Source organism: Nocardia sp. NBC_00508, from assembly GCF_036346875.1.
Lineage (GTDB): Bacteria > Actinomycetota > Actinomycetes > Mycobacteriales > Mycobacteriaceae > Nocardia.
The window spans coordinates 2,120,870-2,178,540 of record NZ_CP107852.1 but is presented as its reverse complement, the minus strand read 5'-3'; the positions used below and the strand labels follow the sequence as shown (position 1 = coordinate 2,178,540).

The window sequence follows — 57,671 nt, the reverse complement described above, 5'->3', positions numbered from 1 at the left end:
TCGTCGTACGGAGCGGTGTCGAACTCCCGGTCGACCGCGCCCCAGATCCGAGTCATCGCCTCGAGCGGGCCGTGGAAGGCGCCGCCCGCGCCGCATGGCATGCCCGGCGCGGTCCGCGCCTCGAACTCCGGATGCAGCAGGGCCAGGATTGCCGGTCCGTCGCCCGCCTGCGTCGCCGCGTAGAAACCCTTGATGACCTCGAACTTCGCTGACATCATGTCTCCTTCTAATATGATCGTTCTAGAACGATCATATTAGAAGCGCGATCGCGGGAAGGTCAGGGGCTGTGGTGACCGTCATGCCGTCCGATTCGAGTCCGGGTTGCCTGGTGCTTGCCACGAGCGCGAGCTAGCATTCGAACATGGGTTCGACAAGCGATGACGTGCCGCGAACCGAGGGCACGGAACCGGAGCTGGTCTACCCGAACAGGACCGGCCACTACTACCGGACGCTGACCTACCCGCCGCGGCCGGTCTGGGTCCGGCTGGACGCGATCCTGGTCCGCGACCCGGGGACCCCACGGCATGTCAACGGCGCGGGCGTGATCATGCGCGGCGAGCGTCCCGGAACCCTGACACATTGGCTGCCCACCGTCGACGGCGATTGGATGGGTCGCGTGACCTACAGCATCCAGTTCGCCGACGGCCGCCCGGACCTGCATGTGCGGGATCAACTGGTCCCCGCCTACGCCCTACGCCCGCGGCTGTCCGCCTCTCCGGGTATTTAGGCTCCTCCGCCTCTCCGGGTATTTAGGCCGTACTAGGTTCTGTCTCGAAGTGAAGTGATGGGTGGCACCGCTGTGCGGTGCCACCCATCAGCATGTTCGGTGAAAGTTGTTGGCCGCTTTGGCATATGGGTGAGGTCTCCGGTATTTCGGGTTAGCGACCAAGCAAACCTGAATAGTCCCGGAGACCTCGTGCCCAGCGTAGCGGTGGCGGGGCGGGCGGATCTGACCGATGCCCAGTGGGCGCGGTTGGAGCCGTTGCTGCCTCGACCGAAGAAGGCGGGCCGCCCGCCGAAGTGGACGAAACGGCAGCTCATCGACGGGATCCGGTGGCGGACCCGGGCCGGGGTGCCATGGCGCGACGTTCCCGCCGAGTACGGGTCCTGGCAAGCGGTCTACGGATTGTTCCGACGCTGGCAGCGAGCCGGCGCGTGGGCGGCGATCGTGACATCGCTGCAGGTGCTGGCCGACGCGGCCGGGGTGATCGACTGGCAGGTCAGTGTGGACTCCACGATCGCTCGGGCCCACCAGCACGCTGCTGGTGGGCGCCGCGACAGCGACCGGCAGGCCGAACCGCCAGCCGGGCCTGGTGAACGCGAGCCGGCCGATCACGGGTTGGGGCGCTCTCGGGGTGGGTGGACCAGCAAGCTGCATCTGGCGTGTGAGCAGGGCTGCCGGGTGTTGTCGGTGCTGGTCACCGCGGGTCAGGCCGGTGACAGTCCTCAGTTCACGGCGGTGTTGGACGGTATCGCGGTGCCGAAACTCGGAGGCGGACGTCCGCGGGTGCGGCCGGTGCGGGTGTTGGCCGACAAGGCGTATTCCAGTCGCGGTAACCGGGAGTGGTTACGTCGTCACGGGATCAGAGCAACGATCCCGGTCCCGTCCGATCAGGCCGCGAACCGGCTGCGCCGCGGCCGGGCCGGTGGGCGGCCGCCGACGTTCGATCCGGTGATCTACCGTGACCGCAACGCTGTCGAACGCGGCATCAACCAGCTCAAACAGCATCGGGCCGTGGCCACCCGGTTCGACAAACTCGCCGTCCGCTACCAAGCCACGATCCACATCGCTGTCATCAACCAATGGCTTCGACACTCGTGAGACGACCGGCCACAGGCCAGCCCTCACCACTTCGAGACAGAACCTAGTTGGGTGGCGCGGGGTTTGCGTTCAGGTCCTGCGTTGGGTGCGCTCGGGTTTTGGGGTTCCCGGGGAGTTACCCATGTGCTCGCGAAATCAGTGGTTGCGTGGTGTGACAGGGGGGTAGTCGCCGGGGTTGTGTGGGATGTTCCCTGCCTTCTTGGCAGTCCCGGGGCATCTGCGCAACTGCCGCTCGCTCGTTCGCGACTGCTGATTTCGCGAGTACATGGGTAACTCGCCGGGTACGCCCAGAACTAGAGCGGTACTCAGGGCGGGACCTGGGCGCAACTCTTGCGGCATCCGACTTGTACGGTCAGAATACTCGCCAGAGGCAGGGGAGCCGATCCGGTTGTCGTGGTGGGGGGCCGGTGATACGTTGCCGGGCATGGGATTTCAGTTGCCGCATCCCGAGGTGCTGTGGGCGCGTGTGGCCGTCTTGGACGTGATCACTTCCGCGACCCACGCCGACCAGCGGGTTGCGGGCGGAGAGGAGATCGGGCAGACGGCCAGAGTGGCAGGTGGCCGGCTGATCAACGACGACGGCGAGGGCAATTGGTACTCGCTGGTCAGATATCCCGGCGAGCGTGCGCTCCTATTCGGCAGGGACGAGGACAACGAGGTCGCGGGGACCGCCTACGATCCGCTGGCCGCGGCGCCGGGCTGGGTGCGCTCGGCGGATCCGGCGGCGAACCTGCTCGTCGGAGCCGACGGACCGGTCACCTTCGTGCGCTGGTGGGAGTTCGGTCGCTGGCAGCACACGCCGACCGATCTCGACGACGGTCTCGAGATGAGCCTCAGCGCCGCCGCCGACCGGGAAGGCTTCACCGGCAGCGTCATGAGCGCTGCGATCCAAGCGAAATGGGTGGAGATGGACTACGAGGCGGGCAAGCTGACCGCGCTCACCGTCGACCCGACCGCCCTGCACGCGCTGTGTGATGCCACCGAGAACGGCGCCGTCACCAAAGCCCACCTCTACTTTCTCCAGCCGGGCCTGACCGCGCCCGCGTTCGCCTACCTCTCCGCCGCCGGCGTCCTGAGCGCCACCGACAAGCCGACCGAACCCCTGCCGTAACTCACGGTCCGCCCCACGGCCGAAGAAAGCTATAGGAACGATAGTGCCCCAGCTCAGCACGGAGAGCCGGGGCACTGTCGATTCGCTGGTCGCGAAGAGGACAGGCTCGAAGTGATTCAGATGGCGTACATGCCGATGACCGGCTTCCTCGACGGCTCGAGAATGGTGAGGAGAGTGCGCATGACGTCGCTGGTGACCGCTACGCAGCCCGCGGTCGGTCTGCCTACTTCGACGTGGATGAAGAAGGCCGAGCCCTTCTTCGGTACGACGGGGAAGCGGTTGTAGTCGATGACCAGTGCATAGTTGTATTGCGGCTCGGTCTTTCCGAGGTTCTCGCTGAGCGTGGTGTCGAACGGGCAGTCGGCCGCCGCGCACTGGTATTTCTGGTTGTACAGCGGACTTTCCGTGTCGGATACCCACCACCACGTGTTGGACGAGTCGACCGACAGGTAGGGAAGCTTCGTACCCACATCGGATAACCGGCCGAAGGCTTCGGTCAAGGCGAATGTGCCCTCCGGGGTATGTGTGGCGCCTTCTCTGGCTTCCTCGGAGATGCCTTCCCTACCAACCCATGCCGGTACCGCAAGCGTGCGTTCCCAGCGCCGGAGCCTGTTTCGCTGCCACAGCTCCAACGTCCCGCGTTCGGCGGCCGCCGGAGCTGTCACCCAGACGACCTGAGTTCCTGGAACGGTGCCGGGGTCGAACGGCGGCCGGTCGCCGATGATCTCGGGCAGCAACACGATGCCCAGTACCGCGGTGACAACTGCCACCGCCGCGACAATCGTCCAACGCCGTACCGGCCACCATCGAGTTCCACTGTCAGCCAATGCTGTTCACACTCCCGCAAGATGAGCTACGAATGGGCACATGATGCCCCTTCCGGCGCGTCTTTACACACTGCGGCTATCCCGTCGCGGAGGCGTCGGATATCCCTCCCGGCCATGAGCCATCGGAATCATTCCAGGCGCCAGTCGAGCTCGGGCCAGCTCGGCGCAGGCGCCGATGCGCGGCGCAGCCGCTGGTCGAGGAACCCGCCGACTACGCTGCGGGTGATCGCCGAGGCACGATCAGCGGCCAGTGTCCCGCACAGCACCGATGATGGTGCGAGCGCGGGTAGATCCGTGGCCGCGTAGTGCCCGGCACCGCGGATCGTGCCGAGCGTGAATGCTCGGCTGGCCGAAGCGAACCGGATCCACGACGCGTGCAGCATGTCGCCGGAGCCGAGCATGAGCACGGGCCGGTCGACGCCGTCACGCTCGACGGCGGTGTTGCCGGTCCATCCTGCCGGGCCGTCGAGCACTACGCCCGCCCGGACGCGGTGGTCGGCGCGCATTGTGGCCACCGCGGTCAGTCCTCCGTACGAGTGCCCGGCCACCGCAATCCGGTCGAGGTCGACGTGCGGGCCGACGACCGGCAGCATGGCGAGCTCGTCGAGGACCAAGCGCACATCGGCGACCCGGATGTCCAGCGCGCGGCGCATGTACTCGGCATCGTCGTACGCCGGCGGGGCACCGACCACGACCTTGCCGTGCAACTCGACCGCAGGTGTCTCGCCGGGGTGATCGACGCCTATCACGATGTAGCCGCGCGAGGCGAGATCGCTTGCGAGACCTGATGCCAGCCAGCGCGGCGTGCCCAGACCGGGTGAGTACACCACCACCGGCATGGCACCGACCTCGGTTTCCACCGGTGCGTCCTGACCAGCCGCAACCGTGCCGCCGAGCATCGCGGGCGCGGCGGCCGGCTCGTGCAGCCACAGCGCCGCCGCTGTCGCCAGTTGCGCCGCGGCGACCCGGCTGGAGGCGGGAACGTAGTGCGCTGGGATCGCCGGGGCGGCAGCCGGATACCAGACCGACACCGGCAACTCCCGGTCGCCTGCGGCCACGGTGGTGTCGGTGCGACCGACGAGATGCTCGCCGGTCGGCGCGGGTACCTCGGCGTATACGAGCCCGGCGAAGGACACGGCGCAGATCAAGACCATGAGCATCGCAGCGAACCCGGAGACGCTGCGAGTGATCATCGCCGGTTCACCACGCGGATCCGCCTGCCGTCACACTCCCCGGCCCGCACTCGATCGGCTGGACTCGATCGCGGGCAGCCTCGTTTGCCGGGCGCACGCTTCCGGGATGTCGGCGCCGCGATGTCCCACGGCGACAGGGCGAGCAAACCGCCCGCAGCACGGTGCCAACCCATCTCGGGATGTGCGCGGGTGAGGTGCGCGAGCAGCGCGTCGCCTGCCCGGCCGCGCGGGCGGATCTCGTCTACCAGCCGCTGGAGGTTCTCGATGAGGGATTTATACCCGACGGTCTGCGCTGTGAGCTGCATCTGATGCGCGCGTTCCTGATCAGACGAGGCGATGTCCGCAACTATCCGGTCATCGGACACGGGCTTGTCCACCGTGCCCGGGACGAAAAAAAGGCCCTGAGCCAGTTGGGGGCTGGTCAGGGCCTATTTCTGAGGTGCCCTCGGCAGGATTCGAACCTGCGGCCTTCTGCTCCGGAGGCAGACGCTCTATCCCCTGAGCTACGAGGGCGGGATAGGGCTCGGTCGGGGCCGGATGGCGGTCCGATCGGGCTGGGTCAGCCTATCGTATCGGTCGCCGTCCGCCAAAAAGCGCGTCGGGCGGCGTGGTTTCGGGTCAGCCGAAGGGGAGGGGAGTAGCGCCGCGTGTGGTGAGCATCGTGGTCATCAGCGCGGATTCGCCCCGTTGGGTTTTGGCCATGGTGTCGGCGAGGGTGCGCACCGCGGTGGTGTCGGCGTGCTGGGCGGCGTAGTCGATCATCGGCAGCCCGCCCTCGTGGTGGCGCAGCATCAGCTGCAGGAACATGGTGTCGAGTGCGGGTCCGGTGGCTTGGCGTAGCGCGGCTAGTTCGGTGGGCGTGGCCATGCCCGGCATAGCAGCCACCGGCCCGGAATGGTGCGGCGAACTCGTCTCGGAATGATCGTGGCTGCCCATCGGTTCGGTCATCCAGCCCATGAACCCATCCACACCCTGTGCGGGTTCGCCCCACAGCTGCAGCCAGCCCTGCATGCGGCCGATCTGGCTCTGCTGGGTGGTGAGGATGTCGTAGGCGAGGCGGCGTACCTCGGTATCGGTGGAACGAACCAGCACAACGCCCGCCATTTCCACGGCTTGGGCGTGATGCGCCGACATGTCCTGGCTGAAGCCCACATCGACGGGTCCAGGGTCCGGCTCGGTGGAGCTGTCCAAGGGAATCCGCGCCAGCACGCCGATCGCGAAGCCGATCAAGATGGCGCCGAGAGCGCCGAGGATCACCAGCGCGGTGCGCTGGCGGTGGAACTGCCCGCCGAGACCGGATTCGGCCTCGGCGTTGTCCGGGGCCTGGTCGATGGACGCTTTGTCGGTGGGCGCTGCCGCGTGCCCGGATTCGGCCTTGGCGTTGTCCGGGACTTGGTCGGACGCTTTGTCGGTGGGCGCTGCCGCGTGCCCGGATCCGCGCTCGGCGCTGTCCGAGACGTCGTCGGCGGCCACTACTGCCCCGCGCCTGGTGCAGGCTGCGTCGGCGCGGGGATACCGGGCGCGCCGGGGAGAGCGGGCACGCCGGGCACTCCCGGCAGACCGCCGCCGGGCAGACCGCCGCCGGGCAGGCCACCGCCGGGCAGGCCACCGCCGGGCAGGCCACCGCCGGGCAGGCCACCGACCTCGGACGGGTCCGGCGTCAGGCCCTTGCCATCCATCGGCACCGCGTCGGGTCCGGGCGGCGTCGGGTCGAACGGCGGCGGGTTGTCGGTGTCGAAGACGATGGTCGAGCAGTCGGCGCCGACCTCGGGGTAGGTGTAGGAGTTCAGCCGCAATGCGGTGATGAACTGGCCGACCCGCTTGTCATCGGGGCTGTCCAGCTTCAGCTGATGCCCCCAGGACTGCAGCGCCACCGCCGAATCCTGGCCGGGGAAGGGCGACATCATCGTGTACGGCTTCCCCTCCACCTTCGCCTTCAGCGTCTGGATCCCGTCGGCGCCCACCTTGTCGGGGTTGTAGGTGATCCACACCGCGCCGTGTTCGAGCGAGTGCACCGCGTTCTCGACCCGGATCGGCTTGGTGTAGACCACGCCGGTGCAGGTCGCCCAGGACTGGTCGTGCGGGCCGCCGAACGGCGGCGACTGGTCGTAGGCCACCCGCTGATTCCCGCCGATGTGCAGGCCCGCGGGGTATTCCTTCTTCACCACACCCGCGATCCCATCGGAGGGGTCCTTCTGCTGCGCGCTCGGCGTGTACTTGTCCAGCTCTGCCCTCTCCCGGTACTTGGGGACCAGGTTGTAGGCCAGGGCGCCGATCAATGCGATGATGACTACGGCCGCGCCGATGGCCAGCCAGGGAATCTGGCGATTCTTCTTCGGAAGTTGCCCTTGTCTGCCCCGCTTGCGGGGAGCCGACAACTTCGCCGCGGCCTTGGCGGCCTTGGCCGATTTGGCGCTGGGACTGTTCGGCATCGCTCGTTGTGCTCTTTCGACGTGGTGGATCCGCTGGCTGCGCAGTGCCCACCCCGTGGTGTACACCCGCCAAGACCATAGGATAGAGACTCGTGACTCCAGCTGACCTTGCAGATCTCCTTCGCGCCACCGCGGCGAAGGTGCTTGTCGAACGTGGACTGGATCCTGCGGTCCTGCCCGACGAGGTCACCGTGGAGCGTCCCCGTAACCCGGAACACGGCGACTATGCCACGAATGTCGCCATGCAGGTGGCCAAGCGCGCCGGAACCAATCCGCGCGAGCTGGCCACCTGGCTCGCCGACGCACTGGCCGACGCGGACGGCGTCGCCGCCGCCGAGGTCGCCGGACCAGGCTTCCTGAACATCCGCCTCGCCGCCTCCGCGCAGGGCGCGATCATCGAGCGGGTGCTCGCCGCAGGCGCCGCGTACGGCACCGCAGGCACGCTGAATGGCACCCGGATCAACCTCGAGTTCGTTTCGGCCAACCCGACCGGCCCGGTGCATCTCGGCGGCACCCGCTGGGCCTCGGTCGGCGACGCGCTCGGCCGCATCCTGGCCGCCCAGGGCGCGGACGTGGTGCGCGAGTACTACTTCAACGACCACGGCGCGCAGATCGATCGGTTCGCCGCCTCGCTGGTTGCGGCCGCGACGGGCGCCGCGACCCCGGAAAACGGCTACGCGGGCGCCTACATCGGCGAAATCGCCGACAAGATCGTGGCCGCGCACCCCGACGTGCTGAGCAAGCCGGAGGCCCAGCGCCTCGAGCTGTTCCGCGCCGAGGGCGTCGAGCTGATGTTCGCGCACATCAAGGAGTCGCTGCACGAGTTCGGCACCGACTTCGACGTCTACTTCAACGAAAGCTCGCTGTTCGCTTCCGGCGCGGTCGAGCAGGCGGTGGAGAAGCTGAAGAACTCCGGCGACCTGTACGAGAAGGACGGCGCCTGGTGGATCGCCAGCTCCGAGTACGGGGACGACCAGGACCGGGTGGTCATCAAGAGCGATGGCAAGGCCGCCTACATCGCCGGTGACATCGCCTACTTCCAGAACAAGCGTTCACGCGGCTTCGACCTGTGCATCTACATGCTCGGCGCCGACCATCACGGCTATATCGGCAGGCTGAAGGCCGCGGCGGCCGCGTTCGGTGACGACCCGGCGACCGTCGAGGTGCTGATCGGGCAGATGGTCAACCTGCTGCGCGACGGCGTCGCGGTACGGATGAGCAAGCGCGCGGGCACCGTGGTGACGCTCGATGACTTGGTCGAGGCGATCGGCGTGGACGCGGCGCGGTACTCGCTGGTGCGTTCGTCGGTGAACTCGAGCATCGACATCGACTTGAACCTGTGGACCAGCCAGAGCAACGAGAACCCGGTCTACTACGTGCAATACGCGCACGCGCGGACCGCGTCCATCGCGCGAAACGCCGCCGAGTTCGAGTACGACTCCGTCACCCCGGATCTCGCGCTACTGTCGGCCGACGAGGAAGGCGAGCTGATCCGCACTCTGGGTGAGTACCCGCGTGTCGTGGCCGGCGCGGCGAGCCTCCGCGAACCGCACCGGGTGGCCCGCTATCTGGAGGAGCTGGCCGGCGCCTATCACCGCTTCCAGACCAACAAGAACCTGCGCGTCCTGCCTCTTGGCGACGACCCCGTCTCGCCGACGAATGCCGCCCGCCTCGCCCTGGTCAACGCCACGCGTCAGGTCTTGGCCAACGGCCTCGGCCTGCTGGGCGTGAGTGCGCCGGAGCGTATGTGACCCGGCACCAGACCACAGCGAGCAAGGAAGCAGAGGACATCACAGCATGACCGCGCACCCCGCCGGTCCCCGGCACGCCGAGATTCCGCACGCGCCGAATCTGCCGGAGCGTCCGGGCGATCCGCAGCAAATGATCGATCTGCCCGCGAATGTGTGGCCACGCAACGCCGTTCGCGACACTGACGGCGTGGTCCGGCTGGCGGGCGTGCCGGTGCACGATCTGGCCGCCCGGTTCGGCACCCCGTTGTTCGTGGTCGACGAGGACGACTTCCGTTCCCGCTGCCGCGACATGGTCCGCGCCTTCGGGGCGAACGCCCGCGTCCACTACGCGTCCAAGGCGTTCCTGTGCGGTGAGATCGCACGCTGGATCCGGGACGAGGGCCTGTCGCTGGACGTGTGTTCCGGCGGCGAACTCGCCGTGGCGTTGCACGCCGGATTTCCGGCCCAGCGAATCGCGTTGCACGGCAACAACAAATCGGTAGCCGAGCTGGAGGCCGCGGTGTCCGCGGGGGTCGGCCACATCGTGGTCGACTCGCTGCTCGAGATCGAGCGCCTGGAAGCCATCGCGGGCCGCGCGGGCGTGGTGCAGGACGTGCTGGTCCGGGTCACGGTCGGCGTGGAAGCCCACACCCATGAATACATCTCGACCGCGCACGAGGACCAGAAGTTCGGTTTCTCGATCGCGGGCGGCGATGCCATGGAGGCGCTCGCGCGCGTATTCGACGCGGACAACCTGCGCCTGGTCGGCCTGCACAGTCACATCGGCTCGCAGATCTTCGAGATCGACGGCTTCGAGATCGCCGCGCGGCGCATGCTCGGCCTGCTGCGCGAGGCCATCGACAAGTTCGGCATCGAGCGCACCGCCCAGATCGCCACGCTGGATCTCGGTGGCGGACTCGGTATTTCGTACCTTCCGTCGGACGACCCGCCGCCGCTGGACGAGTTCGCGGCGAACCTGCGCCTGCTGGTCGCCGCCGAGGCCGAACGCGCGGGCTTGCCCATGCCGGTGATCGCGGTGGAACCGGGCCGCGCCATCGCGGGCCCCGGCACGGTGACGCTGTACGAGGTGGGCACCATCAAGGACGTCTCGCTGGACGGCGGCCTGCGTAGGCGCTACGTGAGCGTGGACGGAGGCATGAGCGACAACATCCGTCCCGCGCTGTATCAGGCGGATTACGACTGCCGTCTGGTCTCGCGCTCGTCGCAGGCCGGGCCGGTGGTCGCGCGTGTGGTCGGAAAGCATTGCGAGAGTGGCGATATCGTCATCCGCGATACGTGGCTGCCCGCCGACGTCGGCCCCGGTGACCTGGTCGCCGTCGCCGCCACCGGCGCGTACTGCTATTCGATGTCCAGCCGGTACAACCAGTTGACCCGCCCCGCGGTCGTCGCGGTGCGGGACGGACAGCCGCGCCTGATCCTGCGCCGGGAGACGGTGGCAGACCTGCTCAGCCTGGAGGTGGAAGCGTGACGAACGCGAAGAACGGCATCTGGGGGAACGATCGCCCGATCGGTGTCGCGGTCCTCGGCATGGGCAATGTCGGCACCGAGGTCGTGCGCATCCTGCGTGAGCACACCGAGGACCTGCGTTCCCGAGTCGGCGCTCCGGTGGTGCTGCGCGGTGTGGCCGTGCGCAACCTGGACACCGACCGCGGCGTCCCCGCGGACCTGCTGACCACCGACGCCGACGCCCTCGTCGCCCGCGAGGACGTCGATCTGGTCGTCGAGGTGATCGGCGGTATCGATCCGCCGCGCCGGCTGATCCTGGCCGCGCTGAACGCGGGCAAATCCGTGGTGACCGCGAACAAGGCGCTGCTGGCCGACTACACCGGCGAGCTCGCCGCCGCCGCCGAACGCAGCCGCGCCGACCTGTACTTCGAGGCCGCCGTCGCGGGTGCCATCCCCGTGGTGCGCCCGCTGATCCAGTCCCTGGCCGGGGACCGGGTGAACCGGGTCGTCGGCATCGTCAACGGCACCACCAACTTCATCCTCTCCGCGATGGACGAGACCGGCGCCGACTACGCGGCCACGCTGGCCGAGGCCACCCGTCTCGGATACGCGGAAGCCGACCCGACCGCCGACGTGGAGGGCTACGACGCCGCGGCCAAGGCCGCGATCCTCGCCTCGCTGGCGTTCCACACCAGGGTGACCGCCGCCGACGTGTATCGCGAGGGCATCTCGCGGATATCCGCGGAGGATCTGGAGACCGCCTCGGCGCTGGATTGCACCGTCAAGCTGCTGGCCATCTGCGAGCGGGTGGACGCGGGCCCCGGCGAGCCGACCCCGGACGAGGGCGGCAAGGAGCGCGTCTCGGTGCGCGTCTACCCGGCGCTCGTTCCGCGCAAGCATCCGCTCGCCGCGGTGACCGGCGCCTTCAACGCGGTGGTCGTAGAGGCGGAGAACGCCGGGCGGCTGATGTTCTACGGGCAGGGCGCAGGCGGCGCCCCGACCGCGTCCGCGGTGCTCGGCGATCTGGTGATGGCGGCACGCAACAAGTTCTATGGGGGTCGCGCGCCCGGCGAATCGGTTTATGCTGAGCTACCGATCGCGCCGATCGGCGATACGCCCACCCGCTATCACGTGAACTTGCAGGTCGAGGACCGTCCTGGAGTCCTGGCCAAGGTGGCGGGCGAATTCGCCAAGCACGGGGTGAGCATTTCGACCGTCCGTCAAGAAGGGCACGGTTCGGGTGCGCGCCTGGTCGTGGTGACCCACCACGCGGTGGAGTCGGCGCTCGCGGACACCGTCGCCGCACTGGCGGAAATGGCATCCGTCACATCCGTGACCAGCGTTCTGAGATTGGAAGGCACCGAAGAATGACCACAGTGTCGCGCAGCGACGCCATGAAGGGTGGTGGCCGGGAGACGGCTGGGCGTGCGACTGGCGTCGCGCCCCAGGCAGGAGTGCACTCCCGCTGGCCGGGCCTGATCGCGGCCTACCGCGACCGGCTCGCCGGCGCGGCCGACTGGGAGCCGGTGACGCTGTACGAGGGCGGAACGCCGCTGGTGCCCGCGCCGCACCTGTCCGAGCTGACCGGGTGCGAGGTCTACCTGAAGGTCGAGGGCCTGAACCCGACCGGCTCGTTCAAGGACCGCGGTATGACCATGGCGATGACCGACGCCAAGTACCGCGGCCAGAAGGCGGTGCTGTGCGCGTCCACTGGCAACACCTCGGCATCCGCCGCGGCGTACGCCACCCGCGCGGGCCTGAGCTGCGCGGTGCTGATCCCGCAGGGCAAGATCGCGATGGGCAAGCTGGCCCAGGCCGTCATGCTCGGCGCGAAGATCATCCAGGTGCAGGGCAACTTCGACGACTGCCTGGAACTCGCCCGCAAGGTCACCGCCGATTTCCCCAGCATCGGCCTGGTGAACTCGGTGAACCCGGCGCGCATCGAGGGGCAGAAGACCGCGGCTTTCGAGATCTGCGACGTGCTCGGCAAGGCCCCCGATGTGCACGCGCTTCCGGTCGGCAACGCCGGCAACATCACCGCCTACTGGCGCGGCTACCGCGAGTACCACGCCGACGGCCTCGCCGGCCGGCTGCCGCGCATGCTCGGTGTGCAGGCCGCGGGCGCGGCCCCGCTGGTCTACGGGGCGCCGGTGAAGGACCCGGAAACCATCGCGACCGCCATCCGGATCGGCGCCCCGGCCTCCTGGAACGGCGCTGTCGAGGCCAAGGAGCAGTCCGGCGGAGCCTTCCGCGCCGCCACCGACGAGGCGATTCTCGAGGCGTACCGCCTTGTCGCGGCCACCGAAGGTGTGTTCGTCGAGCCCGCGTCGGCGGCCAGTGTCGCCGGTGTGCTCGCTGCCCGCAAGGAGGGCTGGCTGGATTCCGGGCTCACCGTGGTGTGCACCGTGACCGGTAACGGCCTCAAGGATCCCGACACGGCGCTGTCGGGAATGCCGCAGGTGCAGGCGATTCCGGTCGACCCGGTCGCGGTGGCCGCCGAACTCGAGCTGGCCTGAGTTGAGTTCGCGCGACAGCCAGCTCATGGGCGAGCGAATCATCGACACAGCGCATACCGGAGCCGAACGCCAGCGCGGCGCGGCCAAGAGCGCGACGCTGCCCGCTGGTCTCACCGTGACCGTACGGGTACCCGCGTCGACCGCGAACCTCGGCCCGGGGTTCGACTCGCTCGGTATGGCCTTGGGTATCTATGACGAGATCGATGTGCGCACCACTGATTCCGGGCTCACCATCCGGGTCGAGGGGGAAGGCGCCGACGATGTGCCTTGGGGCCCTTCACATCTCGTGGTCCGCGCGATCGAGCGCGGCCTGGAGGCGGCGGGCGTGTGGGCCGACGGCCTGGATGTGGTGTGCCGCAACGTGATTCCGCACTCGCGCGGGCTCGGCTCGTCGGCTTCCGCGGTGGTCGGGGGACTGGCCGCGGGCTGTGCGCTCGCGGCGAAGCTGGACCCGGCGCTGGCTACGCCGACCGAGCAGTTGGTGCAGCTGGCGTCGGAATTCGAAGGTCACCCGGACAACGCGGCGGCCAGCGTGCTCGGCGGGATCGTGGTCTCCTGGACCGAGGCCGAGACCGAGCGCGCTGCCGACGCCGGTGACGAAGTCGATCCCACGACGGAGTACCACGGTCGCGTCTACCGCGCGGTGCGGCTCGACGCGCATCCCGCGCTGCGGCCGGTGGTGCTGATTCCGGAGGAGCGCTCGTCCACCGCACACACCCGCGGCCTGCTGCCCGAGGTCGTGCCGCATGGCGACGCCGCCTTCAACGTCAGCCGCGCCGCACTCGCCGTGGTCGCGCTGACCCAGCGCCCCGACCTGCTGATGCCGGCGACCGCGGACCGCCTGCACCAGGCCCAGCGTGCCCCCGCGCTACCGCTGACCACCGCCTGGATCGCCCGCCTGCGGGCGGCGGGGATCGCGGCCACCGTCTCCGGCGCCGGACCAACGATCCTGGCCCTGAGTACCAGCGAATTCCCCGCGGAACTCCGCGAACTCGCGGCCGCCGAGGGCCTGCGTGTGGTGGAGCCGCGACTCGCTGAAGGCGTCCGGGCCGACTGACGGCGAGTCTGCCTTGCCGAGATTCGCAATGGACAGCTATCCTGGGCAAGTCCGTACATCGTGCGCATCAGACGCCGGTGCTTCATCAGGGCAATCGCTCCAGCAGGCTCCAGGCTCGAGCCTCCAGGCCATGGGGGTGCTGCGTAGCTGCGCAACTGGAATGATCACTCCCCACCTTTCGCCAATGGTGGAGAAGCCGCCGGTCCGGCGGGGCAGGTGATACGGCACATAGCGCCCGGACGGACGCACCCCAGTCCGGCAGAATGCCCGGACTGCGGGACAAACCCTCGAAACAGCACACGGCGATCGAGGGAAGGAAAGGATTTCCGTGACAGATACGGACCTGCTCGCGACACCCGGCGTGGAATCGAACCCGACGGGCGATCGCGAAAGTGAATCCGGACAGATTTCGAAGATGAGCGAACACACCGACGTCGCACGATCGGGGCTGACTGGAATGTTGTTGCCGCAGTTGCGCGCCCTCGCGGGGGAGCTCGGTATCCGAGGCACCTCCGGAATGCGCAAGGGCGATTTGATCGCCGCCATCAAGGAAAATCAATCCGCCGGGAAGTCGGCGAAGGTGGAAAAGCCCGCCAAAGGCGAGGCCAAGTCCGCGGTGACCGCCAAGGCCGACGCTCCGGCGAAGGCCGATTCCGCGACCGCATCGGCGCCGGCCAAGGCCGAGCAGGCGACCCTCGACGTGACGCCCGCGGCTCCGGCCACGGCCTCCGAGGCTCCCGCCCCGGCGAAGACGGCCCACGCCGAACCCGCGCCCGCGGCTGACGCTGCACCCGTCTCCTCGACCGAAACCTCCGAGGAGTCCGGCCGTGAGGGTGGCCAGCGTGGCCGCGGTCGGCAGCGGCGCGGTCGTGACCAGGCTCGATCCGGCGGCGATACCGCGCCCGCCGAAGGGCGTGGTGACGAGGCGAAGCAAGATGCCGAACAGGGCGGTGAGCGTCGTCGGGAGCGCGGCCAGGGAGAGCGCGGCCAGGGCGAGCGCGGCCAAGGCGAGCGCGGCCAGGGAGAGCGCGGCCAAGGCGAGCGCGGCCAGGGAGAGCGCGGCCAGAGCCAGAACGGCAGCGCGGCAGGCCGCGGCGGTGACGACGAAGAAGGCGGTCGCGGTCGTCGTGGACGCCGCTTCCGGGAGCGTCGTCGTGGACGCGACCGCGAGAGCGGTGGCGGCGAGACGCGCGAGCTGGAGATCCGCGAGGACGATGTGCTGCAGCCGGTCGCGGGCATCCTCGACGTGCTGGACAACTATGCCTTCGTGCGCACCTCCGGTTACCTGGCCGGGCCGAACGACGTCTACGTGTCGATGAACCTGGTCCGCAAGAACGGCCTGCGCCGCGGTGACGCGATCACCGGCGCGGTCCGTGCTCCGCGCGACGGCGAGCAGGGCAGCCAGCGGCAGAAGTTCGATCCGCTGGTGCGGCTGGACACGGTCAACGGCGGTGAGATCGATGCTGCCAAGCGCCGCCCCGAGTTCGGCAAGCTCACCCCGCTGTACCCGAACCAGCGACTGCGCCTCGAGACCGCGCAGAACAAGCTGACCACCCGGGTCATCGACCTGATCATGCCGATCGGCAAGGGCCAGCGCGCCCTGATCGTGTCGCCGCCGAAGGCCGGTAAGACCACGATCCTGCAGGACATCGCGAACGCGATCGCGACCAACAACCCCGAGGTCTACCTCATGGTCGTGCTGGTCGACGAGCGTCCGGAAGAGGTCACCGACATGCAGCGTTCGGTGCGGGGCGAGGTCATCTCCTCGACCTTCGACCGTCCGCCGTCGGACCACACCTCGGTCGCCGAACTCGCCATCGAGCGCGCCAAGCGTCTGGTGGAGATGGGCAAGGACGTCGTCGTGCTGCTGGACTCGATCACCAGGCTCGGCCGCGCGTACAACAACTCCTCGCCCGCCTCGGGCCGAATCCTTTCCGGTGGTGTCGATTCCACCGCGCTGTACCCGCCCAAGCGGTTCCTCGGCGCGGCGCGCAACATCGAGAACGGCGGCTCGCTCACCATCATCGCCACCGCGATGGTGGAGACCGGTTCCACCGGTGACACGGTGATCTTCGAGGAGTTCAAGGGCACCGGTAACGCCGAACTCAAGCTGGACCGCAAGATCGCGGAGCGGCGCGTGTTCCCCGCGGTGGACGTCAACCCGTCCGGTACCCGCAAGGACGAGCTACTGCTCAACCCCGACGAGGCGGCGGTACTGCACAAACTGCGCCGCGTATTGTCCGGCCTGGACTCGCACCAGGCGATCGATCTGCTGCTCGACCGTTTGAAGAAGTCCAAGAACAACCTCGAATTCCTCATGCAGGTGAGCAAGACCGCCCCCGGCGGCATCGACGAGTAGTTCGTAAAGGCTGTCCAGCCTCTCCGCAAAATCAGTTGCCACCATGGCAACGGCCGAAAGGGTCCCGCACCAGCGGGACCCTTTCGGCGTCTGTGGGGCGAAGAAGGCGAGTCCGATCGCGGCCGCGCCACTGATCAGGAAGCCGAAGATGAGCGCGCAGGTCGCGTCTCCGGGGCCGGGCGTAGCGGTCCGGACATACACCGCATTCGCGGGCGCCGGGTAGTTCGTAGTTTCGGGGAGTGCACACCAGCCGATGGCGACGGTGAGAATCAGGAGAACGAAAATCGCGGAGGCGATTCGGATCTTCACGCGGGTCCCCTTCCTGTCGCGGAACAGCGATGTGCACCAGGTCTGCAACTCTATGAACGGATCTGTTCGCATTCCTGAGTAGCGGACTACCCGACTTCAGGGTCCCGAAGGCGGCGAGAATTCGCGCGCCCGAAGTTCCAGGGGCGCAAACGATCGGGGGGATACCTAGGGCGGGAACAAACCACTCGCCGGGGGCGTTTTGGGAGCGTAACGGCGGTTCTGGCATACTGAACGGTCGTTGCGTCTGCTCACGTGAGCAGACCTCCCGCCTAGTCGGTTCCGGTTCACGTCTTCGCGAATTCGCGTGGGCGACCCGGCGACCACATCTCGAGAGGACATCCATGAAGGCAGGAATTCACCCGACATATGTCGACACCACGGTCGTCTGTGGCTGCGGCAACACCTTCCAGACTCGCAGCACCAAGGAGTCGGGGCACATCACCGTCGAGGTCTGCTCGCAGTGCCACCCGTTCTACACCGGCAAGCAGAAGATCCTCGACACCGGTGGCCGCGTGGCGCGCTTCGAGGCCCGCTACGGCAAGCGTGCCGGCAAGAAGGCCGACGCAAAGTAGCTTCCTCGCCGACGCCCGGTCCTGCTGTGCAGGCCGGGCGTCGGTGTTTGTATGGACAGGTTCCCAGGAGAAGGAAGCACCGTGACGCAACCGTCCGCCATCGACGACGTTCTGGCCGAGTACGCCGGTTTGGAGACGCAGCTGGCCGATCCGTCGCTGCACAACGATGCGGGCGCCGCGCGCCGGGTCGGCAAGCGGTTCGCCGAACTGGCCCCGGTCATGGCCACCTATCGCAAGCTCGAGACGGCGCGCGACGACCTGTCCGCCGCCCGGGAACTCGCCGCCGACGATGCCGCCTTCGCCGCCGAGGTCCCCGGCCTGGAACGACAGGTCGGAGAACTGGAACAGACCCTCGCCGACCTGCTGGCCCCGCGCGACCCGCACGACGGCGACGACGTCGTGCTCGAGGTGAAGTCCGGGGAGGGCGGCGAGGAGTCCGCGTTGTTCGCTGCCGACCTGGCCCGCATGTACCTGCGCTACGCCGAGCGCCACGGCTGGAAGGTCGAAATTCTCGACGCGACGCTGTCCGATCTGGGCGGCTACAAAGAGGCGACGTTGTCGATCAAGAGTCGCGACGCTGCACGCGACGGCGTGTGGTCGCGATTCAAGTTCGAGGGCGGCGTGCACCGTGTGCAGCGGGTGCCGGTGACCGAATCGCAGGGGCGGATCCACACGTCGGCGGCGGGCGTGCTGATCTACCCAGAGCCCGACGAAATCGAAGAGGTGCAGATCGACGAGTCCGATCTGCGCATCGATGTCTATCGCTCCTCCGGCAAGGGCGGCCAAGGCGTCAACACCACCGACTCCGCGGTCCGCATCACCCATCTGCCCTCCGGCATCGTGGTCACCTGCCAGAACGAGCGTTCCCAGCTGCAGAACAAGGCCCGCGCCATGCAGGTGCTCGCGGCCCGGCTGCAGGCGCTGGCCGAGGAACAGGCCGACCAGGAGGCGGCCGCGGGCCGAGCCAGCCAGATTCGCACCGTGGACCGCTCCGAGCGGATTCGCACCTACAACTTCCCGGAGAACCGGATCACCGACCATCGCATCGGCTTCAAGGCGCACAACCTCGACACCGTGCTCGACGGCGATCTCGACGCGCTGCTGGATGCCCTGGGTAAGGCGGATCGCGAAGCGCGTATGGCCGCGGAATGATCGCCTTTCCGGCAGAGTCAGTGCCATGTCTACGACCCGAGTCGCGTTGCGCCCCGCCATCAACGACGCCATCGCGACATTGCGGAGGGCCGGGGTACACAGTCCGCAGGCCGATGCCGAGCAGCTGGCGGCGCACGTTCTCGGCGTGGAACGGACCAGGCTCGCGCTGACACCGCTGGTGCCGCCGGGCAAGCTGGACGAGTACCGTGAGCTGGTCGATCGCCGTGCGCAGCGGATTCCCTTGCAGCACTTGACCGGAACGGCTGTGATGGGTGCGCTCGACCTCGCGGTCGGACCCGGCGTCTTCGTGCCGCGCCCGGAGACCGAGCTGCTGTTCGCGTGGGCGCTGGCGCAGCTGGAGGCGCTGCCGCACGATCACGCCCCGATCGTCGTCGACCTGTGCACCGGTTCGGGCGCGCTCGCACTGGCCATCGCGCACGCGCGCCCCGACGCCGACGTGCACGCGATCGAGCTCGATCCCACGGCGCTGGTCTGGGCACGTCGCAACGCCGACGACCGCATCGCGGCGGGCGACACCCCGATCACCCTCTACTCCGACGACGCCACCGACCCCAGACTGCTCACCGACCTCAACGGGCGCGTGGACGTCGTGGTCTCCAACCCGCCCTACATCCCGGAGGGCGCCCGCCTCGACCCCGAGGTGGCCGAGCACGACCCGCCCATCGCCCTGTTCGGCGGCCAGGACGGCCTGTCCGTCATCCGCGGCATGGTCCCCAACATCACCCGCCTGCTACGCCAAGGCGGCGGCGTAGCCGTCGAACACGACGACACCAACGGTTCGGCCCTGGCCGCACTGCTGGCACAGCACGGAGAGTTCACCGGCATAGTCGAACACCCAGACCTAGCGGGAAAGCCGCGCTTTGTCGCGGCCATCCGCACTTGACGGCGTCAGGTTGCACCGGCCGATCAGCGGTGCTCCGATCCTGTGCGCTGATCGAAGTCGCTGCCTCTGAAGCCCGGTCCGCCCCACGACCAACACGCTCGGCCCTAGTGCCGGGCCGCGTCAGCAGGGGAGTGGAGTACAGGTGTGCGTTGGCAGAGGTGTGTGTTTCGACATAGGGTGTGTCGCCGGGTGCCGTTCGGGTCGTTTCAATGACGGCAAACAAAGTCGCGGCAGCATCGCCGTGGGCGAGAACGCGACAGCTGACTTCGTAAGAACATGGGTAACTCACCGGGCACGTCCAAGACTTGTTCGGCACTGAACGCAGGACCTGAACGCAGGTCTCGCGGCACCTACTGGTACGGCCTGAAGGCCCGGAGAGGCGGGATAGCCATGGGTAACTCACCAGGCACGTCCAAGACTTGTTCGGCACTGAACGCAGGACCTGAACGCAGGTCTCGCGGCACCTACTGGTACGGCCTGAAGGCCCGGAGAGGCGGGATAGCATGGGGTTCGTGAGTACCGTCTACGACTGCGCGGATCCCGACTCGCGCGCCGCCGGACTGTCCGCAGCCACCAGCGCCCTGAAATCCGGACGGTTGGTCGTGCTGCCCACCGACACCCTGTACGGCTTGGCCGCCGACGCGTTCGATTCCACCGCGGTGAGCTCCCTGCTGGCGGCCAAGCGCCGAGGCAGAGACATGCCTGTGCCGGTGCTCGTCGGATCCTGGCACACCATCGACGGCCTGGTGTTCTCGGTGCGGCCGCAGGCGCGCGAACTGATCCGGGCGTTCTGGCCCGGCGGCCTGAGTCTGGTTGTGCAGCAAGCTCCTTCGCTCGCCTGGGATCTCGGGGACACGCGCGGGACGGTGATGCTGCGGATGCCACTGCACCCGGTCGCACTCGAGGTGTTGCGCGAGGTCGGACCGCTGGCGGTGTCCAGCGCCAACGTGTCCGGACAGCCGCCGGCCAAGACCGCGGCCGAGGCCCGTGACCAGCTCGGTGACCTGGTCGGCGTCTACCTCGACGGCGGCACCGCCGAGCACGCGGTCGCCTCCACGATCGTCGACCTGACCGCCGATCAGCCGCGCATCCTGCGCGCGGGCGCGGTGCCCGTCGCCGACATCGCCGAGGTGCTCGGCATGTCGCCGGAGGCGCTCGGTGGCGCCGCGCAGCGGCTCGGATGATGGGTTCGAGCGCTATCGTTCCCCTGCGGGAGCTGCTCGTCGTGCTGCTCATCTCCGCGGCGGTGACCTTCCTGGCCACCGGTGGGGTGCGTGTGCTGGCGATCGGCTTCGGGGCGGTCGCCGTGCCGCGCGATCGGGATGTGCACGTCAAGCCGATTCCGCGGATGGGCGGCGTCGGCATGTACATCGGGGTGGTCGCCGCGGTGCTGTTCGCGCACCAACTGCCCGCGCTACGGAGTGGATTCGACTACAAACCCAATATCCCGATCGCCGTGCTGGTGGCGAGCACGCTCATCGTGGCGGTCGGCATCGTCGACGATCGGTGGGGACTCGACGCGCTCACGAAGTTCGCCGGGCAGGTGACGGCGGCGGGCGTGATGGCCGTCATGGGGCTGGGCTGGTACGTCATCTATAACCCGTTCAGCAACACCACGGTGGTGCTGGATGGGTTACAAGGCGGCTTGGTGACGGTCGCGGTCACCGTCACCCTGGTCAACGCGATGAACTTCGTCGACGGTCTGGACGGTCTCGCGGCGGGCCTCGGCCTGATCGCGGCGCTCGCCGTTTTCGTGTTCTGCCTGGGCTTGATGAACGAGCAGGGCGGCTCGGTCGACACCTACCCGCCCGCTCTGCTGGCCGCCGCGCTGGCGGGCGGGTGCCTCGGATTCCTGCCGCACAATTTCCAGCCCGCGCGCATATTCATGGGCGACTCCGGCTCGATGCTGATCGGATTGATGCTGGCCGCGGTGTCGACCGGCGCTTCCGGTCGAATCCCGCTGCAGGGCTACGGGCCGCGCGACATCGTCGGTCTGCTTTCCCCGCTGTTGCTGGTCGGCGCGGTGATGTTCATTCCGGTGCTGGACCTGTTGCTCGCCATCGTGCGCCGGGTCCGCGCGGGCGTCAGTTTCTCGACGCCGGACAAAATGCACTTGCATCATCGTTTGCTGCAGATCGGGCATTCACACCGGCGCGTGGTGCTGCTGATCTATTTGTGGGTCGGCGTGCTTGCGTTCGGCGCGGTGGGCACCTCGCTGATGGACCGCACACTGGTTGTCCTGCTGATGGCGGGCGGCCTGGTCTTCGCGTTGGTGATCACCGCGATTCCCGGGCTGCGGCGTGGGGACCCGGCGGGTGACCGATCGGCGTCCGGGTAAAGTCGGCGCCTGTGAGCGAACCATCGACCCCGCGCAGCGCACGGCGGAACCGAGCGGCAGCGAGGTGACGTCGTGAGTTTCACACCCGAACCCATCGCAGGCCCCGACGCGCCGCTGCGTGCCGCGCTGCGCTACGGCGTGATCGGCCTCGGCGTGCTGGTGGTCCTCGCGGTCGGGCTCGGCGCCGCGATCTCGGGAATGTCCGGCGTGTGGGGCGCGCTGCTCGGCGCCGCGATCGGCGGCGGCTTCATCCTCACCACCGCGGCTGTCGTGCTGTTCGGCGCGAAACTGCCGCCGACCACCGCCGGCCTGGTCATGCTGGTCAGCTGGGTGGGCAAGATGCTGGTGGCCTTGGTGGTCGTCGGGATCCTCAACCAGTTCGATTTCTACGATCGGGTGGTCCTGTTCCTCACCGTCGTCGGAGCCTTGGTCATCGTGCTCGGCGCGGAGACGTATGGCGTTCTCCGCCAGAAGGTTCCATACGTGACCACAACCGACACGGAAGCGTCTGATACCCGCGAGTAACAAAAAACGCACACCCCCTACGCGCTGTCGTAGATCACTTGGTAAAGTGTTGGTAAGCAAGCGACCAAGAGAGGGGTCAGCCACTGGATCCCCCGCGAGGCAGCTATGCTTACTGCCGTGCCGGGCTCCGAGGGGTGTTCCGGTTCTGCATGTCGACGATGTCGCCGACACACGTACAGACGCCGGGTGGAGTCCAAACCGCCGCACAGCTGCTGACGAACTTCGAGCCGACCTGAGTCGACCCAAATTGATCGTCAATGTCCGATCGAACCGCGGGAATGACCGTACCCGCGGCCCGAACACGGGAGAGAACGCTGAGCGTCACCACTCTGGCGGCCGAGTTCCATGCGCCGTCGCTTACCGACTTTTTCCCTCCAGCTGTGCTGTTCGAGGGAACACCGTTCGAACTCGATCGATTGATGCTGATCCGCATCCTGATGTCGGCCGTTCTGGTCGGTGTGATGCTGCTGGCGTTCCGTTCGCCGAAGATCATCCCGCGCGGTCTGCAGAATGTCGCCGAAATCGGCCTGGTCTTCGTCAAGGAGCAGATCTGCGAAGAGGTACTCGGCAAGGAATCGGGTCGCCGGTTCTTCCCGCTGATCGCGACGATCTTCTTCACGGTCCTCTTTCTGAACTTCTCCGGCATCATTCCGGGGTTGAACATCTCGTCGAATGCCCGAATCGGCATGCCGCTGGTGCTGGCCGTCATCGCGTACCTGGCGTTCAACTACGTCGGTATCAAGAAGTACGGATTCCTCACCTACATGCGCAGCAGCATCGTCGTTCCGAATGTTCCCCCCGCACTGCACGTGCTGTTGATTCCGATCGAGTTCGTCTCCACCTTCATCCTGCGTCCGTTCACGCTGACCGTCCGACTCATGGCCAACATGCTCGCCGGTCACATCATGTTGGTGCTGTTCTTCAGCGCGACCTGGTTCTTCCTGTTCGACGCCGCCGCATGGATGAAGGTGTTCTCGCCGTTCTCGCTGCTCGCGGGACTCGGATTCACGCTGTTCGAGATGTTGGTCATCTTCCTGCAGGCCTACGTGTTTGCGCTGCTGACCGCCGTCTACATCGGGCTCGCACAGCACGCGGCCGATCACTGACCTGACCGACAACTACCGGAAACCTGCTACACCACGCCGACCGGCGGGTGGGCAACAGAAAGGGAATGGAAGACTCATGAGCCTCGCTTACCTGGCCCAGGAAGCCGCGACCAACGAGAGCACCTTCAAGGGTCTCGGCGCTGTCGGCTACGGTCTCGCCGCGATCGGCCCCGGCATCGGCGTCGGCATCGTCGTCGGCAAGGCCATCGAGGGCATCGCGCGTCAGCCTGAGCTGCAGGGCACCATCCGCACCAACATGTTCCTCGGTATCGCGTTCACCGAGGCGCTCGCGCTCATCGGTCTCGTCGCCGGCTTCATTTTCTGATTCCGATGTACGAGTCAGTTTTGCTCGCGGCGGCGGAGGGAGAGGAAGTGAATCCTCTCGTCCCCGAAACGTACGACATCGTCTGGTCGATCGTCTGCGTCATCATCATTGCGGCCCTGTTCTACAAGTACGTGGTTCCGCGTCTGATGAAGACGCTCGACGAGCGCTCCGACAAGATCGAAGGCGGCATCGCTCGCGCGGAAGCCGCGCAGGAGGAAGCTCAGCTCACCCTGCAGCAGTACCAGCAGCAGCTGGCCGAGGCCCGGCTCGAGGCCGCTCGCATCCGGGAGGACGCGCGTACCCAGGGCCAGGAGATCCTCGCCCAGATGCGTGCCGAGGCTCAGGCCGAAAGCGACCGCATCGTCGCGGCAGGCCACACCCAGCTGGAAGCCCAGCGCCAGCAGATCCTGACCGAACTCCGCTCCGAAGTCGGCCGCACGGCCGTCGACCTGGCCGAGAAGATCATCGGACAGTCGGTGTCGGACGAGGCCAAGCAGGCGGCGTCGATCGAGCGGTTCCTCGACGAGCTCGACGAGTCGGATGCTGGCATCGGGGTCGGAAGGTAACGACGCGAAAGTGAGAAGCATGTACGCAGCGAGCCGCGAGGCAAGCGCCCGGTCCCGTGAGGCGCTTCGGGCCGCTCTGACCGGAAGCGATACGGCTGCGGCCACGACGGGCTCGGAACTGTTCGCCGTTGTCGCCGTGCTGGACGACCAGCGTTCGCTGCGTGTGGCGCTCGCGGACGTGTCGGTGCCGGGTTCCGCGCGCGCGGAACTCTGCGAGCGGGTCTTCGGCGGCAAGGTCAGCGCTGCCACGCTGGCGGTGCTGACCACCGCGGTGGCCCAGGACTGGTCGCGCACCGCGGACCTGGTCGACACTCTGGTGCTGCTCGGCCAGGAGGCGTTGCTGGAGTCGGCGGCGCAGCGCGGTCGACTCGACGCGGTCGAGGACGAGCTGTTCCGGCTCGGCCGGATCATCAGCGACAACCCCGAGCTGGAGCAGGCTCTGTCGGATCGGGCGAAGCCGGCTTCGGCCAAGCGCGAGCTGGTCACCCGCCTGCTCGCGGACAAGACGGAGCCGATCACCCTGACCCTGGCGGAGCAGGTGGTGACCAGGCAGCGCACGAGCATCGGCGCGGCTTTCGACGAGCTGTCCGACCTGGCAGCGGGTCGCCGCGATCAGATCGTGGCGCACGTGCACGCCGCGATCGCGCTCACCGAGCAGCAGCGCGAACGGCTGGCCGTCTCGCTGCGCCGAATCTACGGCAAGGCGATCACGGTGCACGTCGAGGTCGACCCGAGTTTGCTGAGCGGGCTCGTCGTGCGCATCGGTGACGACGTGATCGACGGCAGCGCCGTCGGCCGACTGGAAAAGCTGCGCCGGGCCCTGACCTAGCGCGCTCACCACCACCCCCCGACATTCCAGACCCAGACAGCGAGAGCAGGAAGAACATGGCGGAGCTGACGATCTCCTCCGACGAGATCCGTAGTGCGATCGAGAGCTACACCCAGAGCTACACCCCCGAGACCTCCATCGAAGAAGTCGGTGTGGTCACCGACGCCAGTGACGGCATCGCGCACGTCAGCGGCCTGCCTTCGGCGATGGCCAACGAGCTGCTCGAGTTCCCGGGCGGCGTGCTCGGCGTGGCGCTGAACCTCGAGGACCGTGAGATCGGTGCGGTCATCCTCGGCGAGTTCGCCAAGATCGAGGAAGGCCACGAGGTCCGCCGGACCGGTGACGTGCTCTCGGTTCCGGTCGGCGACAAGTTCCTCGGCCGTGTGGTGAACCCGCTCGGTCAGCCGATCGACGGTCTCGGCGAGATCGAGGCCGAGGAGCAGCGCGTGCTGGAGCTGCAGGCCGCGACCGTGCTGCAGCGCCAGCCGGTCGAGGAGCCGATGGCCACCGGCATCACCGCCATCGACGCGCTGACCGCGATCGGCCGTGGTCAGCGTCAGCTGATCATCGGCGACCGCAAGACCGGCAAGACCGCGGTCTGCATCGACGCGATCCTCGCGCAGAAGGCCAACTGGGAATCCGGCGACCCGAAGAAGCAGATGCGCTGCATCTACGTCGCCATCGGCCAGAAGGGTTCGACCATCGCGGGCGTCAAGACCGCGTTGGAGGCGCACGGCGCGATGGAGTACACCACCATCGTCGCGGCGCCCGCCTCGGACTCCGCCGGCTTCAAGTGGCTGGCGCCCTACACCGGTTCGGCCCTCGGCCAGCACTGGATGTACCAGGGCAAGCACGTGCTGATCGTGTTCGACGATCTGACCAAGCAGGCCGAGGCCTACCGCGCCATCTCGCTGCTGCTGCGTCGCCCGCCGGGCCGCGAGGCGTACCCGGGTGACGTCTTCTACCTGCACTCCCGTCTGCTGGAGCGTTGCGCGAAGCTGTCCGACGAGATGGGCGCCGGCTCGATGACGGGTCTGCCGATCATCGAGACCAAGGCCAACGACATCTCGGCGTTCATCCCGACCAACGTCATCTCCATCACCGACGGCCAGGTCTTCCTCGAGTCCGACCTGTTCAACAAGGGTGTCCGCCCGGCGATCAACGTCGGTACCTCGGTCTCCCGTGTCGGTGGCGCCGCCCAGACCAAGGGCATGAAGAAGGTCGCCGGTTCGCTGCGTCTGGAAATGGCGCAGTACCGCGAGCTGGAGGCGTTCTCCGCCTTCGCTTCCGACCTCGACGCCGCGTCGCTGGCGCAGCTCGAGCGCGGCGCCCGCTGGGTCGAGCTGCTCAAGCAGGACCAGTACTCGCCGGTGCCGGTCGAGGACCAGATCATCTCGATCTACCTGGTCGACGGCGGCTACTACGACTCGGTTCCGGTCGCCGACATCCGCCGCTTCAACACGGAACTGCTGGAGGACCTGCACCGCACCGCCGCGGACGCCTTCAAGTCCATCGCGGGCGGCAAGGTGCTCGACGGCGAGGCGGCCGAGGCGATCAAGTCGGCCACCGAGAAGTTCAAGCAGGGCTTCCTCGCCTCCGACGGCAGCCGTGTGGTGAACGAGGCCGACGCGGGCGAGCTCGACCACGAAGAGGTCGAGTCGCTGTCGGTGACGCGCAAGCACGTCGAGAAGTAACGCGGGTACGCAATGCGCTATTCGATTCTTGCGAATGAAGGGAGTGTGAACCGCTGATGGCAAGCTTGCGTGAATTGCGCTCCCGCATTCGTGGTGTGAATTCGATCAAGAAGATCACCAAGGCTCAAGAGCTGATCGCGACCTCGCGCATCTCCAAGGCCCAGGCCAGGGTCGCGGCGGCGAAGCCGTACGCGGAGGAGATCACCAAGGTCCTCAGTGAGCTGGCGAGCGCGTCGAAGAATCTGTCGCACCCGCTGCTGACCGAGCGCCCGAACCCGCGTCGGGCGGCGGTGCTGGTGATCACCAGTGACAGCGGTATGTGCGGTGGCTACAACTCGAACGTGCTCAAGCGCGCCGAAGAGCTGATGACCACGCTGCGCGACGAGGGCAAGGAGCCGGTGCTCTATGTCATGGGCAACAAGGGCCTGACGTACTACACCTTCCGCAACCGCCCGTTCGTCTCCGCCTGGACCGGGTTCTCGCAGCAGCCGAAGTACACCGATGCCTCGGCCGCCTGCCACCACTTGGTGGATGCGTTCATGGCCGGGTCAGACGGCGAGGTTCCCCACCCGCACGGGACGGGCGACATCGCCGGAGTGGATGAACTGCACATCGTCTACACCCGCTTCGTGTCGATGCTGACCCAGACACCGGAGGTGCGCCGGTTGGCGCCCATCCAGGTGAGCTTCGTCGACGAGAACTTCGACCTGGGCGAGGACATGGTGTCGGATTCGCCGACCGCGGAAGTCCACGCGCAGTACGAATTCGAGCCCGACGCCGATGTGCTGCTGGCGGCGCTGCTGCCGAAGTACATCAATACGCGTATCTACGCGTCGTTGCTCGAGGCAGCGGCATCCGAGTCCGCGGCTCGGCGCACCGCAATGAAGGCCGCCACCGACAACGCCAACGAACTGGCCAGTGTGCTACAGCGCGAGGCGAACTCGGTGCGTCAGGCCCAGATCACGCAGGAAATCAGCGAAATCGTCGGCGGCGTGAACGCGCTGGCGGCGAGCTCGGACCGCGACTAAGCGCCGCGGCCCGAGGGCCGCCCATCGACACGGAGAGAATCAACACCAATGACCGCAGCTGTCACTCAAGACAAGAGCCGGACCGGCGCCGCCACTGGCCGCGTCGCCCGGGTCATCGGCCCCGTCGTGGACGTCGAATTCCCGCGCGGAGCCATCCCCGAGCTGTTCAACGCCCTGCACGCCGAGATCGCGCTGACCTCGGTGGCCAAGACCCTGACCCTCGAGGTTGCCCAGCACCTCGGCGACAACATCGTGCGCACCATCTCGATGCAGCCGACCGACGGTCTGGTCCGTGGCGCCACCGTCACCAACACCGGCAAGCCGATCTCGGTGCCGGTCGGCGACGTGGTCAAGGGCCACGTCTTCAACGCGCTGGGCGACTGCCTGGACACCCCCGGCCTCGGCCGCGAAGGCGAGCAGTGGGGCATCCACCGCAAGCCGCCGTCATTCGACCAGCTCGAGGGCAAGACCGAGATCCTGGAGACGGGCATCAAGGTCATCGACCTGCTCACCCCGTACGTGAAGGGTGGCAAGATCGGTCTGTTCGGTGGCGCCGGTGTCGGCAAGACCGTTCTGATCCAGGAGATGATCACCCGTATCGCGCGGGAGTTCTCCGGTACCTCCGTGTTCGCCGGCGTCGGTGAGCGCACCCGTGAGGGCACCGACCTCCGCTTGGAGATGGAAGAGATGGGCGTCCTCCCGGACACCGCCCTCGTCTTCGGCCAGATGGACGAGCCGCCGGGCACCCGTATGCGCGTCGCCCTCTCGGCCCTGACCATGGCCGAATACTTCCGCGACGTGCAACACCAGGACGTGCTGCTGTTCATCGACAACATCTTCCGGTTCACCCAGGCCGGTTCCGAGGTGTCCACCCTGCTCGGCCGCATGCCCTCGGCCGTCGGTTACCAGCCGACGCTGGCCGACGAGATGGGTGAGCTGCAGGAGCGCATCACCTCGACCCGCGGTCGGTCCATCACCTCGCTGCAGGCCATCTACGTGCCCGCCGACGACTACACCGACCCGGCGCCCGCCACCACCTTCGCCCACTTGGACGCGACGACCGAGCTCTCCCGCCCGATCTCGCAGAAGGGCATCTACCCGGCTGTCGACCCGCTGACCTCGACCTCCCGCATCCTGGAGGCATCGATCGTCGGCGACCGGCACTTCGCGGTGGCCAACGAGGTGAAGCGGATCCTGCAGAAGTACAAGGAGCTGCAGGACATCATCGCCATTCTCGGTATGGACGAGCTCTCCGAAGAGGACAAGGTCCTCGTCGGTCGCGCCCGCCGTCTGGAGAAGTTCCTCGGCCAGAACTTCATCGTGGCCGAGAAGTTCACCGGCCAGGTCGGTTCGGTCGTGCCGCTGGAGCAGACCATCGACGACTTCGACCGGGTCTGCAAGGGCGAGTTCGACCACTTCCCGGAGCAGGCGTTCAACAGCTGCGGTGGTCTGGATGACGTCGAGGCTGCTGCCAAGAAGATCGCCGGAAAGTAGTCACCGATGGCGACTGAGTCCAGTAACAACATGTCGGTCGATCTCGTCGCGGTCGAACGACTGCTCTGGTCCGGCCAGGCATCGTTCGTCAGCGCGCAGACCACCGAGGGCCAGATCGGCATCATGCCGGGGCACGAGCCGCTGCTCGGCCAGCTGGTCGAAGGCGGCACCGTGAACATCGTGTCCAGCGAGGGCGAGCGGATCGTCGCGGCGGTGCACGGTGGTTTCTTCTCGGTGACCGCGAATTCGGTTCGGGTACTGGCCGAGTCGGCGGAGTTCGCCGACGAGGTCGATGTCGAGGCGGCCCGCCGGGTGCTGGCCGACGCGGAGGCCAGTGAAGAGCAGCAGAAGGCGGCTCAGGCCCGGGTGCGCGCGGTCGAGCAGACCTCGAACGCGTAAGCAACAACCTCTCATTGAGGCACGACGGCTGTCGGCGGTGAAGAGTCTCTTCACCGCCGACTGCGTCTTGTAGGCGAGTCGGACACGGCCGGGCCATTTGTAAACTCAGGGCCGTGGTTGAATGACCGCACGCGGTGTGAGCATCAGGCTCGGAGGCGGCAGCCTGCGCAACCACGAAGGGCTTGCGAACACCGTTAATCGAATTCCGTGTCGACAACACGGTGGCGGAGCGAAGGGACGAACGGCATTGCAAACCGGGATGGTTCTCCTGATCATTCTGGTGCTCGTGCTCGTGTTCCTCGCGCTGGCCTCGACCTATCGCCTGATCATGTTGCGCCGTGGCGGAACTGCCGCGATTCTGCGGGTCTTACCCGCCCGCGGTGGCCAGGGTTGGCGGCACGGGTTGATCCGCTACGACGAGGACCGGCTCGTCTTCTTCAAGCTCACCAGCCTCAAACTCGGTCCGGATTCCACAATTCAGCGTCAAGGCATCGAGATCGGTGATCGCCGCGGCCCGCGCGGTGACGAGTACGACATCATGACCGACGATATCGCTGTGATCGCGGTGTCGGACCGGACCGGCGGCTTCGAGTTGGCACTCGATCGCGACTCCCTGACCGCCTTTCTTTCCTGGGTGGAATCCCGCCCTTCCGACCGCACCCGGCGTATGCCGGGTTTGTAGAACAGAGCGGCAGCCGCGTCTTGTCTTTGCTCGGCCCTCTGCGGGCTGTGGACGGACCTTGTCCGGCTGCGCCCATTAGGGTTGTGCTGTGAGTGAGCGTCAGCGAGTGAACCGAGAACGCAGCGCGCCATGCGCATGGCGGCATCGAGCGGCAGCGAGGTGACGTCGTGAGCGTGCACTTGACGCGGATCTATACCCGGACCGGCGATGACGGGACCACGGGACTGAGCGACTTCTCCCGGGTCGCCAAGACCGACCCGCGCCTGGTCGCCTACGCCGACTGTGACGAGACGAACGCCGCCATCGGCGTGGCCATCGCGCTGGGACAGCCGGAGGAGACGATGCTGGCGGTACTGCGGCAGATCCAGAACGATCTGTTCGACGCGGGCGCCGACCTCTCCACACCCGTGGTCGCGGAGCCGAAATACCCGCCGTTGCGCGTGACCCAGCCCTACATCGACCGGCTCGAAGCATGGTGCGATGAGTTCAATGCCGAACTGCCCGCGCTGAACTCGTTCATCCTGCCCGGAGGTACGCCACTGGCGGCCCTGCTGCACACCGCTCGCACCGTTGCCCGCCGCGCGGAACGCTCCGCGTGGGCCGCGATCGAGGTGCACCCGGAGGAAACCGACGCCCTCCCCGCCAAGTACCTCAATCGGCTCTCGGACCTGCTGTTCATCCTGAGCCGGGTGGCCAATCCCGGCGGCGATATCCTGTGGAAGCCCGGTGGGGGCCGGCCGAGCGCCTGATCGCGTCGGCCAGAACATGCGAGTACGCGAGTAACCACCGGGTATGCCGGGAACACGACGCCGACCACGCCGTCGGCCGCGGAAGGACCTACTTCGCGGCACTCGCTCGAACGGCCAGAGAAGGCGAGAGGCGAGGGAGTCGCGGAGAGGCGGCACCATAGTGGGCCGCCGCAACTATCCTTGCACCAACAGTGCGCCGAATACGCGGAGAGGCGGCATGGAACGGTTTTTGGTTACCGGCGGGAATAGACTCGTCGGTGAGGTCACGGTGGGGGGCGCCAAGAACAGCGTCCTCAAGCTGATGGCCGCTGCGTTGCTGGCCGAGGGCACCACCACGATCACGAACTGCCCGGACATCCTCGACGTGCCGCTGATGGGCGATGTCCTGCGCGGCCTCGGCTGCGACGTGACCATCGACGGCGGGGTCGTCGCCATCACCACGCCCACCGAGCCGAAGTACCACGCGGACTTCCCGGCGGTCACCCAGTTCCGTGCGTCGGTGTGTGTGCTCGGTCCACTGATGGCTCGGTGCAAGCGCGCTGTCGTCGCGCTGCCCGGTGGTGACGCGATCGGTTCCCGTCCGCTGGATATGCATCAGGCCGGCCTGCGTCTGCTCGGCGCGACCAGCGAGATCGAGCACGGCTGCGTAGTGGCGAGGGCCGACGAGCTGCAAGGCGCTCGGATCCGGCTCGATTTCCCTTCCGTCGGCGCGACCGAGAACATCCTCATGGCGGCGGTGCTCGCCGAGGGGGAGACGGTGATCGACAACGCCGCGCGCGAGCCCGACATCGTCGACCTGTGCAACATGCTCGTCCGGATGGGGGCGCGGATCAGCGGGGCGGGCACCTCGGTGCTCACCATCCAGGGCGTCGAGCGGCTCTCGCCCACCACCCACCGCGTCATCGGCGACCGCATCGTGGCCGCGACCTGGGGCATCGCCGCGGCTATGACGCTGGGAGACATCCGCGTCACCGGAGTCAACCCCAAGCACCTGTCACTGGTGCTGGACAAGCTGCGTTCCGCGGGTGCCCGGATCTCGTTCGAACAGGAGGGCTTCCGCGTGGTCCAGGCCGAGCGCCCGCGCGCGGTGAACTTCTCGACCCTGCCGTTCCCCGGTTTTCCGACCGACCTGCAGCCGATGGCCATCGGGCTCGCGTCCATCGCCGACGGGACCTCGATGATCACCGAGAACATCTTCGAAGCGCGCTTCCGCTTCGTGGAGGAGATGATCCGGCTCGGCGCCGACGCGCGCACCGACGGGCACCACGCGGTGGTGCGCGGGATTCCTAGGCTGTCGAGCGCTCCGGTGTGGTCGTCCGATATTCGGGCGGGCGCCGGGTTGGTACTCGCCGGGTTGGTCGCCGACGGCACCACCGAAGTGCACGACGTCTTCCACATCGATCGCGGCTATCCGAATTTCGTTGAGCAGCTGCAAGCCCTGGGGGGCGATGTAGAGCGCGTCGGAGCCGCGGATTGATCGCCGATTCGATCCGGATTGTCCACGCCTTCCGAACATTTCCGTCAAAACGCTTCCTGACCAGGCGATTTGACATCGTGCACGCAGACACGTAACTTTGTCCAAGTCAGAGCGACACGGACACCGACCCGGAGCCGAGAAGCTGAGCGGAAACGCTGAGCGGGAGGCCAGGGAAACGAGGTAGGACGAGGAGCGCCTGACGCTCACACTAGCTCGAACGAGAACCTTGTTTGCAACTGGGTTCGAGACTGAGCTAAGCTGGAAAAGTTGCTTCACCGATCAATCGGCTCAAACCGGGCGATGGTGTGTGCGTGTGTTCTTTGAGAACTCAATAGTGTGTCGATGAATGTCAGTGCCAAATGTTTTTTGGTTCCGGCTCTTCTCCCCCCGTGTGGAGGGTCGGATATTTTTGTCAGCTATTTTTTGGTTGGCGATTGTTTTGCTGGGTTTTCGGACTCTGGTTCAGATACTTTTGATTGCACCTCTTTGTGGGGTGTGGTTGTGAGTCTTCAACGGAGAGTTTGATCCTGGCTCAGGACGAACGCTGGCGGCGTGCTTAACACATGCAAGTCGAGCGGTAAGGCCCTTCGGGGTACACGAGCGGCGAACGGGTGAGTAACACGTGGGTGATCTGCCTCGTACTTCGGGATAAGCCTGGGAAACTGGGTCTAATACCGGATATGACCTGCCGGTGCATGCTGGTGGGTGGAAAGATTTATCGGTGCGAGATGGGCCCGCGGCCTATCAGCTTGTTGGTGGGGTAATGGCCTACCAAGGCGACGACGGGTAGCCGGCCTGAGAGGGCGACCGGCCACACTGGGACTGAGACACGGCCCAGACTCCTACGGGAGGCAGCAGTGGGGAATATTGCACAATGGGCGAAAGCCTGATGCAGCGACGCCGCGTGAGGGATGACGGCCTTCGGGTTGTAAACCTCTTTCGACAGGGACGAAGCGTGAGTGACGGTACCTGTAGAAGAAGCACCGGCCAACTACGTGCCAGCAGCCGCGGTAATACGTAGGGTGCGAGCGTTGTCCGGAATTACTGGGCGTAAAGAGCTTGTAGGCGGTTTGTCGCGTCGTCTGTGAAAACTCACAGCTCAACTGTGAGCTTGCAGGCGATACGGGCAGACTTGAGTACTGCAGGGGAGACTGGAATTCCTGGTGTAGCGGTGAAATGCGCAGATATCAGGAGGAACACCGGTGGCGAAGGCGGGTCTCTGGGCAGTAACTGACGCTGAGAAGCGAAAGCGTGGGTAGCGAACAGGATTAGATACCCTGGTAGTCCACGCCGTAAACGGTGGGCGCTAGGTGTGGGTTTCCTTCCACGGGATCCGTGCCGTAGCTAACGCATTAAGCGCCCCGCCTGGGGAGTACGGCCGCAAGGCTAAAACTCAAAGGAATTGACGGGGGCCCGCACAAGCGGCGGAGCATGTGGATTAATTCGATGCAACGCGAAGAACCTTACCTGGGTTTGACATACACCAGACAGCCTCAGAGATGGGGTTTCCCTTGTGGTTGGTGTACAGGTGGTGCATGGCTGTCGTCAGCTCGTGTCGTGAGATGTTGGGTTAAGTCCCGCAACGAGCGCAACCCTTGTCCTGTGTTGCCAGCGCGTAATGGCGGGGACTCGCAGGAGACTGCCGGGGTCAACTCGGAGGAAGGTGGGGACGACGTCAAGTCATCATGCCCCTTATGTCCAGGGCTTCACACATGCTACAATGGCCGGTACAGAGGGCTGCGATACCGTGAGGTGGAGCGAATCCCTTAAAGCCGGTCTCAGTTCGGATCGGGGTCTGCAACTCGACCCCGTGAAGTTGGAGTCGCTAGTAATCGCAGATCAGCAACGCTGCGGTGAATACGTTCCCGGGCCTTGTACACACCGCCCGTCACGTCATGAAAGTCGGTAACACCCGAAGCCGGTGGCCTAACCCCTTGCGGGAGGGAGCCGTCGAAGGTGGGATCGGCGATTGGGACGAAGTCGTAACAAGGTAGCCGTACCGGAAGGTGCGGCTGGATCACCTCCTTTCTAAGGAGCACTTCTACACGATGCCTCGAACAGTCGAGTGTTGTTCGTGTCAGAGACCGTTGAGTCCTCGTCTGTGGGACTGCGGACGCTCATGGGTGGAACGCTGACAGTTTCTCTTGTGGATGGTCGGAGCTGTGTCTTCGGTCGCGGGTGATATATCGACACACTGTTGGGTCCTGAGAGAACACGCGAGTGTTTCTTTCTAGGCAATATGACGATCCGGGAGTTTCTCCGGTCATACCGGTCTCGGCCTCTTGTGGGGTTGGGGTGCTGGTGTCGGGACAGGTTTCTTTCGGGTGTGTTGTTTGAGAACTGCACAGTGGACGCGAGCATCTTTGTTAGTAAGTGTTTAAGAGCGTACGGTGGATGCCTTGGCACCAGGAGCCGATGAAGGACGTAGGAGGCTGCGATAAGCCTCGGGGAGCTGTCAACCGAGCTGAGATCCGAGGATGTCCGAATGGGGAAACCCAGCACGAGTGATGTCGTGTTACCCGCATCTGAATATATAGGGTGTGTGGAGGGAACGTGGGGAAGTGAAACATCTCAGTACCCACAGGAAGAGAAAACAATTGTGATTCCGTGAGTAGTGGCGAGCGAAAGCGGATGAGGCTAAACCAGGTAGATGTGATAGACGGCAGTCGTTGTCTGTCTGGGGTAGTGGGGCTCACTTTCCTATCACTGCCGTGGTGGGCAACAGTCAGAAAAGTGCGTGTTAGTTGAAGTGGTCTGGAACGGCCTGTCGTAGAGGGTGAGAATCCCGTAGACGAAAATGCGTGCTCTGTTGTAGTGGGTTCCCGAGTAGCAGCGGGCCCGTGAAATCTGCTGTGAATCTGCCGGGACCACCCGGTAAGCCTGAATACTCCCTGGTGACCGATAGCGGACTAGTACCGTGAGGGAAAGGTGAAAAGTACCCCGGGAGGGGAGTGAAATAGTACCTGAAACCGTGCGCTTACAATCCGTCAGAGCCTTCCCTTCGGGGTGGGGTGATGGCGTGCCTTTTGAAGAATGAGCCTGCGAGTCATCGGTGTGTGGCGAGGTTAACCCGTGTGGGGTAGCCGTAGCGAAAGCGAGTCCGAATAGGGCGTTTTGAGTCGCACATCATGGACCCGAAGCGGAGTGATCTACCCATGGCCAGGGTGAAGCAGCAGTAAGATGTTGTGGAGGCCCGAACCCACTTAGGTTGAAAACTGAGGGGATGAGCTGTGGGTAGGGGTGAAAGGCCAATCAAACTCCGTGATAGCTGGTTCTCCCCGAAATGCATTTAGGTGCAGCGTCACGTGTTTCACGCCGGAGGTAGAGCTACTGGATGGCCTAGGGGGCCTACAAGCTTACCGAAGTCAGCCAAACTCCGAATGCCGGTGTGTGAGAGCGTGGCAGTGAGACTGCGGGGGATAAGCTTCGTAGTCGAGAGGGAAACAGCCCAGATCGCCGGCTAAGGCCCCTAAGCGTGTACTAAGTGGAAAAGGATGTGGGGTCGCTGAGACAACCAGGAGGTTGGCTTAGAAGCAGCCACCCTTGAAAGAGTGCGTAATAGCTCACTGGTCAAGTGATCCTGCGCCGACAATGTAGCGGGGCTCAAGTACACCGCCGAAGCCGCGGCACTCCAACGTTCGGTTCCCTTCGGGGCAGCTGTTGGGGTGGGTAGGGGAGCGTCGTGCAGCCAGGGAAGTCACAGGGTGACCTAGTGGTGGAGGCTGTGCGAGTGAGAATGCAGGCATGAGTAGCGAAAGACGAGTGAGAAACTCGTCCGCCGAATGACCAAGGGTTCCTGGGCCAGGTTAATCCGCCCAGGGTGAGTCGGGACCTAAGGCGAGGCCGACAGGCGTAGTCGATGGACAACGGGTTGATATTCCCGTACCCGTGTATCCGCGCCCAATGGCGAATCATCTGTGCTAACCATCCAAAACCGGACGGATCTCCTTCGGGAGACCTGAGGGGGCTGCATGGGATCCTGGGTGTAGTAGTCAAGCGATGGGGTGACGCAGGAAGGTAGCTGGGCCAGGTGATGGAATACCTGGTGTAAGCCGGTAGGGCGTTGTGTAGGTAAATCCGCACAGCATGTGCCTGAGAGGTGATGCGTAGCCGATTGAGGCGAATTCAGTGATCCTATGCTGCCGAGAAAAGCCTCTAGTGAGTTGGTACACGGCCCGTACCCCAAACCGACACAGGTGGTCAGGTAGAGAATACCGAGGCGATCGAGAGAACTGTGGTTAAGGAACTCGGCAAAATGCCCCCGTAACTTCGGGAGAAGGGGGACCAGGCCTGGTGATGAGACTTGCTCTCGGAGCTGGGTGTGGTCGCAGAGACCAGAGAGAAGCGACTGTTTACTAAAAACACAGGTCCGTGCGAAGTCGTAAGACGATGTATACGGACTGACGCCTGCCCGGTGCCGGAAGGTTAAGAGGACCGGTTAGCGCCCTTCGGGGTGCGAAGCTGAGAATTTAAGCCCCGGTAAACGGCGGTGGTAACTATAACCATCCTAAGGTAGCGAAATTCCTTGTCGGGTAAGTTCCGACCTGCACGAATGGCGTAACGACTTCTCTGCTGTCTCAACCACAGACTCGGCGAAATTGCATTACGAGTAAAGATGCTCGTTACGCGCGGCAGGACGAAAAGACCCCGGGACCTTCACTATAGCTTGGTATTGGTGTTCGGTACGGTTTGTGTAGGATAGGTGGGAGACTGTGAAGCGGGCACGCCAGTGTTCGTGGAGTCGTCGTTGAAATACCACTCTGGTCGTATTGGACTTCTAACCTCGGGCCATGATCTGGTTCAGGGACAGTGCCTGGTGGGTAGTTTAACTGGGGCGGTTGCCTCCTAAAATGTAACGGAGGCGCCCAAAGGTTCCCTCAGCCTGGTTGGCAATCAGGTGTCGAGTGCAAGTGCACAAGGGAGCTTGACTGTGAGACTGACAGGTCGAGCAGGGACGAAAGTCGGGACTAGTGATCCGGCACCGGCATGTGGAAGCGGTGTCGCTCAACGGATAAAAGGTACCCCGGGGATAACAGGCTGATCTTCCCCAAGAGTCCATATCGACGGGATGGTTTGGCACCTCGATGTCGGCTCGTCGCATCCTGGGGCTGGAGTAGGTCCCAAGGGTTGGGCTGTTCGCCCATTAAAGCGGCACGCGAGCTGGGTTTAGAACGTCGTGAGACAGTTCGGTCTCTATCCGCCGCGCGCGTCAGAAACTTGAGGAAGGCTGTCCCTAGTACGAGAGGACCGGGACGGACGAACCTCTGGTGTGCCAGTTGTCCCGCCAGGGGCATGGCTGGTTGGCTACGTTCGGAAGGGATAACCGCTGAAAGCATCTAAGCGGGAAGCCTGTTCCAAGATGAGGTTTCTCACCACCTTCGAGTGGTTAAGGCCCCCTACAGACCATGGGGTTGATAGGCCGGAACTGGAAGCACGGTAACGTGTGGAGGTGACCGGTACTAATAGGCCGAGGACTTACCAACAAAGATTTTGCTACGCGTCCACTGTGCGGTATCTGAAACAACACACAGACACCGCTGCCGGACCCCACCCGGGTCGACCCCCACACATTGGGGGAGGATATTTCCGGGTGTGTGGTCGGGGTTGTGTGGTGTGGATAGTTTCATAGAGTTACGGCGGCCATAGCGGCAGGGAAACGCCCGGTCCCATTCCGAACCCGGAAGCTAAGCCTGCCAGCGCCGATGGTACTGCACTCGACAGGGTGTGGGAGAGTAGGACACCGCCGGAACATCCTTCACGAAAGGCCCTCGGACCACCGAGGGCCTTTCGTCGTATACGGGCGAAGAATGTGCTTCGCGGCAATTTCGCAGGGATAGGCAAGAGCACGCCAGGCACGGAAGCCACCGATCAGAACCACAGATCGACAGGCGTTTTCGCGGGCCGGAAGGCTGAGCCCGCCCGCGTTCTACCGGGCGCCGAACTACCTTGGCGCGGCCGAACGCTGGCTCGGGCGATGGCAGCAGAGCACTGTCGCCGTGCGAACAACGCAGGTAGAAATGGTTGTCGTGACGACGACCGTCTCGGCGTCGCCCGATCCCGGTAAACCGGCGCAATCCCGTTGGTGGCGGCCGAGATTGCCCGCGACGGCTGGCTATCTGGCGGTCGGGGCGCTACTGTCGAGCGCGTTCGTGATCGGCGACGTCGTGGGGCCTGAATCATCCCGTTGCTCGCTCCTCCAGCCGAACTGCGTTTCGGTGCAGTGCGTTCGGCCCAGGTCTTCCTGCTCGGTCATATCGGCGCCACGCTGCTTGTCGTGGCGGGTTTGTGGATGGGCGTGGAAGCCGGGTGGGTGCTCGCGAGCGTCCGGTGGGCGGGACGTCGGCGTCAGCCTACGGGGCTGTCGCGCTGGTCGGCGCGGTGATCGCGGCCATGCCGCAACGGTGGCGGATCACTTGGGCCACAGCGTGGTTCGGCGTCGCAGTCGGTGGCGCACTGATCGGGCAGACTTTCACTCATCGGTCACCTGGTGGCATTCCCCACCGGCGCCGCCGCGGGGTTTTTCTGATTCACGCCAGGACCACCAGTCGGCACAGGCTCACCCGGGTCGAAACAGCGCTACTCGCCGCGAGCGCGCTACTCGCGGCGATGCTGCTCATGGGCTGAACGCGAACGCGATTGGGCGCTCACCTACAGTGCTTGGGTGCGCCTAGTGATTGCTCGCTGCCAGGTCGACTACGTAGGGCGACTCACCGCCCATCTTCCGATGGCCCGCAGGCTGCTGCTGATGAAAGCGGACGGCTCGGTGCTCGTGCACTCCGATGGCGGCTCCTACAAGCCGCTGAACTGGATGAGCCCCCCGTGCTGGCTGGACGAACGCAACGGCGACACGCCGCTCCCAGAGGGAGCGAAGGCGCTGTGGGTCGTCTCCAACAAGGCCGGGGAAGAACTCCGCATCACCGTCGAGGACATCGAGCACGACTCCTCGCACGAGCTGGGCGTCGATCCCGGCCTGGTGAAGGACGGGGTGGAGGCACACCTCCAGGAGTTGCTCGCCGAGCATGTACAGACGCTGGGCGCGGGCTACACGCTCGTCCGCCGCGAATACATGACCGCGATCGGGCCGGTGGACCTGCTGTGCCGGGACGCGGACGGCGGCACGGTCGCGGTCGAGATCAAGCGACGCGGCGAGATCGACGGCGTCGAACAGCTCACCCGTTACCTGGAGCTGCTCAACCGCGACCCCTTGCTCGCTCCGGTCACTGGCGTCTTCGCGGCCCAGCAGATCAAACCGCAGGCCCGCACGCTTGCCGAGGATCGCGGCATCCGCTGCCTCACACTCGATTACGACGCCCTGCGCGGCACGGAGAGCAATGAGTTCCGTCTGTTCTGAAGCGGGCCCGTACGGGCTGTCTGCGGTCGGGTAATAGGCTTGTCGCATGCCCCGCCGGAGACCGCGTTCGGATCGCCACGCTGATCGCTGGCGGTCAGGTTCGCCGCTCGGGGACGTGTTCGGTCGCACGGAGGCGGGGCCGGACGGTGACGAGACGTACGTCGTCCGCACGATCCCGGGCAGTCGTGCGAGCAAGACCTACCGCTGCCCCGGCTGCGACCACGAGATCGCGCCCGGGGTCGCCCATATTGTCGCCTGGCCCGCCGACGGCGGTGAGGACGACCGAAGGCACTGGCATCGCGGGTGCTGGAACGCTCGGCGAACACGCAGAATCACCCGGCGCTGGTCCTGACCCGCGAATCGGCTGGACGAAGGCGCTACGCCAGGTCGATGCGGTCGCCGCGCGGCTGATCGGCGGTGACACCGGTGCCGTCACCACGGCAGACAGCCCCACTTCGACTGCTGGCCCGGCGGCGGCGTCGGTACTCTGAAGCCGGGGCCTACCGGGCGAGGGTCGCGGGTGGTCCCGGGATCGGTACGCAGACACGCACAATGGGGTGTGCTGCTGCACGCTGCCGTGAAGTTCGGGCTCGTCGGTGATCGGCCGATCACCGAGGAAACCGAAAGACGTCGCAGTACAACGACTGTTCCGAAGGAATTCCTGAACCGAGAGAAGGGGCACGACATGTCGGCACGGGGTGTGCTCTATCGCCTTCCGCTGGCGGTGCTTTCGGCGATCGCTTCCCTCGCCACGGCCGCCGTGTTCGCGACGCCGGCGGTCGCGGACGACGGCAGCCTCGGCCAGCTCGTACCGGTCGATGCGGCCGAATACCTGTCGTCGGACCCGCACTACCGGGGCACGGTCTTCTTCCAGGCGCCCGATGGCCGCGATTGCGCGATCTACTTCAACGACGGCGGCGCCGGCTGCGACGCCGTGCCCGCCGACGCTCCGCAGGGAACGAACCAGGTGCGCACTTCCGGCTACGAGATAGCCCGGTACACGGTCTCGGCGACACCCACCTACACCTACCCGGCTGGGGCGAAGGTGCTGCCCGAGGGCCACAAGATCACCTGGTCGAACGCCACCTGCGGAGTGGGACTGCAGGGCACGATCACCTGCGATGTCGGCGACCACGGCTTCACTATCGCCGCAACCTACGGCGTCCTGTACTGACCCTATCCCAGCCTCGGCCGATCCGCGCGCCCGGGTCCGATGACCACCGTGTTCGGTCCCGGATGTGGTCGATCGTTCGCGTAACGTCGAATCGAATTGTCAGAGCGAGGATTCGGAATCAGAGCCGAGACTCGCCCCAATGACGAGCCCCCGCCGAACTGGTACCCCTCGACCACGTGCACTACCGAGCGACCGTCGGCTGAACAGTGCCGACTGCACTTGCCCGGCACGACCACATCGAGCAACTGTCGCTAGCTACGGGCCGCAGCGTACGGAATTAGGGAAGGCCGCCCTTGTGGGGGCGGCCTTCGGTGAATTCGGTTGGGGTACTGCTTCAGTCGCCGTGGGCCCGACGTCAGTTGCTGATGTCGGCGTTCTCGCGATCGTCCGAGTCGATTTCGTCGTCCTCAGTGGCGACCTCGGGGATCGCCCTCTGGCGCGAGCCGGTGACCGACTTGGTGCTGCCGCCGATCGACTTGCGCTGATCCGGAACGCCGTCCAGCAGTTCGCTTTCCCGGTTGACCGCGGCGAGCATCGCGGGCACCGAGTCGAGCTGACCGCGGATACCGAGCAGCTGGGCGAGCACGCGACCGCGCAGCACGCGCATCTCTTCGGCCAGTTCCTTCGCATGCGCGATCTTGCGCTCGGAGGTCTGGGTGGCGGAGGTGATGAGGCGGTTGGCCTCGTCGGTGGCGTCCTTGATCCGCTGGGCGGCCTCGGCGCGGCTGGTGGCCTCCAGCTCTTCCATCGCGCGGGTGAGCTTGGTGCGACGCTCGGCCATGGTGGCCTCGAAGTCCTGCTGAGTGGCCTTGCGCTTCGCGTCGGCTTCCTTCGCGATGCGGTCGGCCTCCGCCTGGGCGGCCTCGATGATCTTGGCGGACTCGGTGCGTGCGTTCGCGAGGGTCTGCTCGAATTCGATTTCGAGCGCCTCGCGCTTCTCCTTGGTCTCCCCGAGCAGCGACTCGTACTTGCCACGCATCTCGGTGGCCTGCTGCTCGGCGATCGACACCATTTCCGCTGCCTCGGCCTGCGCCAGGGCACGGACCTCGGACGCCTCGTCGGAGGCCAGGCGCAGCATGCGGGAAATGCGGTCGGACATGCCTTCCGCGGTGGTCGGCGGCACCGAGAGTCGGTCGACCTCCTTGCGGAGTTCGTCGATCTCGTCGCGCGCGTCTTCCAGCTGGCTTGCGAGGTTACGTGCTTGTGCCGCAGCGGCATCGCGGTCGGTGGCGGTGACTCTCAGTTCCGCGTCGAAGCGGTCGAAGTAATTACGCACCTCGTCTTGCGCATAACCCTTGCGCACAACGGTGAAGGGCAGTGCAACGAAGCGATTGCGATCGGACTCGGGTGACGACATGGCACACAAACTACAGCCTGAAGACAGCCGATGGTGACTCGACTGCGAATGTCATTCCAACGAGTTTTCTCGACTTGACGTTGATACTAGTGCGTAACATTCGCGTTCGGTTCGACCAACTCGATCAGCACACCGCCAGCATCCTTCGGGTGGATGAAATTGATGCGGGAATCGGCGGTTCCGGGCCGTGCAGCCTCGTACAGCAAACGCAGTCCCTTGGCGCGGAGGTACGCGGAGACGGCGTCGATGTCGGTCACCCGGTAGGCCAGTTGCTGCAAGCCCGGCCCGTTGCGGTCGATGAACTTCGCGATGGTGGACTCCGCGCTGAGCGGGGCCAGCAATTGCAGGGCGGTCGCGCGATCGGGTGCGCCGGGCAGCGACAGCATCGCCTCGTGCACGCCCTGCGACTCGTTCACCTCGCGATGGGTCTCGACCATGCCCAGGTGCTCGGCGTACCAGGCCACCGCGGTGTCCAGGTCGGGCACCGCGATGCCGACGTGGTCGACCGCGGTCACGTAGTCCGCCGGGATGAAAGATGACTGATCCGTAACGGTGCTCACCAGTCGAACGTAGCGCGACCTGGCCCCGGGCGCGTGGGCCGGACCCGCTACCGTTGAGTAGGAATACTTGCTCTCGCGCCGCGGGTAGGCGCGGGTGGATCTACGAATGCGAGGCTCGTCGTGACCACTTCCGTGATCGTCTCCGGTGCGCGTACCCCGGTCGGCCGGCTGCTCGGGGGCCTGAAGGACTTCAGCGGGTCCGATCTGGGCGGTTTCGCCATCAAGGCGGCGCTGGAGAAGGGCGGCGTCGCGCCCGACCAGATCGACTACGTGATCATGGGCCAGGTGCTCACCGCTGGCGCGGGCCAGATCCCGGCCCGCCAGGCTGCGGCTGCCGCGGGCATTCCGATGGACGTGCCCGCGTTGACGCTGAACAAGGTCTGCCTGTCCGGCATCAACGCGATCGCCTTGGCCGACCAGTTGATCCGGGCCGGCGAGTACGAGATCGTCGTCGCGGGTGGCCAGGAGTCCATGAGCCAGGCGCCGCATCTGCTCGAAAAGAGCCGCGAGGGCTTCAAATACGGTGACGTGACCCTGCGTGACCACATGGCCTACGACGGTCTGCACGACATCTTCACCGATCAGGCGATGGGTGCGCTCACCGAACAGCGCAACGAGACCGATCGGATCAGCCGTGCGGACCAGGACGCGTTCGCGGCGGCTTCGCACCAGCGAGCGGCGGCCGCGTGGAAGAACGGCGTCTTCGACGACGAGGTGGTCCCGGTCGCGGTGCCGCAGCGCAAGGGCGATCCGGTCATGGTCAGCGCCGACGAGGGCATCCGCGCGGACACCACGGTCGAGTCGCTGGCGAAGCTGCGCCCCGCGTTCCGCAAGGACGGCACGATCACTGCGGGCACCGCCTCGCAGATCTCCGACGGCGCCGCCGCCGTCGTGGTGATGAGCAAGGAGAAGGCGCAATCTCTCGGTCTGAGCTGGATCGCCGAGATCGGCGCCGCGGGCGTGGTCGCGGGCCCGGACTCGACCCTGCAGGACCAGCCCGCCAACGCCATTGCCAAGGCGTGCGCCCGTGAAGGCATCTCCCCCGCCGACCTGGACCTGGTGGAGATCAACGAGGCTTTCGCGGCGGTCGGCATCGCCTCCACCCGCACGCTGGGCATCGACCCGGAGAAGGTGAACGTCAACGGCGGCGCGATCGCCATCGGCCATCCGCTGGGGATGTCGGGTGCGCGCATCCTGCTGCACCTGGTGCTTGAGCTCAAGCGCCGTGGCGGCGGTGTCGGCGCGGCCGCGCTCTGCGGAGGCGGTGGTCAGGGTGACGCTCTGATCGTCCGCGTCTGACGCTGGGCGGGCAATGTCCCGCGCTGGATCATCGATTGATGGCCGTCCCGATCAGGGGCGGCCATCGGCCGTTTACCGGTCGTCATAGACGTATCGATCATGGTGAACCACCGGGTCCATCCAGGACCGTCCCTGCGCACGCGGGAAGCACTCGAGTCTGGCCCGCGTCCAGAGCTTGCCGTCCCCGCATGCGTGGGGAGCACCAGCCGGTCAGGGCGCTGGACTATGCGATCGCGGGATCATCCCCGCACGCGCGGGGAGAGTCTTCGATCTGGGCACGGTGGCCAAGCGGTTTCGGGATCATCCCCGCGAGCGCGGGGAGCGCGGATGCACCCGGATGCACTACGGGCCGTCGTAGGGATCACCCCGCACGCGCGGGGAGCGCACTTCTTTCCCTCAGCGGTGATTCTTGGCTTCCTTGATTTCTCTTTCGGTTTCACGATGAGGCCGGGTGTGCTCGGGTGGTACGGGTGAGGGTGGGGTCCATGGCGCCTTGCTGCCGATCGATCGCGCCCGACCCCGACGATGCGTGGGTTGAATGCCGGGGTGTGATTCGTTCCATTACGACAGCTTGTAGTGCATCCGGCACAATGGGGCGCATGGGCAATGTCTTCGACCTGAGCACGGTGGCCAAACGGTTTCGGTTTATCGCGGTACTGGAGGCGATCTCCTGGGTCCTGCTGATCATCGGGATGGTGTTCAAGCGGATTCCCGAGCCGGTGATGTGGCCGGTCAAGGTGTTCGGCATGACGCACGGGATCGTTTTCGTGCTGTTTGTGATCGCCGCGATCGTGGCGGCGCGCGAGCTGGGCTGGAACGCCAAGACCACCATCCTCGCGCTGGCGTCGAGCATTCCGCCGTTCTGCACGGTGCTGTTCGAGGTGTGGGCGGTGCGTGCGGGGCAGCTGGGTGAGCTGAGCAACGGCATTTCGGCCGAGTCCGCGGCGCCCGCGTCGGCCACGTCGTGACAAACTGGACGTTGTGAATCGACCAGCCGCACGCCGTCCTTCGCCCGCTGTCGCCGCCGCCATGTCCGGCGCGGTCGATCTGTCCAGCCTGAAGCAGCCCGCGAGTGGCGCGGGCGGTGCGGCCGGCGACTACGCGGTGTCCGAGGCGGATTTCGAGACCAAGGTCCTACGCCGCTCGATGCAGGTGCCCGTGGTGGTCGTGCTGTACTCGCAGCGCAGCCCCGGCAGCGTCGAACTGGTTCGGACGCTGGAGCATCTGGTGGCCGCCGACGGCGGCACCTGGGAGCTGGCCACGGTCGAGGCCGAGGCCAACATGCGCATCGCCCAGGCGCTGCGCGTGCAGGGCATCCCGACGGTGATCGCGATCGCGGCCGGGCAGCCGCTGGCCGACTTCGAGGGCGCCCAGCCGGAGCCGCAGGTGCGGCAGTGGCTGAACGCGGTGGTCGACGCGGTGGCGGGCAAGCTGGAGGGTGGCGCGGCGCCGCAGCAGCCCGCCGAAGACCCGCGCTTCGTTGCGGCCGAGACGGCGCTGGAGCGGGGCGACCTGGCCGGTGCCGAGGCGGCCTACGAGGCCATCCTCGCCGCGGAGCCGGGCAATGAGGAGGCCAAGAGCGCGCTGCGCCAGCTCCGGTTCCTCGCCCGCGCACAGGAGCTGCCCGAGTCGGCCATCGCGACCGCGGACGCCGATCCGTCCGATGTCGACGCCGCGATCGCCGCCGCCGACCTGGAACTGTTCCAGCAGCAACCCGAGGCGGCCTTCGACCGGCTGATCGGCGTGGTCAAGCGCACGTCGGGAGATGAGCGCACGAAAGCGCGCACGCGTCTGCTGGAGCTGTTCGAGCTGTTCGACCAGGCCGAGCCGTTCGTCGTCGCGGCGCGCCGCAAGCTGGCCGCCGCTCTGTACTGATTTCGCGGCACCACGCAGCTCGGCGGGTGTCGTCCCTGGTCAACGGGCGCTTCAACGGTCCGGCGACCTGCCACACCTCGCCAGCTGCCGGTGCTGGAGTCGCTGTAGCGGGCGTCTCGGTGCTTCGGATCTCGGGAGCCGGTCGGCAGCGTCGTGCCCATTAGCGGTGGCAGTGCCTTGCTGCCGCGCACCGAACGGCTGGCGCATAGCCCGCCAACGGCGTCGTCAGGCGGGGCGCAACCACACCGCACTGTTCGGAGCGAGCGTGACCGTGCCTGAGGCCTGCCGGTCGTGCCATGGCTCGTCGGTGGCCACTACCTCGCCGAGGTTGCCGACGCCGGATCCGCCGTAGTGGACCGCGTCGGTGTTGAGGATTTCGAGCCAGCGGCCCGCATGCGGTAGGCCGACGCGATAGGCGTCGTGCATCGAACCGGAGAAGTTGTAGACGCACGCGACGACGGAGCCGTCCGAACCGTAGCGCAGGAACGCCAGCACGTTGTTCGTGCGGTCGTTCGCCTCGATCCACGCGTAGCCGCCCGGCGTGGTGTCCTGGCTCCACAGGGCGGGGTGGGCGCGGTAGACCGCGTTCAGGTCCCGCACCAGCGTCGTGATGCCCTGGTGCAGGGGGTTGTCGAGTTCCTGCCAGTCCAGGCCGCGGTCGTGCGACCACTCGCGGAACTGGCCGAAGTCCTGGCCCATGAACAGCAGCTGCTTGCCGGGATGGGCCCACATGTATGCCAGCAGCGTCCGCACGCCGCAGGCCTTGGCGAAATCGTCGCCCGGCATTCTGGTCCAGAGCGTGCCCTTGCCGTGCACGACCTCGTCGTGGCTGATCGGCAGCACGTAGTTCTCGCTCCAGGCGTACATCAGCGAGAAGGTCATCTCGTTGTGGTGCCAAGTGCGATGCACCGGGTCGCGGCCGAGGAACCCAAGGGTGTCGTGCATCCAGCCCATGTTCCATTTCATTGTGAAGCCGAGCCCGCCGACGTCGGTGCCGCGGGTGACGCCGGGCCAGGTGGTGGACTCCTCGGCGATGGTGACCACGCCGGGGTGGTTGCGGTGCACGGTGTCGTTGAGGTCTTGGAGGAAGTCGACGGCCTCCAGGTTCTCTCGGCCGCCGTGCACGTTGGGCTCCCACTGACCTTCCGCACGGGAGTAATCCAGGTAGAGCATGGAGGCGACCGCGTCGACGCGCAGGCCGTCGATGTGGAATTCCTCGATCCAGTAGCGCGCGTTGGCGACCAGGAAGTTGCGCACTTCACGTCTGCCGAAGTCGAAAACGTAGGTGCCCCAGTCGAGTTGCTCGCCACGGCGCGGGTCGGCGTGTTCGTAGAGCGGGGTGCCGTCGAAGCGGGCCAGCGCCCATTCGTCGCGCGGGAAGTGCGCGGGGACCCAGTCCAGCAGCACGCCGATGTCCGCGGCGTGCATGCGGTCGACGAACGCGCGGAAGTCGTCCGGGGCACCGAAGCGGGCCGTCGGCGCGTAGTAGGAGGTGACCTGGTACCCCCACGAGCCGCCGAACGGGTGTTCCGCGATGGGGAGCAGTTCGATGTGCGTGTATCCCGCTGCCTGCACGTATTCCGCGAGCTGGTCGGCCATTTCGCGGTAACCGAGGCCACGACGCCACGAGCCGAGATGCACCTCGTAGACGCTCATCGGCGCCCGGGCCGGGTCGGTGGCCGTGCGCCGCTCGAGCCAGGCGTGGTCGTTCCATACGTAGTGGCTTTCGGTGACCACCGAAGCCGTGGCGGGGGGCTGTTCGGTGGCGAAGGCCAGCGGGTCGGCGTGATCGACGGTCCGTCCGTCGGCGCCGTGCACACGGTATTTGTACTTGGTGCCCGGTCCGACACCCGGGACGAAGACCTCCCAGATACCGGACGATCCCAGCGAGCGCATCGGCGCGGTCTTGCCGCTCCAGCCATCGAAATCGCCGATCACCGTGACGCCGCGCGCGTTCGGCGCCCATACCGCGAACGACGTGCCCTCGACCTCGCCGTCCAAGGTGGTGTAGCGGCGCGGGTGCGCGCCGAGCACGTCCCACAGGCGCTCGTGGCGGCCCTCGCCGATGAGGTGCAGGTCGAGTTCGCCGAGCGTGGGCAGGAAGCGGTAGCCGTCGGCGCCGATGATCGTCCGGCCGCCTGGATAGTTGGTAACGACGCGATAATCCATGAGGTCGGGATACGGCACCACTGCGGCGAACACGCCGTGGCCCAACGACTTCAGCGCATGATCGACGCCGCCGACACGCACCGACACCGTCTCCGCGTGCGGGCGCAGCACCCGCACGGCCGTGCCATCGGGATGAGGATGCGCGCCCAGCACCGTGTGCGGGTCGGCGTGCGTGCCCGCCGCGAGCAGCATGAGGTCGCGTCGCCTCATCGCAGCGTCCTGCGATAGGCCAGTTCGGTGCGGGCCTGCTGGGACACCGGCGGCAGCCTGATGATGTGCGCGACCGTGTACGCGGGATCCAATCGCACGTAATTGGTCTGCGCCCAGTGGTATTCCTCGCCGCTGACCTCGTCGTACACCACCGGATGGTCGTGCCACTCCCGGCCGATCGCGGGCAGGTCGAGCGAGAGCATGCCCCACTCGGCGCCGAACGGGTTCAGGTTCACCACGACCAGTACGGCGTCGCCGCTGGCCGGGTCGATCTTGGAGTAGGCGAGCAGCGCGTCGTTGTCCACATGGTGGAAGTGCAGGCAGCGCAACTGTTGCAGGGCCGGGTGCGCGCGACGGATCTCGTTGAGCCGGGTGAGCCACGGCTCCAACGATTCCCCGCGCGCCAGCGCATCGGCGAACGGGCGCGGACGCAGCTCGTACTTTTCCGAGTCCAGGTACTCCTCGCTGCCCGGACGCACCGACTGATGCTCGAACAGCTCGAAACCCGAATAGACACCCCACGTTGGCGCGAGAGTAGCGGCCAGCACCGCGCGGATGGCGAACATGCCCGGACCGCCGTGCTGAAGGCTCTCGTGCAGGATGTCCGGGGTGTTCACGAACAGGTTCGGGCGGGCCTCGTCGGCCTTCGCGGCCAGCTCGATGCCGAACTCGGTGAGTTCCCACTTCGCCACCCGCCAGGTGAAATACGTGTAGGACTGGCTGAATCCGCGCCGCGCCAGCCCATAGAGGCGGGCCGGGCGGGTGAACGCCTCGGACAGGAAGATCACGTCCGGATCGGTCCGGCGCACGGTCGCGATCAGCCATTCCCAGAAGTCGGCGGGCTTGGTGTGCGGGTTGTCGACGCGGAAGATCTTGACGCCTGAGCCGATCCAGTGCCGGACTACGCGCAGCACCTCGGCGTAGAGGCCGTCGGGGTCGTTGTCGAAGTTGACCGGGTAGATGTCCTGATATTTCTTCGGCGGGTTCTCGGCGTAGGCGACGCTGCCGTCGGGCAGGGTGATGAACCATTCGGGATGGGCCTGCACCCAGGGGTGGTCGGGCGCGCATTGCAGTGCGAGATCGAGCGCGACCTCGAGGCCGAGCCGGTGCGCCGCCGCGACGAACTCGGCGAAATCGTCCTGCGTGCCCAGCTCGGGGTGGATGGCATCGTGGCCGCCGTGCTTCGAGCCGATGGCCCACGGCGAGCCGACGTCGCCCGGGTCCGCGGTGAGCGCATTGTTGCGGCCTTTGCGGTTCACCTCGCCGATCGGATGGATCGGCGGCAGGTAGACCACGTCGAAGCCCATGGCGGCGATGCGCGGGAGTTGTTCCGCCGCAGTAGCGAAGGTGCCGTGGATCGGCTTTCCGGTGGTGTCGCGGCCGCCGGTCGAACGTGGGAAGAACTCGTACCACGAGCCGTAGAGTGCGCGGTGCCGCTCGACCAGCACGGTGTGTTGCGGGCCGCGGGTAACCAGGTCGCGCAGGGACGTCGCACGCAGGATCTCGGCGACTTCCTCGGTGAATGCCGGAGCCACCCGCGCCGGCAGTTGTTCGTTGCCGCGCAGCGCCGCCGCGACCGCGCGCAAGCGTTCGAACTGCTTCTTCGGGACGGCTTGCGCCGCGCGGTCGAACAGCCGGGCACCAAGCTCCAGGTCGTTTTCCAGATCGGCGGCGCTCTGCCCGACGGCCAGCTTCGCCTCGATCGCCGAGCGCCAGGTGGCGATGGGGTCACTCCAGCCCTCGATGCGGTAGGTCCATGTGCCCGGAGCGTTCGGGGTGAACGTGGCGTTGAACACGTCGGGCTCGTGGTCCGGCGTCATGCGGATACGGGTCGGTCGCGCCGCGCCGGGGCCTTTCACGACCAGCGTGGCGGCGACGGCTTCGTGGCCTTCTCGCCACACCACGGTGCGTACCGGGAAAACCTCGCCGACCACGGCCTTGGCGGGCCGACCGCCTGCGATGGACGGGGCAGTGTCATCGATAGCGATGCGGCCGGTCACGGGGACCAACCTACCGGTACACCGTGGTACAGGCCGGATCAGCGGGTATTCCGGAGCGGATTCGGGCCGTGGTCGCGATACGTGTGAGCAGGGCCCGTCCGGTTGGTGTGCGTCGGTGGCGAGGATGACCGGGCCGCCGGGAGCGCGCGGTCCCCCGCTGAATGCCGGTCTGGTTCAGCTGGGCACCTGCTGAACGCCAGGAGTGCGATGCCGCCCGGTCAGCGGGCGTCGGCGGCGAGGCCGAGGCCGAGGGCGACCAGGATCGCGCCGAGCGCGCGCTCGACCCGCTGCCGGATGCCGCTGCGGCGCAGCCAGGCGCCCGCGCGGTCGGCGGCCGAGACCACGCCGACGCACCAGGCGGTGTCGATCACCAGCTGGATGAGCGCCAGGATCACCACCGTCGGCAGCACCGGCCCGCTGGTGGGAAGGAACTGCGGCAGGATCGTCAGACCGAAGACGGCCGCCTTCGGGTTCGCCGCGATCGAGACCAGCGACGCGCGGAAGGCGGAGCCGGGCGTGCGCCCCGAGGGCAGCAGCTTCGTCATCGAGCTACCGAACTCGCCGCCGCCGCGTGCACCTCGCCACGCCTGTACGCCGAGCCAGATCAACACCAGCGCGCCGACGATGTGCACCGCCGCATGCATCGCCCGGTTCGCGACCAGGAGCACCGACAGCCCCGCCCCGCCCGCAAGCGTCCAGCCGAGCACACCGATCTCGTTGCCGGCCACGGCCGCCAGCCCGGCCGCGCGTCCATCGCGCACGGCGCGCTGCAGGAACAAAGCGGTCGCCGGTCCTGGCAGCGCCGCAAGAATCAAGCAAGCCAAGAGGAATTGGGGAAGAACATCAACCCAGTGCGGCATCAACTCATGCTGCCAGTTCGGCACCGCGACGGCCATCGTTTTTCCGCAACATGAACTAGGGCGGCGGTGTTGCGTTTTTTGTGTTTGTGAACGATGCTGTCACTATGTCATCGCCGGACGAACTGTTGACCACCGGTCAGGCGGCGCGCCTATTGGGCTGCACCCGCCAGCATGTGGTCGACCTGTGTGAACGGGGCGAACTTCCGTATACGTCGGTGGGCACGCACCGACGTATACGCCGTCGAGATCTGGACGCACTCGTAGCGGGTGGCCTTACCCGCGACCAGGAGAAGTCGCTGTGGCAGCACCGCGTGGTTGCCGGTCGGCTGGCCGTCGACCCAGACTCGGTGTTGGCCAAGGCGCAGCGGAACGTGCGACGACTCCGAGAGATCCACCCGTCCGGGATGACAACGGCGTGGCTCGATCAGTGGCAGGAAATCTTGGACTCCGGTATCGACGCCGTGTTCGATGCACTGACTTCGCGCGCGGGATGGGCGGTCGAACTCCGGCAGAACAGTCCTTTTGCTGGAGTCCTCGACACCGAGGAACGTGAGGCCGCGCTGTCGTCGTTCGGTAAGTACTGGCGCCGGAAGCATGTTGCATGAACCGGAGGCAACTGGAACACGTGCTGCGCGCCGCGTCCCGCATTGCCGAAGAACGCGACGTCGTGGTTATCGGCAGCCAGCCAGTCAGTCCTGGCCAGCTACGACGAGGGCGCCCTTCCGTTCGAGGCCACGGCCTCCATGGAAGTCGATGTAGCATTCCTCGACGACCCCGATGAATCGAAGGCCGATATGGTCGACGGCGCTATCGGCGAATTGTCCCCGTTCCACGAAACTTTCGGTTACTACGCACAGGGCGTCAGTGTCACCACTGCCGTCCTGCCCAAAGCATGGAGTGACCGAGTCGTTGCCTACGGGACCTCGGGCACGGAACCGGGGCGCGGCCTTTGCCTCGAACCCCACGACTGTGTCATCTCCAAACTCGTTGCTGGCCGTGCAAAGGACCACGCTTTTGCCGCAGCACTCGTAGAACAGGGCCTCATCAACCTCGACATCCTTGATGCACGGCTTGCCGAACTCGACGCGCACCCTCTGAGTCTGGAGCGGATCCGCGATTGGATCGTGGCACACCGTACGAGGTGAATGAATGTTCAGCCTTACTGAACTGGGTTGACGTCGCCCATGCCCGCTGGGTTACTGGGTTCGTTGCAATGGCAGATCGACCCAGGAGCCCAATGGAGAACGCGTTCCCGTGCACGAGATCATCGAGGGGGTCGAGGATGAGCAGCGGTGCGGCGGCGGGACGGCCGGGAAGGTCCCGCCGCCTGGTCGGAGCACGGTAATGGAACGCGGTGCGTTTGCGCCGCACCGCTGCTCGGCGCTCAGGGCATCGCTAGGCAGACGAAGCCGAGGCTGATCCCGTTGCCGACCGTCAGCGTTGGTGAGTTCACCGCGGTGGCCGTCTCCTGCGTCGGGGAGGGTCCTGGTGTCGCGGAGGTGCCTGGTGTCGCGGAGGTTCCTTGTGTCGCGGAGATAGTGTGTTCGCCGGTCGCGGTGGGAGTCCAGGTTGTGGTGGCCTGGTTGCCCTCCACCTGCGCGGGATTCGGCGAGAAGGTTCCGGCGGCGCTGTCGGTGAAGCGGACGGGTTCGGTACCGGTGGTGCTGTCCAGCTTGGCCGTCACCTCGTATTCGCAGTTGGTTCCGTAGTCAGCGGAACCGAAGGTCATTCCTTGGGCCGCGCTGACCGATGTGACTGCCGCCCCGGCGTTCGGCGCGACAAGCACGAGTGTGGCCGCGATGGTGCCGATCCCCGTGATGCCAACTCCAGCCCGCGACAAGTGGCGTTTGCGGGCGCGATTCGGGTGTGCTGTCGTCCACATCTTGATCACTCCCGGACTGATTCGGTTGATGCGGCCGGATGGTCCGCACAGCTTCAGGGTTTGCCCCGCGTTCCGGAGTTCACAACCGGTCGCGGGTCTCGATCGGATAGCGGCGTGCCGTACGTCGCGACGATCTCCGGAATCTCGTGTGGGCGGAGTTTGCGGCAGACTCGCCGGTGCGCGGCATGTATCCGTTTCGTGACAGTAGAGATGGCTATCCGCCTTCGGGTGAGCGGTCCGGACAACCGGGCATGCGCCGAAACCCGCAGGTCGGAGGTCTTTTGGTCGCTACTCCAGCAGGGCGCGTGCCCCGGCTGCCGTGTAGTTTCTACCCAATGAAGGCATTGCGTCGTTTCACCGTCCGTGCCCATCTGCCCGAGCGTTTGGCGGCCCTGAGTGAGCTCGCCACGAATCTGCGCTGGTCGTGGCATCCGCCGACGCAGGGCCTGTTCGCCGCGTTGGAACCGCGGCGGTGGCAGGACATGGGGCATGATCCGGTCCGGATGCTCGGCGAGGTGCCCGCGGCGCGGCTGGACGAGCTGGCCGCCGATCCGGACTACGTCGCCCGCGTCGACGCGGCGGCTGCCGACCTGCGCGATTACCTGGCGGCGCCGGGGTGGTTCCAGCGTCGTGCGGGGGAGGAGGTGCGCGGCATCGCCTACTTCTCGATGGAGTTCGGCGTCACCGAGGTCCTGCCCAATTACTCGGGCGGGCTGGGCATTCTGGCCGGTGATCATTTGAAGGCCGCCTCCGATCTGGGATTGCCGCTGATCGGTGTCGGACTGCTCTACCGTTCGGGGTACTTCCGGCAGTCGTTGTCCGCGGACGGTTGGCAGGCCGAGCACTATCCGGCGTTGGACCCGCAGGGCCTTCCGCTGCGCGCGCTCACCTCGAGCGGTTCCCCGGTGCTCATCCACGTGGCCATGCCCGAGGGCAGGGTGCTGCGCGCGAGGGTGTGGGTCGCGCAGGTCGGCCGGATTCCGCTGTTGCTGCTCGATTCGGACATCGCGGAGAACGATCCGGAACTGCGCGCGGTCACCGACCGCCTCTACGGCGGCGACCAGGAACATCGGATCCGGCAGGAGATCCTGGCCGGCATCGGCGGCGTGCGCGCGGTGCGCGCCTACACGGCGGCGGAAGGGCTGCCCGATCCCGACGTGTTCCACATGAACGAAGGCCACGCGGGCTTCCTCGGCGTCGAGCGCATCCGTGAATTCGTCGCGGCGGGAAGGGATTTCGACTCCGCACTGGCCGCCGTGCGGGCGGGAACGGTGTTCACCACACACACCCCCGTCCCGGCGGGCATCGATCGATTCCCGATGCCGATGGTGCGCCGCTACTTCGGCGGTGCGCACGGCGAATCCGAATCTGCACTGCTGCCCGGCCTTTCCATCGATCGAATCGTGGCGCTCGGACGCGAAGCCGACCCCTCCGTCTTCAACATGGCGCACATGGGTCTGCGGCTCGCGCAACGGGCCAACGGCGTCTCGAAGTTGCACGGCGAGGTGAGCCGGTCCATGTTCGCCCCGCTGTGGCCCGGGTTCGACTCCGCGGAGGTGCCGATCGGGTCGGTCACCAACGGTGTACACGCCACCACCTGGGCCGCGCGGGAATGGGTGGACAAGGCCCGCGAGCACATCGGCCCGGAGCTGGTCGAGGAGGCGCGCGGCTGGGAACGGCTGCGCGACGTCGATCTCACCGAGCTGTGGTCGACGCGGAACACCCTGCGCGGCATCCTCGTCGACGAGGTGCGCCGCCGATTGCGCGCGTCCTGGCTGGAGCGCGGGGCGGCGGAGGCCGAACTCGGCTGGGTCAACGGGGTTTTCGACCCGAATGTGCTGACCGTCGGATTCGCGCGCCGGGTGCCGACCTACAAACGTCTCACCCTGATGCTGCGCGACCCACAGCGATTGCGCGCCCTGCTGCTGGACCCGCGGCGGCCGATGCAGTTGGTGGTCGCGGGCAAGAGCCACCCGGCCGACGACGGCGGCAAGGCGCTCATCCAGCAGGTGGTCCGCTTCGCCGACGATCCCGAGGTGCGGTACCGGATCGTCTTCCTGCCCGACTACGACATATCGATGGCCCGGTTCCTGTACTGGGGTTGCGATGTCTGGCTGAACAACCCGCTGCGCCCGCTGGAGGCCTGCGGCACCTCCGGCATGAAGTCCGCGCTGAACGGCGGGCTCAATCTCTCCATCCGGGACGGCTGGTGGGACGAGATGTACGACGGAGACAACGGCTGGGCCATCCCCACGGCCGACGGCGTCCGCGACGAGCAGCGCCGCGACGACCTGGAGGCCGCCGCGCTCTACGACCTGTTCGACCGCACCGTCGCGCCGCGCTTCTACGACCGCGACGCGACGGGGATGCCGGTGCGCTGGGTCGAGATGGTCCGCCACACCCTGCAGACGTTGGGGCCGAAGGTGCTGGCATCCCGGATGGTCCGCGACTACGCGGTGGAGTACTACGCGCCGGCCGCCGCGGCCTACCAGAAGGCGACGGCCGACGACTTCGCGGTCGCGCGCGCCATCGCCGAGTATCGCCATCGGGTGGAGTCGGCGTGGCCGTCGGTGAAGGTGATCCAGGTGGACAGTGCGGGACTGCCGGACACGCCGGTCATCGGGGCGCGGCTGTCGCTGACCGCGCGCGTCGAGCTCGGCGGGTTGAGCGTCTCGGACGTGGTGGTGCAAGCGGTGCTCGGACGAGTGTCCGCGACCGACGACCTCTCCGAGATCACGACGATCCCGATGACGCACAGCAGGTCGGATTCCGGCGTCGAGCTGTTCACCGTCGACACCCCGGTCCCGCTGTCCGGCGCGGTCGGCTACACCGTGCGCGTGCTCCCGCACAACGACCTGCTGGCCTCCGACGCGGAACTCGGTTTGGTGTCCGCACCGAGCGCGTAACTTCGAGGGATCCGGCGCGGCCCGTCGGTCGCGCCCGACGAGAGGCCCCGAGTGGCCTGGGCCGAATGGACCGCAACCCTGGAGTATGGCGCCGCCGCTGGTCTGTTCCGTGGCGTTGATCACGTAAGCGCCGTCGGCGTCCGACGCGAGTTGCCGGAGGCAGTGAATCGTCGGCTACCGTGCCCTGCATCCCCTTTTCATTCCGCACTGGAGTCAGCCATGGTCACCGACGTTTTGAACCGGACCCGAGGACGCGTCGACGGGTATTTCGGCGTTCGATCGACCGGCTCGACCGTCCAACGGGAGCTCATGGCGGGAACGGTCACGTTCCTGGCGATGTGCTACGTGCTCGCGGTGAACCCGGCGATCCTCGGCGACCAAGGCCCGCTGGGCGACAAGGGCATCCCTATGCAGGCGGTGTTCACCGCGACCGCCGTGGCCGCGGTGTTCGGCACGCTGGTGATGGGTCTGTGGGCCAGGTATCCGATCGCGCTCGCGCCGGGGATGGGGCTCAACGCGTTCTTCGCGTACTCGGTGGTGCTCGGTATGGGGATTCCGTGGCAGGTGGCGCTGTCGGGCACGTTTCTGTCGGGCGTCGTCTTCTTCGTCCTCGCGGTCACCAAGGTCCGCGAACGCATCCTCAACGCCATTCCGATGCAATTGAAGCTCGCCGTGGGCGCGGGCATCGGGTTGTTCGTGGCATTCCTCGGGCTGCGGAACGCGGGAATCGTGGTGTACAGCGAAGCGACGCTGGTCACGCTCGGTGACTTCACCAAGGGCACCACGCTGCTGGCGTTGTTCGGACTGCTGGTGACCGTGGTGTTCCTGGTGATCGGCTGGCACGGAGCGGTGCTCTACGGCATCGTGCTCACCACGATCGTCGGGATCGTCAGCGGCTTGGTCGATCTGCCCAGCGGCGTGGTCGCCGCACCCAAGGGGCTCGAGCACACCTTCGGCCAGGCGATCAGCCACCTGCCCGACGCGTTCACCGCGCAGATGGCGGTGGTGGTGCTCACCATGCTGTTCGTCGACTTCTTCGACGCCTCCGGCACCTTGATCGGGGTCGCGAATCAGGCCGGGCTGCTGGACAAGGACGGCAAGCTGCCGCGTGCCGCCAGCGCGCTGGCCGCGGACTCGGTGGGCACCATGGCGGGCGCGGTGATCGGCACCTCGACCACCACCGCCTACGTGGAGTCGACCGCGGGGGTCTCGGCGGGCGGGCGGACCGGGCTGACCGCCGTCACCACGGCGGGCTGGTTCCTGGTCGCGCTGTTCTGCTATCCGATCTTCGCGGTGGTGGCGGGTTCCGGGGAGATCACCGCGCCCGCGCTGATCGTGGTCGGCATCCTCATGTCCCGGGCGCTC

The 57,671-nt window shown here is 66.5% G+C and carries 49 protein-coding genes, 1 tRNA gene and 3 rRNA genes (2 of these 53 running past the window's edge); 40 read left to right on the top strand and 13 right to left on the bottom strand.

The features are described from left to right. Positions 1-218 carry the 5' portion of a nuclear transport factor 2 family protein gene (locus tag OHA40_RS09840; RefSeq protein ID WP_330232743.1) on the bottom strand. It extends 196 nt beyond the left edge of the window, so only the first 218 of its 414 coding nucleotides appear in the window; it begins with the start codon at positions 216-218; its stop codon lies off the left edge, out of view. Positions 219-361: 143 nt separating this feature from the next. Between OHA40_RS09840 and OHA40_RS09835 the strand changes: the two genes are divergently transcribed. From OHA40_RS09835 to OHA40_RS09825, 3 genes are all read left to right on the top strand, one after another. After that, entirely contained in the window at positions 362-727 is a 366-nt protein-coding gene (locus OHA40_RS09835; RefSeq protein WP_330232742.1) for a hypothetical protein, read from the top strand. A gap of 189 nt (positions 728-916) precedes the next feature. Beyond that, positions 917-1,822, top strand: coding sequence for an IS5 family transposase (locus OHA40_RS09830; protein ID WP_330228469.1), 906 nt, complete (start codon positions 917-919; stop codon positions 1,820-1,822). Positions 1,823-2,246: 424 nt separating this feature from the next. Continuing rightward, entirely contained in the window at positions 2,247-2,933 is a 687-nt protein-coding gene (locus OHA40_RS09825; RefSeq protein WP_330232741.1) for a hypothetical protein, read from the top strand. A gap of 116 nt (positions 2,934-3,049) precedes the next feature. Here the strand turns inward: OHA40_RS09825 and OHA40_RS09820 are convergent, their stop codons facing one another. From OHA40_RS09820 to OHA40_RS09795, 6 genes are all read right to left on the bottom strand, one after another. Next, positions 3,050-3,703, bottom strand: a complete 654-nt coding sequence (locus OHA40_RS09820) for a L,D-transpeptidase family protein (RefSeq protein WP_330232740.1) — start codon at positions 3,701-3,703, stop codon at positions 3,050-3,052. A gap of 185 nt (positions 3,704-3,888) precedes the next feature. Continuing rightward, the gene (locus OHA40_RS09815; RefSeq protein ID WP_330232739.1) at positions 3,889-4,953 is read right to left on the bottom strand and encodes an alpha/beta hydrolase family protein; all 1,065 of its coding nucleotides are present in this window, start codon (positions 4,951-4,953) and stop codon (positions 3,889-3,891) included. After that, on the bottom strand, positions 4,950-5,258 hold the full coding sequence (locus OHA40_RS09810; protein WP_330232738.1) for a hypothetical protein: 309 nt from the start codon (positions 5,256-5,258) through the stop codon (positions 4,950-4,952). Before OHA40_RS09810 ends, OHA40_RS09815 begins: the two co-directional genes overlap by 4 nt. A 135-nt stretch (positions 5,259-5,393) precedes the next feature. Further along, a tRNA-Arg gene (locus OHA40_RS09805) sits at positions 5,394-5,466 on the bottom strand. Positions 5,467-5,571: 105 nt separating this feature from the next. Further along, a complete protein-coding gene (locus OHA40_RS09800) occupies positions 5,572-6,285 on the bottom strand; it encodes a DUF305 domain-containing protein (protein ID WP_330234116.1) in 714 nt (237 codons plus the stop codon). A 140-nt stretch (positions 6,286-6,425) separates the two neighbouring features. Continuing rightward, positions 6,426-7,385, bottom strand: coding sequence for a DUF3105 domain-containing protein (locus tag OHA40_RS09795; protein ID WP_330234115.1), 960 nt, complete (start codon positions 7,383-7,385; stop codon positions 6,426-6,428). Positions 7,386-7,477: 92 nt separating this feature from the next. Here OHA40_RS09795 and argS point away from each other — a divergent pair, with 92 nt between their 5' ends. From argS to OHA40_RS09645, 30 genes are all read left to right on the top strand, one after another. Continuing rightward, complete coding sequence (argS, locus tag OHA40_RS09790) at positions 7,478-9,136, top strand: arginine--tRNA ligase (protein WP_330232737.1); 1,659 nt, start codon at positions 7,478-7,480, stop codon at positions 9,134-9,136. 46 nt (positions 9,137-9,182) lie between these two features. Further along, entirely contained in the window at positions 9,183-10,604 is a 1,422-nt protein-coding gene (gene lysA, locus OHA40_RS09785; protein ID WP_330232736.1) for a diaminopimelate decarboxylase, read from the top strand. A gap of 59 nt (positions 10,605-10,663) precedes the next feature. Then, the gene (locus tag OHA40_RS09780; protein ID WP_330234114.1) at positions 10,664-11,953 is read left to right on the top strand and encodes a homoserine dehydrogenase; all 1,290 of its coding nucleotides are present in this window, start codon (positions 10,664-10,666) and stop codon (positions 11,951-11,953) included. A 23-nt stretch (positions 11,954-11,976) separates the two neighbouring features. Beyond that, the gene (thrC, locus tag OHA40_RS09775; RefSeq protein ID WP_330234113.1) at positions 11,977-13,098 is read left to right on the top strand and encodes a threonine synthase; all 1,122 of its coding nucleotides are present in this window, start codon (positions 11,977-11,979) and stop codon (positions 13,096-13,098) included. Between the two features lie 25 nt (positions 13,099-13,123). Then, entirely contained in the window at positions 13,124-14,155 is a 1,032-nt protein-coding gene (gene thrB, locus OHA40_RS09770) for a homoserine kinase (RefSeq protein ID WP_330234112.1), read from the top strand. 328 nt (positions 14,156-14,483) lie between these two features. Next, positions 14,484-16,514, top strand: coding sequence for a transcription termination factor Rho (rho, locus tag OHA40_RS09765; protein WP_442943969.1), 2,031 nt, complete (start codon positions 14,484-14,486; stop codon positions 16,512-16,514). 650 nt (positions 16,515-17,164) lie between these two features. Continuing rightward, positions 17,165-17,395, top strand: a complete 231-nt coding sequence (rpmE, locus tag OHA40_RS09760; protein ID WP_039796334.1) for a 50S ribosomal protein L31 — start codon at positions 17,165-17,167, stop codon at positions 17,393-17,395. Positions 17,396-17,446: 51 nt separating this feature from the next. Next, on the top strand, positions 17,447-18,547 hold the full coding sequence (prfA, locus tag OHA40_RS09755) for a peptide chain release factor 1 (RefSeq protein WP_442943967.1): 1,101 nt from the start codon (positions 17,447-17,449) through the stop codon (positions 18,545-18,547). Positions 18,548-18,572: 25 nt separating this feature from the next. After that, positions 18,573-19,451, top strand: a complete 879-nt coding sequence (gene prmC, locus OHA40_RS09750) for a peptide chain release factor N(5)-glutamine methyltransferase (protein ID WP_330232733.1) — start codon at positions 18,573-18,575, stop codon at positions 19,449-19,451. Positions 19,452-19,963: 512 nt separating this feature from the next. Next, positions 19,964-20,635, top strand: a complete 672-nt coding sequence (locus OHA40_RS09745; protein ID WP_330232732.1) for an L-threonylcarbamoyladenylate synthase — start codon at positions 19,964-19,966, stop codon at positions 20,633-20,635. After that, a complete protein-coding gene (locus OHA40_RS09740; RefSeq protein ID WP_330232731.1) occupies positions 20,632-21,789 on the top strand; it encodes a glycosyltransferase family 4 protein in 1,158 nt (385 codons plus the stop codon). Before OHA40_RS09745 ends, OHA40_RS09740 begins: the two co-directional genes overlap by 4 nt. Before the next feature lie 72 nt (positions 21,790-21,861). After that, positions 21,862-22,314, top strand: a complete 453-nt coding sequence (locus tag OHA40_RS09735; RefSeq protein ID WP_330232730.1) for a hypothetical protein — start codon at positions 21,862-21,864, stop codon at positions 22,312-22,314. Positions 22,315-22,571: 257 nt separating this feature from the next. Further along, on the top strand, positions 22,572-23,420 hold the full coding sequence (atpB, locus tag OHA40_RS09730; RefSeq protein WP_330232729.1) for a F0F1 ATP synthase subunit A: 849 nt from the start codon (positions 22,572-22,574) through the stop codon (positions 23,418-23,420). 76 nt (positions 23,421-23,496) lie between these two features. Continuing rightward, a complete protein-coding gene (locus tag OHA40_RS09725; RefSeq protein ID WP_039796339.1) occupies positions 23,497-23,745 on the top strand; it encodes an ATP synthase F0 subunit C in 249 nt (82 codons plus the stop codon). 5 nt (positions 23,746-23,750) lie between these two features. Then, positions 23,751-24,311 (top strand): F0F1 ATP synthase subunit B, encoded by a 561-nt coding sequence (locus OHA40_RS09720; RefSeq protein WP_330232728.1) that lies wholly within the window; start codon positions 23,751-23,753, stop codon positions 24,309-24,311. Positions 24,312-24,330: 19 nt separating this feature from the next. Continuing rightward, positions 24,331-25,140, top strand: coding sequence for a F0F1 ATP synthase subunit delta (locus OHA40_RS09715; protein ID WP_330232727.1), 810 nt, complete (start codon positions 24,331-24,333; stop codon positions 25,138-25,140). A 56-nt stretch (positions 25,141-25,196) separates the two neighbouring features. After that, entirely contained in the window at positions 25,197-26,834 is a 1,638-nt protein-coding gene (atpA, locus tag OHA40_RS09710) for a F0F1 ATP synthase subunit alpha (protein WP_330232726.1), read from the top strand. 56 nt (positions 26,835-26,890) lie between these two features. Further along, positions 26,891-27,862, top strand: a complete 972-nt coding sequence (locus OHA40_RS09705) for a F0F1 ATP synthase subunit gamma (protein WP_330232725.1) — start codon at positions 26,891-26,893, stop codon at positions 27,860-27,862. Positions 27,863-27,910: 48 nt separating this feature from the next. Beyond that, on the top strand, positions 27,911-29,356 hold the full coding sequence (gene atpD, locus OHA40_RS09700) for a F0F1 ATP synthase subunit beta (protein WP_330232724.1): 1,446 nt from the start codon (positions 27,911-27,913) through the stop codon (positions 29,354-29,356). A gap of 30 nt (positions 29,357-29,386) precedes the next feature. Continuing rightward, positions 29,387-29,755 carry a F0F1 ATP synthase subunit epsilon gene (locus tag OHA40_RS09695; protein ID WP_330234111.1) on the top strand — a complete coding sequence of 123 codons (369 nt, stop codon included), beginning with the start codon at positions 29,387-29,389 and terminating at the stop codon, positions 29,753-29,755. 259 nt (positions 29,756-30,014) lie between these two features. Further along, positions 30,015-30,437: a DUF2550 domain-containing protein gene (locus OHA40_RS09690; protein ID WP_330232723.1), complete on the top strand. Its 423-nt coding sequence runs from the start codon at positions 30,015-30,017 to the stop codon at positions 30,435-30,437. Positions 30,438-30,604: 167 nt separating this feature from the next. Beyond that, a complete protein-coding gene (locus tag OHA40_RS09685) occupies positions 30,605-31,186 on the top strand; it encodes a cob(I)yrinic acid a,c-diamide adenosyltransferase (RefSeq protein ID WP_330232722.1) in 582 nt (193 codons plus the stop codon). A gap of 217 nt (positions 31,187-31,403) precedes the next feature. Beyond that, a complete protein-coding gene (gene murA, locus OHA40_RS09680; protein WP_330232721.1) occupies positions 31,404-32,663 on the top strand; it encodes a UDP-N-acetylglucosamine 1-carboxyvinyltransferase in 1,260 nt (419 codons plus the stop codon). A 509-nt stretch (positions 32,664-33,172) separates the two neighbouring features. Continuing rightward, positions 33,173-34,691 (top strand): 16S ribosomal RNA (locus OHA40_RS09675). 339 nt (positions 34,692-35,030) lie between these two features. Then, a 23S ribosomal RNA gene (locus OHA40_RS09670) occupies positions 35,031-38,146 on the top strand. A gap of 149 nt (positions 38,147-38,295) precedes the next feature. Continuing rightward, positions 38,296-38,412 (top strand): 5S ribosomal RNA (gene rrf, locus OHA40_RS09665). The 16S, 23S and 5S rRNA genes sit together here, the layout of an rRNA operon. 435 nt (positions 38,413-38,847) lie before the next feature. Further along, a complete protein-coding gene (locus OHA40_RS09660; RefSeq protein ID WP_330232720.1) occupies positions 38,848-39,045 on the top strand; it encodes a hypothetical protein in 198 nt (65 codons plus the stop codon). Positions 39,046-39,324: 279 nt separating this feature from the next. Beyond that, positions 39,325-40,014, top strand: coding sequence for an endonuclease NucS (nucS, locus tag OHA40_RS09655; protein ID WP_330232719.1), 690 nt, complete (start codon positions 39,325-39,327; stop codon positions 40,012-40,014). A gap of 46 nt (positions 40,015-40,060) precedes the next feature. Continuing rightward, positions 40,061-40,366 carry an ATP/GTP-binding protein gene (locus OHA40_RS09650; protein ID WP_330232718.1) on the top strand — a complete coding sequence of 102 codons (306 nt, stop codon included), beginning with the start codon at positions 40,061-40,063 and terminating at the stop codon, positions 40,364-40,366. A 333-nt stretch (positions 40,367-40,699) separates the two neighbouring features. After that, on the top strand, positions 40,700-41,188 hold the full coding sequence (locus OHA40_RS09645; protein ID WP_330232717.1) for a hypothetical protein: 489 nt from the start codon (positions 40,700-40,702) through the stop codon (positions 41,186-41,188). 355 nt (positions 41,189-41,543) lie between these two features. Here the strand turns inward: OHA40_RS09645 and OHA40_RS09640 are convergent, their stop codons facing one another. Both OHA40_RS09640 and mce read right to left on the bottom strand, forming a co-directional pair. After that, positions 41,544-42,545, bottom strand: a complete 1,002-nt coding sequence (locus OHA40_RS09640) for a hypothetical protein (RefSeq protein ID WP_330232716.1) — start codon at positions 42,543-42,545, stop codon at positions 41,544-41,546. An 86-nt stretch (positions 42,546-42,631) separates the two neighbouring features. Continuing rightward, positions 42,632-43,105, bottom strand: coding sequence for a methylmalonyl-CoA epimerase (gene mce, locus OHA40_RS09635; RefSeq protein ID WP_330232715.1), 474 nt, complete (start codon positions 43,103-43,105; stop codon positions 42,632-42,634). A gap of 120 nt (positions 43,106-43,225) precedes the next feature. Here mce and OHA40_RS09630 point away from each other — a divergent pair, with 120 nt between their 5' ends. The 3 genes from OHA40_RS09630 to OHA40_RS09620 all read left to right on the top strand — a co-directional run bounded on the left by OHA40_RS09630 (position 43,226) and on the right by OHA40_RS09620 (position 46,279). Then, positions 43,226-44,404 carry an acetyl-CoA C-acetyltransferase gene (locus OHA40_RS09630; protein ID WP_330232714.1) on the top strand — a complete coding sequence of 393 codons (1,179 nt, stop codon included), beginning with the start codon at positions 43,226-43,228 and terminating at the stop codon, positions 44,402-44,404. 599 nt (positions 44,405-45,003) lie between these two features. Next, on the top strand, positions 45,004-45,372 hold the full coding sequence (locus OHA40_RS09625; protein WP_442943966.1) for a DUF3817 domain-containing protein: 369 nt from the start codon (positions 45,004-45,006) through the stop codon (positions 45,370-45,372). Between the two features lie 61 nt (positions 45,373-45,433). After that, on the top strand, positions 45,434-46,279 hold the full coding sequence (locus tag OHA40_RS09620) for a tetratricopeptide repeat protein (RefSeq protein WP_330234109.1): 846 nt from the start codon (positions 45,434-45,436) through the stop codon (positions 46,277-46,279). 225 nt (positions 46,280-46,504) lie between these two features. Here OHA40_RS09620 and glgB read toward each other — a convergent pair whose 3' ends face one another. From glgB to OHA40_RS09605, 3 genes are all read right to left on the bottom strand, one after another. Further along, complete coding sequence (glgB, locus tag OHA40_RS09615) at positions 46,505-48,658, bottom strand: 1,4-alpha-glucan branching protein GlgB (RefSeq protein ID WP_330232713.1); 2,154 nt, start codon at positions 48,656-48,658, stop codon at positions 46,505-46,507. Continuing rightward, on the bottom strand, positions 48,655-50,658 hold the full coding sequence (locus tag OHA40_RS09610; RefSeq protein ID WP_330232712.1) for an alpha-1,4-glucan--maltose-1-phosphate maltosyltransferase: 2,004 nt from the start codon (positions 50,656-50,658) through the stop codon (positions 48,655-48,657). Before OHA40_RS09610 ends, glgB begins: the two co-directional genes overlap by 4 nt. Positions 50,659-50,876: 218 nt before the next feature. After that, entirely contained in the window at positions 50,877-51,518 is a 642-nt protein-coding gene (locus OHA40_RS09605; protein ID WP_330232711.1) for a LysE family translocator, read from the bottom strand. Between the two features lie 104 nt (positions 51,519-51,622). On the opposite strand from OHA40_RS09605, the gene OHA40_RS09600 reads away from it, so the two are divergent. Then, a complete protein-coding gene (locus OHA40_RS09600) occupies positions 51,623-52,123 on the top strand; it encodes a helix-turn-helix domain-containing protein (protein WP_330232710.1) in 501 nt (166 codons plus the stop codon). A gap of 42 nt (positions 52,124-52,165) precedes the next feature. After that, on the top strand, positions 52,166-52,663 hold the full coding sequence (locus tag OHA40_RS09595; RefSeq protein ID WP_330232709.1) for a hypothetical protein: 498 nt from the start codon (positions 52,166-52,168) through the stop codon (positions 52,661-52,663). A 239-nt stretch (positions 52,664-52,902) separates the two neighbouring features. On the opposite strand, the gene OHA40_RS09590 is transcribed toward OHA40_RS09595, so the two are convergent. Then, positions 52,903-53,400 (bottom strand): hypothetical protein, encoded by a 498-nt coding sequence (locus tag OHA40_RS09590; RefSeq protein ID WP_330232708.1) that lies wholly within the window; start codon positions 53,398-53,400, stop codon positions 52,903-52,905. A 335-nt stretch (positions 53,401-53,735) separates the two neighbouring features. On the opposite strand from OHA40_RS09590, the gene glgP reads away from it, so the two are divergent. Together glgP and OHA40_RS09580 are read left to right on the top strand one after the other, a co-directional pair. After that, entirely contained in the window at positions 53,736-56,306 is a 2,571-nt protein-coding gene (gene glgP, locus OHA40_RS09585) for an alpha-glucan family phosphorylase (RefSeq protein WP_330232707.1), read from the top strand. A 219-nt stretch (positions 56,307-56,525) separates the two neighbouring features. Continuing rightward, positions 56,526-57,671: the 5' portion of an NCS2 family permease gene (locus OHA40_RS09580; protein ID WP_330232706.1), read on the top strand. It continues 216 nt past the right edge of the window; 1,146 of the gene's 1,362 nt are visible here — the first part of the coding sequence; it begins with the start codon at positions 56,526-56,528; the stop codon falls past the right edge of the window.

Coding starts and splice junctions, on each gene's coding strand:
- OHA40_RS09835 (WP_330232742.1), top strand. CDS start 362: ATGGGTTCGACAAGCGATGACGTGCCGCGAACCGAGGGCACGGAACCG.
- OHA40_RS09825 (WP_330232741.1), top strand. CDS start 2,247: ATGGGATTTCAGTTGCCGCATCCCGAGGTGCTGTGGGCGCGTGTGGCC.
- OHA40_RS09815 (WP_330232739.1), bottom strand. CDS start 4,953: ATGATCACTCGCAGCGTCTCCGGGTTCGCTGCGATGCTCATGGTCTTG.
- OHA40_RS09810 (WP_330232738.1), bottom strand. CDS start 5,258: ATGCAGCTCACAGCGCAGACCGTCGGGTATAAATCCCTCATCGAGAAC.
- OHA40_RS09795 (WP_330234115.1), bottom strand. CDS start 7,385: ATGCCGAACAGTCCCAGCGCCAAATCGGCCAAGGCCGCCAAGGCCGCG.
- lysA (WP_330232736.1), top strand. CDS start 9,183: ATGACCGCGCACCCCGCCGGTCCCCGGCACGCCGAGATTCCGCACGCG.
- OHA40_RS09780 (WP_330234114.1), top strand. CDS start 10,664: ATGGGCAATGTCGGCACCGAGGTCGTGCGCATCCTGCGTGAGCACACC.
- thrC (WP_330234113.1), top strand. CDS start 11,977: ATGAAGGGTGGTGGCCGGGAGACGGCTGGGCGTGCGACTGGCGTCGCG.
- thrB (WP_330234112.1), top strand. CDS start 13,124: ATGGGCGAGCGAATCATCGACACAGCGCATACCGGAGCCGAACGCCAG.
- rpmE (WP_039796334.1), top strand. CDS start 17,165: ATGAAGGCAGGAATTCACCCGACATATGTCGACACCACGGTCGTCTGT.
- prfA (WP_442943967.1), top strand. CDS start 17,447: ATGGACAGGTTCCCAGGAGAAGGAAGCACCGTGACGCAACCGTCCGCC.
- prmC (WP_330232733.1), top strand. CDS start 18,573: ATGTCTACGACCCGAGTCGCGTTGCGCCCCGCCATCAACGACGCCATC.
- OHA40_RS09740 (WP_330232731.1), top strand. CDS start 20,632: ATGATGGGTTCGAGCGCTATCGTTCCCCTGCGGGAGCTGCTCGTCGTG.
- atpB (WP_330232729.1), top strand. CDS start 22,572: ATGTCCGATCGAACCGCGGGAATGACCGTACCCGCGGCCCGAACACGG.
- OHA40_RS09725 (WP_039796339.1), top strand. CDS start 23,497: ATGAGCCTCGCTTACCTGGCCCAGGAAGCCGCGACCAACGAGAGCACC.
- OHA40_RS09720 (WP_330232728.1), top strand. CDS start 23,751: ATGTACGAGTCAGTTTTGCTCGCGGCGGCGGAGGGAGAGGAAGTGAAT.
- OHA40_RS09715 (WP_330232727.1), top strand. CDS start 24,331: ATGTACGCAGCGAGCCGCGAGGCAAGCGCCCGGTCCCGTGAGGCGCTT.
- atpA (WP_330232726.1), top strand. CDS start 25,197: ATGGCGGAGCTGACGATCTCCTCCGACGAGATCCGTAGTGCGATCGAG.
- OHA40_RS09705 (WP_330232725.1), top strand. CDS start 26,891: ATGGCAAGCTTGCGTGAATTGCGCTCCCGCATTCGTGGTGTGAATTCG.
- atpD (WP_330232724.1), top strand. CDS start 27,911: ATGACCGCAGCTGTCACTCAAGACAAGAGCCGGACCGGCGCCGCCACT.
- OHA40_RS09695 (WP_330234111.1), top strand. CDS start 29,387: ATGTCGGTCGATCTCGTCGCGGTCGAACGACTGCTCTGGTCCGGCCAG.
- OHA40_RS09690 (WP_330232723.1), top strand. CDS start 30,015: ATGGTTCTCCTGATCATTCTGGTGCTCGTGCTCGTGTTCCTCGCGCTG.
- murA (WP_330232721.1), top strand. CDS start 31,404: ATGGAACGGTTTTTGGTTACCGGCGGGAATAGACTCGTCGGTGAGGTC.
- OHA40_RS09650 (WP_330232718.1), top strand. CDS start 40,061: ATGCCCCGCCGGAGACCGCGTTCGGATCGCCACGCTGATCGCTGGCGG.
- OHA40_RS09645 (WP_330232717.1), top strand. CDS start 40,700: ATGTCGGCACGGGGTGTGCTCTATCGCCTTCCGCTGGCGGTGCTTTCG.
- OHA40_RS09640 (WP_330232716.1), bottom strand. CDS start 42,545: ATGTCGTCACCCGAGTCCGATCGCAATCGCTTCGTTGCACTGCCCTTC.
- OHA40_RS09625 (WP_442943966.1), top strand. CDS start 45,004: ATGGGCAATGTCTTCGACCTGAGCACGGTGGCCAAACGGTTTCGGTTT.
- OHA40_RS09620 (WP_330234109.1), top strand. CDS start 45,434: ATGTCCGGCGCGGTCGATCTGTCCAGCCTGAAGCAGCCCGCGAGTGGC.
- glgB (WP_330232713.1), bottom strand. CDS start 48,658: ATGAGGCGACGCGACCTCATGCTGCTCGCGGCGGGCACGCACGCCGAC.
- OHA40_RS09605 (WP_330232711.1), bottom strand. CDS start 51,518: ATGCCGCACTGGGTTGATGTTCTTCCCCAATTCCTCTTGGCTTGCTTG.
- OHA40_RS09600 (WP_330232710.1), top strand. CDS start 51,623: ATGTCATCGCCGGACGAACTGTTGACCACCGGTCAGGCGGCGCGCCTA.
- OHA40_RS09590 (WP_330232708.1), bottom strand. CDS start 53,400: ATGTGGACGACAGCACACCCGAATCGCGCCCGCAAACGCCACTTGTCG.
- glgP (WP_330232707.1), top strand. CDS start 53,736: ATGAAGGCATTGCGTCGTTTCACCGTCCGTGCCCATCTGCCCGAGCGT.